The following is a 57671-nucleotide window of genomic DNA, read 5'->3' on the forward strand; positions in this document are numbered from 1 at the left end:
GCGCAGCCGCACCAATCGTGCCAAACGTCATCCGCCACCCGAGCCACTGCCCAATCATCCGACCTAACGGTAGCCCAAGCACCGTCGCCAGCGCGCTACCCATCGACAATAGCCCCAAGGCTTTGGTTTGACGATCTTTGGGCGCCACACGCACCACAAGGCTTGCGGTAATTGACCAAAACACCGCATGCGCTAGCGCAATCAATGCCCGTCCAACCAACAGCATGGCAAAACTTTGCGCCATCACCGATACTGCATGCCCCCCGATAAAGATAACAAATAATGCTATCAATAGCTTACGCCGTTCGATACGGGCAGTAGCAAGCATGGCAGGGAGCGACAAAATAGCCACAATCCAAGCATAGATAGTGATCATATGTCCCACCGTTTCTACCGGCATGGCAAAGCTATGACCAATGTCAGAGAGCAGCGCAATCGGCACAAATTCGGTGGTATTAAAAATAAATGCCGAAATAGCCATGACAATCACGCGCCATTGGCGAATTTGGTTGGGATAGTTGGGATTGGACTGGGTATGTTGGCGTAACTGGTGAAAATAACTCATTGCGGGCAGGATGGCTAAGGCTGATGGCATACCTTAGCGGCTCACTCTATAAAATAAAAGCAATTTTACGTTATTTTATGATGAAAATAGTTTTGCTAGTAAAAAATCGACTCACAGGGTGGCGCCATAACCCAATGCATAGCGGATAAATCACTCATACAGTCATCCGCACACCCATCAACCCCAATTTACCAAAAAAGCAATACCCACTAGCCCCGCAACTTAGGGATAAGTGGTTAGAAAACTGGCAATCAGTCCGACTATTTACCTTTGGACAAAATCGCCACTTGGCGGATATAAGTGTGTAAATCAGCCACACTCTCATTCATCAATTCATCATCTTGGGTATATTCGGCGTAGGCAATCCAAATCAGGAGCTGCTTGATGGTGTTGAATTCACTGTCAAAAAAGGTTTTGGTAAATTGTTTTAAGGTATTGTCATCTTGCAAATTTAGGCGCGTTTGCCAACTTTCAATTTTGGCTTGTTGCTCAGGGCTAAAGGTATGGCGAAATAAAAATTCGACAATCGCATGCGGTTCTTCTTCAGCCAGCAATTTACCCAAACGCTTAATGTGACGTTTACGTGCTTCATGGCTGGTGATATCGGCAAGCTGCAGCAAGTCATCCAAAAAAAACTCACTGGCAGGCAGTGCTTTCATTTGTTTTTTTGACAAATTGGCAAGCGGCTCAGCCAGTCGCTGTAGGCGTTCATGGGCTTTTTTTAGTTCGGTACGGCTAACCGCCATATCCATTTCAGCAAAATTAATCATTTATCAATCTCAAAGTTATCAATCATCAGTATAAAGTTGATTCAGAACGCACTACCAGCGGTTTTTTTCACGGTGTTTGATACGTACCACCATCTCTTTGGGTAGCGATTGGGTCAGTGATTCGCCCAATTTTTCTGCGATATACACAGAGCGGTGTTTGCCCCCAGTACAGCCGATAGCGATGGTCACGGTATGGCGATTGTTGTGCAAAAAAGGCGGTAACCATTTTTTAAAAAAAGCGATAATATCATTCGCCATGTCATCTACTTCGCTATAGTCATCAAAAAATGCTTTGACATCATCGTCTAACCCTGTCTGGTTGCGCAGTTCAATCTTCCAATGGGGGTTTGGTAGGGTGCGCACATCAAAAATAAAATCGGCATCAATCGGTGCCCCATATTTAAACCCAAAGGATAAAATATTGACGGTTACCGCATTATCCACGCCCAAATGATCGCGAATGACTTCTTTGAGTTGGTGGATATTAAGTAGGCTGGTGTCAATTTTGATATCAGCACGAATAGCAATCGGCTCTAAAATATCGATTTCTTTTTTGATGGCATTGGGTAGATTGCCCGCTACCGCCATTAACGGATGCAGACGGCGCGTGGCGTCAAAACGTGCCACCAGGACGCTTTCTTGGGCAGTCACATACAGTATTTTAATCGCCGGTTTGCTATAAGTCTCAATGAGCTTATGATAGACCTCGGCAAACCGAGATAAGTCCGCTTGTGGTGAGCGTACATCCACACCAATGGCGATTTTATAAATTTGGCTGTCATGTACAAGTTTATCAATGGCACTAGGGACTAGCGAGAGTGGCAAATTATCAATTGGATAATAGCCAAAGTCTTCCATAATGTTGAGAACCGATGTCTTACCCGAGCCTGAACGTCCTGAAACAATGATAACTTGTAGCGTTGACATAGTTAATCCTTCACAGATGCGGTGGTAGGTTGTCGATTAAAATCGCTACCCAATTCTTGATTCAGTTCCTGATTCGGTTCCCGACTAAACTCTAGGTTATCTAAAAGCCGTGTTTTCTTGCCCAAAAAAGCGGCGGTCAAAATTACCAAGTCTTTATCAGTGGGCTTCGGCGGTTGTAATAAGCGATTTTTAACTTCCAAATAATCCACTTTAAAGCCTGAATCAGCCACCGTCACGCGATTTAACTTATCAATTGCGCCGGCAATAATCTTGTCAAAATCGGCAAAATTGGCAGTTTTTAACTCATTGGCCAGCTGTTGCAAGCTTTTTTGTAAGGTGGGAGCAAGTTGACGTTCTGCTTCGCTTAGGTATTGATTGCGAGACGATAATGCCAACCCGTCCTCAGCGCGCACGATATCCACCCCGACAATCTCAATGGGGAAATTTAGCTCAGCCACCAACTGGCGGATAATCGCAAGTTGTTGATAGTCTTTTTTGCCAAAAACAGCGATGTCAGTTTGGACGATATTAAACAGTTTGCTCACCACCAAGCCGACACCATCAAAGTGGGTGGGGCGAGTGTTGGCACACAGGATTTTGCTAATATCGCCTGACAGCACTTGCACGTTGTTAGGGTAGGTCGGGTACATTTCTTCCACGCTTGGGGCAAATACAAAATTCGCTCCCGCGTCGGTAAGTTTTGCCACATCAGCCTCTAGCGTGCGTGGGTAGGTATCAAAGTCTTCACCCACACCAAATTGGGTTGGGTTAACAAACACACTGACCACCACGATATCGGCAAGTTCTTTGGCTTTTTTGACGAGGGTCACGTGACCGCTGTGCAAATTACCCATCGTGGGGACCAGCGCTATCTTTGGTGCGGCCGCTTGATGGCGTAAAGGTTTTAAGGTGTCACGTAATGCGCTGATGGTGTGAAATACTTGCATTTTCTTGCCTTTATGGTTACTAAAAACTATGCGCTGGCGTTGGGAACGTACGGTCTTTGACCGCTTTATGATAAGCTTTAAACGCTCCGGTGATATCTTTGGTTTCGTTATGCTCGTCGGTCAAAAAGTCTTTGACAAATTTCGCAGGTTTACGGGTATATACCCCAAGCATATCGTGCATAACCAGCACTTGACCATCGCACTCAACACCTGCGCCAATACCAATCACTGGCACGGGGAAAGTGTCACGCACTTTTTTGGCAAGCTCAGCAGGGACACATTCGAGCAGTAAAATAGCGGCGCCCGCCTCTACCACTGCTTGACAGTCAGCCATGAGTTTTTCCGCTTGCGCATCGGTTTTGCCTTGTACCTTGTAGCCACCAAACACATTCACTGATTGCGGTGTCAAGCCTAGATGCACACAGGTCGGCACGCCGTTGTTGGCAAGCACTGACACGATTTCGGCAAGCTCGGCACCGCCTTCGATTTTGACCACATGCGCGCCTGCTTGCATCACCGCTTGGCTGGCATCGAGTGCGCGCTCAAGCGTGGCAACGCTCATAAAAGGTAAATCACATAAAATCAGTGCATGACTGTTGGCACGAGCCACGTTTTGGGTATGATATACCATATCTGCGATTGTCACCGGCAAGGTTGAGGTTTGTCCTTGCACCACCATGCCAAGGCTATCACCAATCAAAATCGTATCAATCGCTGCAACTTGCATGGCTGCTGCAAAACTTGCGTCATAACATGTCAAGCACGAGAACGTCTCGCCATTGGCTTTAAGTTTGTTCAAGGTGGACAAAGTCACAGGTAATTTAGGCTTGGTCATCGCTGCGGCAGATGTTGACTCAGTTGTTGAATCAGGGTTAGATTCTAGGTTGCTAACGTAGCTCATGCGGTTTCCTTTAAAAAGCAAGGTTAAAAGAATCAAGGATAAAAGAAGTAAAGCTAAAAGAAGCAAGGGCAAAAGAAACAGGCAAAAACAAGAAATAGGGAAAACAAAAAACGTTACTTTATCAATGGTTTAATTTTTTGCGATTTCAAATCCATATCCCCAATAATTTGTTAATTTTTATAAAAATCCATGTTAACTGATATAGATTAAACTCCGGTTAATTTTTCCAAGCCCTGCCACTGTTGACTGGTCGGTAAATCTGCCAATTTTTGCCCATTTACCATAAGGGTCGGGTCAAGCTCTAGCATCGGAATAAGCACAAAATTACGCGCAAATAAGCCTTCATGTGGAACGGTTAAACGCGCATTGTTGATTGTCTCATCGCCATACAACAATACATCGACATCCAAACTACGCTCACCCCAGTGGCGCAAACGCGTGCGCTTGGCAGCGCTCTCCAAACTTTGGCAAAAATCCAACAAGGCTAAGGGTGCCAAATCGGTATCAACTTTTACCACGGCATTAAAAAAATCGGGCTGGTCGGTGACCCCAAAGGCTTTGGATTGATACAGTGATGATGCTGTAACATTGGCAAAGTGCGGCGATGCGTAAAACGCTGCAATGGCATTGGCAATATGCTGCCTTGGCGTACCAAGTGCGTTTGCGATATTGCCACCCAAACCGATATAGCACGTAATCATGGCTGATGACCGTCGATTTTGACCGCGCGTTTGCGCGTGCGTTTTGGCGCTGCCGCTGCCGGTGGCTCATCCTTAGTCACCGCTTCTGCTGAGACTTTGCTATCAGCAACCGCTTTTTTACGCGTCCGTGGCGCTCGCTTTGGCTTTGGCTGTACCACGCTACTATCAATCATTGATTCATTGGGTGCCGAATGATTGACCGTGCCAATGTCAGTGCTAGAGACAATATCAATATCAGGATGAGTTACCGCCTGATTGTCAATGCTTTGTTTGACGGGTGTTGGGCTGACAGGTTCGCCACGCAAATCACTAGCGGATGTTGCGATATCCGCTTGCTGGCGTTGCTCCAAAATCGACCAGTTTGAGCTAGGGGTACGTCGCGCACGTTTGGCAGGCACACTTGCTGCCGATAAATAGGCTTTGTCGCGTTTGCGTGAGCGACTTAGTTGTGAATTATTTGGGTGCGAATCATTTGGGTGTGAGCTATTTGGGCGTGCACTTGTCTCAGCATAAGCTGATACTGAAGCAGAAACTATCGGCTGATAAGGGTGGTCATCGTCTTTTTGCGCTGTGATTGGCGCTACAATCAGTGACTTAGCGGGTGCTGAGTTGGTGTGAGTGGCAAGTGATAACTGCTGCAGTTGGGCTTTTTCAAGTTGCTGCTGCTGTGTTAGTTTGTGCGCTTTGGTAGATAGCGCTGTATCTTGCAGCAGTTCATGCTCGATTTGGCTGCTTGCTGCAACCGGCAAACGGCGTCGTTCGCGGCGGCGCTTTCCATGACTCAAATCGCTACCCATGCCTGCTTCATTATCAGGCACCGCATCGCTAGTTTGGTAAGCAACACTGTCATCCTCAAAACTGGTTTGATTGACAATATTGGCAAAGCGCAAACGCACCGATTCAAGGTCAAACTCATCAATCGCTTGTTGCTGTTGTTTGGCACCTAGGGTTTGAAACCACGCCCACCAATGCCCCATACCGTTGGTGCTTTCATCATCCAACGTGATCGCTGCGCCATGTTGTTTGGCAAGCGCTTGGTTTTTGGCTTCCACTTGCTCACGCATCATCAAAAAGTCATAGGCAGCCCGAAAACGCGGATTTTCAAACAGCTTTTGTAGATTTTTTTTGCGCGGCTGGGCAAGTCTTGGCTGCATGAGCCAAATATCTTTAATAAATTGCTCGGCAAACTTGGGCATGGCTGTGTGCTGGCGCTGCTTGTCCAACACTTTATTGGCGGCTTGGTTTTGCGCGTCGCTAAACGGTGTGTTCTTTTTAAACTTATCCAATAAATACAGATAGTTTTCCCACAAAATAGTCGCATAAAAGAACGCAGGGTTAATGCTTTTACCACTACCTATGCGCCTATCAGTATTGATGGTGACTTGATTGAGTAGCGGTGTCACGCTTGTAGGTGGGTAAAACAACAACTGGGAAAACGCACCATAATCAAATAGTAGCGGTAACATCGGCACCAAGTAGCCGCCTGTGAACATTTTTTGCGTCTCATCGTACAAGCGGTGAGGGGATACTTGCGCCAATAATGCCCAGTTTTGCGCGTTGAATTGTTGGTTTAAGGCATTGTCAAAATGAAACTGCAATTTTGCTTTAAAACGCAGCGCTCGTAGCAGACGTACAGGGTCTTCTTCCACCCGTTTTTGGGTGTCACCGAGCAGACGAATGGTGCGGTTTTCAATATCGTTGAGCCCACCACAAAAATCATAAACGATGTCGTCAAATGGCTGATAGTACAGGGCATTGATACTAAAATCGCGGCGCACCACATCTTGATAGATATCACCCCACACATTGTCACGCATGATCATGCCGTCTTCGGTGAGATGATTGTTATCCTTAGGCGGCGCGCGAAAGGTCGCAACTTCAATCATATCGCGACCAGAATACACATGACACAGCTGAAAACGCCGTCCGATGATGCGGCAGCGTTTGCCAAATACTTCTTTGATTTGGTTGGGAGTGGCGTTGGTCACAGCATCAAAGTCTTTGGGCTTTAAGCCTAACAAGGCATCACGCACCCCACCACCGACGATGTAGGCTTCAAAACCCGCCTGCGTCAGTGTGCTAATCACTTCTTTGATGGAGTTGGGTAAATCAGCTTTGTTTAAGCCCAGTTTTTTGGCATCCCGGCGAGCCGACTGTCTATCTAAAACATAATCGGTTGCGGTATTGCCAGCAGCGGTTGCCGTGCTAGGTGATTTGCGAGTTTTTTTTGCCATGTATAGTAACCAAAATCCATGAAAACGGCAGAAATTTATTAGCGGTTAGTGTACCAAATTTCTGCCTAACTAGGGATATTAATTCACGGTTACAAAAAATCCAGTGAGCAAAAAATATTGTCTACTGATTGATTATTCGTAAGACGTTAGCGGTATAGGATGAGGCGGTTTGCTTGCTAGTACAGCGTGTATAAAACATGAGAATAGGCTTATGATGATTGCCCATGCTTTATTGAGCTATCACTATTGGGTGGTAATGCGGTGGCGATTTTTATCGACAGTCGCTTTGCCGATACCTTTGACGTTGGCTAGGTCATCCGCTGTGGCAAACGGCGCTATCATTTGCCGGTATAAAATAATTTGCTGCGCTTTTTTAGCACCGATACCATCAAGCTGTGTAAGCTGTGCTTCACTGGCGGTATTGATATTAATCACTTTGGATGAATTGGCAAGGACATTTGCAGAGGGTTTTGTGGTACCACTAGTATCCGTCAAATTTGTCACGGCCAAAAAAGCCTGCTCGGGCGTCAAGGTTGGGGTACATACTTGCGCCTGTGCGGGCATTGCCCATATACTTAGAACTAAAATGGCTAGAACTAAAATGGCAAAAGTTGAGCCAAATAATAATCGAAAAATCATTGCTTTAACGGTCAAATCCCTGTTGACTCAGTATACCTTGCCCAGACTTTTGGAACAATAAATCTTGGGCAATAAAAAAACCAAAACCCAGTCAGGTTTCGGCTTTTACTATGCATTAAAGTCTTGTGGCGATAACGAGAAATTATCTTGGCTGACCTTTTGCATGCTCTCCTTTTATATGAGGGTGACCACGGTTTACTTTGACCTGTTTTTTGACATAATGTTTTTTCACCTGTTTTCTAACAGGTTTTTTGACAATTTTTTTGACAGGTTTATGGTGTAACTCATTCTTACGAACCTCTTTTTCATGACGCACGTTTTCATGAGTCACTTTTTTGTGAGTTACGTTTTGGCTAGGTGCGTTATGGGCAGGTACAGGTGGTACAGCCGGTGCTGCAAAAGCGGTTGTTGAAGCAAATACCAAAGCTAGGGCGGATGCGAATAGCGTTTTTTTCATAGTCGTCTCTTAAAATATTATTGTTATACCGATTTATGTAATGGATCAACAAGATTGAATAAACAAGATAGATTCAATAACAAACGAATCAAAGCTTGTGTTAAATCAATGCTATTAAATCAATGCTATTAAATCAATGCTATTAACCAAATTGGTTTAATATATGGGTTTAATGAGTTGATGTGAGCTATTATGCCACCCCAAACTTAGTACAAACTTAGCTAAAAAACTGTTTTACCAAAAAAATGTACACGGCATGTAAACAGGGTATTAGCTGTCAATAACACTAAACCCTAAAATCTAAAACCTAAAACATAGCCCGTGCTCAAACCCCTTATACAAGTTTTTCATGCTGTTTTGCCAAATCCCACAAGTTATCCATTTCTTCTGAGCTAGCAGTTTCAGGGGTTTTACCGATTTTAGCTAGCTCATCTTCAATAAAGCCAAAGCGAGAGCGAAATTTATGTACGGTGGTCAAAGTCGCTTTTTCGCTATCAATGCCCAGTTTGCGGGCAATATTGACTAGGGCAAAGAAACAATCACCCAGTTCTTTTTCTAGCAGCGCTTTTTGCTCAGGCGTCGGTTTTTGACCATCGATTGGTAAGATTTCTTTGAGCTCTGCCACTTCTTCGTCCAATTTGTCCACCGCACCCGACACCACATCCCAGTCAAAACCGACTTTATTGGCAGTTTTTTGTAGTTCTTGCGCTTGCATCAACGCTGAGCCTGCCTTGACCGCATCAAGGGCGCGGCGATGGTTTGCCAGTTTACCCTGTTTGGCTTTTTCGGCATTTTCCAAGGCTTTGATTTCATCCCAGCGTTTTTTGACATCTTCATCGGTTTTTAGATTTTCTTTGTCGAACACATGCGGGTGACGGCGAATGAGTTTTTGTTGTAAGGTGAAAATCACCTCGCTGATATCAAACTGCTGCTGCTCTTGGTATAGACAAGCGTGAAAAACCACTTGTAGTAGCACATCGCCAAGCTCACCTTTGATGTCGTCAATGTCGCCCGATTGTATGGCCTCGACCAGCTCATAGGTTTCTTCTAGGGCGTAGGGAATGAGGCTGTCGTTGGTTTGTTTTTTATCCCAAGGGCAGTCTTGGCGCAGTCGTGCCATTAAGGCAATGAGGTCAGCAAAATTGGAAGTCGGTTGCATCGTTATCTCTGAAGGGTGATTAATAGTAAATGATGAAAAATTCACAATATAATTGACCTAACTATTTTAGCGCATTTGACATGGCAATCTAAGCCCATTAGTGAGTGTATTTGCCTTGACAGTCTAGAGGCCTAAAATACAGAGGCTTGAAATACAGATACCTAAAACACAGAGGCTGCAAAATAATCGTTGTCATTGCTATGCCATTTTGTCAAACTATAGTGATATTGGCACAAACTTACCTAATTTAAAAATATAAGAAATATCAAGGCTGAAAATACGCGACGGTTTCGCCAATTTTTGCTGCGATTTGTAAGGTTCCATCACCCATGATTACAACTATCTTTGTCATTGGGGCAGGCTATGTTGGTCTGTCCAATGCCGTCTTATTAGCCCAGCCTAAACTTGCTAACCAAGTCACCTTGGTCGATATCGATGCCCAAAAAATTGCCCAATTACAACAGCAAGCGTCGCCGATTGACGATGCGTTGATTGCGCAGTTCTTGGCAACCCAGTCACTGAATTTAGCATCGCAGTTGGTGAGTGAGGCGGATTTTTCAACCGCAGATTTGGTGATTATTGCCACACCGACCAATTACGATGTCGCCACTGGCAAATTCGATACCTCGTCGGTAGAAGCCAGTATCCAAACTGTACGCGATCACAACGCACAAGTGCCGATTGTGATCAAATCGACTGTGCCGATTGGATTTACCCGTGACATGCAAACAAAATTTGATACGCGTATCTTGTTTATGCCAGAATTTTTGCGCGAGGGCAAAGCATTATATGACAACCTGCATCCGTCACGTATTATCGTTGGCTGTGATATAAACCATGTGCCAGCGCTGCAAGATGTTTGTCACCAACTAATCACCCAATACCAAACTGCCAGCGAACAAACCCACACTCCAAGCCAAATTATGCCGCCCACTGAGGCAGAGGCGGTCAAACTATTTGCCAATAGCTATCTTGCCACACGCATTGCATTTTTTAACGAGTTAGATAGCTTTGCTGAAAGCATGGGGCTTGATAGTGAGTCGATTATCACCGGTGTGAGCTTAGACCCTCGTATTGGCATGCATTACAATAACCCATCATTTGGGTATGGTGGCTATTGTCTACCCAAAGACACCCAACAGCTTAAAGCCAATTATGAAGGGATTCCTGCCAATGTGATTCATGCGGTGGTGGATGCCAACAATACCCGCAAACGCTTTATCGCACGTCAAATTATCGCCAAGCAGCCTAATACTGTGGGCGTATACCGATTAAGCATGAAAAAAGATGCCGATAACTTTAGAGACTCCGCGATTTTGGACATTATTGAACTGCTCAAACAACATGCCATTGATGTACAAATCTATGAGCCCAGTCTGTCGTCAGCGCAGTTTATGGATTGTCCTGTAGTCAATGATTTAGCCAGTTTTTTACAAACCAGCGATGTGATTGTCGCGAACCGATTACATCCCGAATTAGCGCACGTCAAGACAAAAGTGTATAGCCGCGATGTGTTTGGTGATAGCTGATCATTGCTAGTGAATAACTGATTTTGAGTAATTAACAGTTAATTGAATGACATTCTTAATTCTTAATCCCATGAGCCACGTATATGAATGATTTTTCTCCCATCACAATTTCGTCTTTTAAAGCCTATGACATCCGCGGCGAACTCGGTAAAAACCTTGACGAGGACATTGCCTACCGTATCGGACGTGCTTTCGCCCAATTTTTAAGTGCATCGCTATCAAATGAGCAAAAATCGGCGATTGTGATTGGCTGTGACATTCGGCCCAGTAGTGAAGCACTCAAAAAAGCCACCATACAAGGCATATTAGATGCAGGCATCGATGTGATTGATTTGGGCATGACAGGCACTGAAGAAGTGTATTTTGCCACCAGCCACTATGGCGCGATTGGCGGTATTGAAGTGACCGCCAGTCACAACCCCATCAATTATAACGGGCTAAAATTGGTGCGTGAACAGTCAAAACCCATTAGCGCGGACACTGGCTTGGCAGACATTCAACAAATCGCAGAAAAAGGCGCGTTCAAAGCGGCAGCCAATAGAGGCGAGTATCAGTTAAAAGAAGACAAAACCGCCTATATCGACCATCTCATAAGCTATATTGACGTCAACGCGTTACAACCTTTGACAGTGGTCGTCAACTGTGGCAACGGTAGTGCCGCGCCAACGATTGATTTGCTTGAGCAGCGTCTACAAGCTGCCAACGCGCCTATTAATTTTATCAAAATCAATCATGCGCCTGATGGCAGTTTTCCCAATGGTATTCCCAATCCCATGATTATTGCCAACCGTAAAGTGACAGCAGACAAGCTATTGGCGGAGAAAGCGGACTTGGCGATTGCGTTTGATGGCGATTTTGACCGCTGTTTTTTCTTTGATGAAAACGCCCGATTCTTGGAAGGCACTTATGTAGTGGGGGTGCTTGCCAAAGCTTTCTTGGATAAAAATCCTGCCGAGGCGATTGTCTATGACCCGCGTAATATCTTAAATACCGAAAGCGTCATTGCGGCGGCCGGTGGTAAAGCGACTATCAGTAAGTCAGGGCATTCTTTTATCAAACAAGTCATGCGTGAAAATAACGCAGTGTATGGCGGTGAGATGTCTGCGCATCATTATTTCCGCGATTTTAACTACTGCGATAGTGGTATGATTCCTTGGTTATTGGTGATTGAATTGCTGTCAAAATCAGGCAAAACAGAGACGCCAAAAAAACTGTCGCAACTGGTTGATGAGATGATTGCCGCTTTTCCCATCTCAGGTGAGATTAACTTTAAATTAGACGGTATCACTGCGCCTGCGGTGTTGGCAAAACTTGAAGAAAGCTACCAACAATTTGATAGCCAAACGGCGACCCTCGATAAACTCGACGGCTTGTCGGTCAATTTTCCACGCTGGCGCTTTAACGTCCGCGCTTCTAACACAGAGCCACTGATTCGTCTCAATGTCGAAGCAAGCGGTGATAAAACGCTATTAGATGAAAAAACCAAACAGCTAGAAAATTGGATTGTGGCACAAGGCGGCACGCTAGCCGACCACTAGGTTTTATTAACTACCATAAAAAAGCCGCTGCTATAAAAAAAGCCGTTTCAACGTTAATTCATTGAAGCGGCTTTTTTACTATTTAAGCTAAAACCATCTAGGCTAAAACCTTTTTAAGCTAAAACCATTAAGCCTCAGCAAATGGCTGGCGGATTATTTACCGCCACGCTCAGCACGGGCTTTATTGATGAGATAGTTAACCACTTGTGGCACTTTACCATCCTCACCCTCAACAACGTATTTGCCATCAACGACAACCGCAGGTACCCCTGATAGTTGGAAGCGCTGCGCCGCATCTTTTGAACGCGCGATACGGGTATTCACCGCAAAAGAATTGTACATGCTGTTAAATTTATTGATATCCACGCCTTTTGATGCATACCATTGACCGATAGAGGCTTGGTCAAACAATTTTTGACGGTCTTTTTGAATTGCGTCAAACATCGCTTGGTGGGTTTTGCCTTGATAACCTAACAACTGCGCAGCATAAAAACCGCGGGCGTTTTGTTCCCACACAGGGTTCATCGCAGCAGGCGTCTGCATAAACACCACATCAGCTGGCAATTTTTTTGACCACTGTGCCATATAAGGTTCTAATTTGTAGCAGTGTGGGCAACCATACCAAAAAAATTCGCGAACAATGATTTTATTGCCTTCAATTTTTTCTGGGTTTGCAAGCACCTTATAGTCTTGACCCGCTACAAAATCTGCAGCTTGGGTTGATAAACTGGTCAAGCCGATAGCGGCGGCGATTGCGGTCATTGCTAATTTTTTCATGGTTGCCTCATTAACAGTCAAATCATAGGGTCTAGCACGGCTCATATCTTATAGAAAATCGCTTGCTAGCAGGGCTCAAAATACGAAAATACCTGCGCGTTATACTATCATAAATTGAGGATGCACCTAAGTGTAATACTTTGTAAACTAAAAAAAACTACACTGGTGAAAAAAATAAGCAATATGTTAGTTAAATTTTCTAAATTAAAAATTATGTTTTTTAAGTTTATTTTATTAGTGACGTTCAGAATTGGGCGGTTATGTGGTTGGGTAGTAATCAGCTATTTTACCTTAAAAATTTATCCTACATTTTACGCTATCAGCTTGCCACATAAATTCTACAGCGCATTGGCTAAAAACTGTTAGAATAAGGCTATTTTTGATAGCCATTGTGCTTAGCAAGCAACCGCATTTCAAAAAGCGCGATAACATGCTATTAAAGTAAAAAGTATCGAATTAGAAAAATAGCGAAGTAAAAATCAAACGGAACTATCATCATGACACAACCGAATCTACAGCAAAACGTCGACTTACAAGAAGTACAAAAATTCACCGACCTTGCCAATGAATGGTGGGACAAATCAGGCGCGTTTGCCACCTTGCACCAAATCAATCCGCTACGCTTAAACTGGATTGAACAGCAAACCATCGCCCGCCAGCAATCAGGATTAACCGGCAAAAAAGTGTTAGATGTCGGCTGTGGTGGTGGTATTTTGTCGCATAGTATGGCAGTGCGCGGTGCTACAGTGACGGGTATTGATTTGGGAGAGGCGAACATCAAGGCAGCACAAATCCATGCTACGCAGACCAACCAAGCGATTGATTTTGCTTGTGTTGCTGTAGAAGATTTTGCCAAAGCGCACGCTGGTGAGTTTGATGTAGTGACGTGTATGGAAATGCTCGAGCACGTGCCAGACCCGCAGTCCATTATCAATGCTTGTTTTACCCTGCTCAAACCCAATGGCGTATTGGTACTATCGACCATCAATCGCAACCCAAAATCCTACCTGTTTGCGGTGATTGGCGCTGAATACCTATTACGCTTGTTGCCACGCGGCACACATGATTATGAAAAATTCATCACCCCCGCCGAGTTAGATCGTTTTGCCCAGCGGGCAGGCTGCAAACGTCAAGATTTAATTGGCTTACATTACAATCCACTTATCAAGCACTATTGGCTGGCACAAAATGTTGACGTTAACTACATGATGGCGGTATATAAGCCTCAGTAGTTGGCTTTACTAAAATATTAATCGTTGATTTGAGCAAAAAATGACTGAAAAATGCCAAGCTGTATTGTTTGACCTTGATGGTACCTTGATTGATACAGCACCTGATTTTATTCGGATTATTAAGGTGATGTGCGCCAAACACCAGCACCCAGCACCCAGTGATACCGCCATTCGTGAGCAAGTTTCTGCGGGCGCCAGAGCGATGGTCAAGCTGATGTTTGGCGAGCTTGTCAATGTGACTGAGGATGACCCAACCTTGCTGGCTTATCGGCAAGAGTTTTTGGACACCTATGAGGCCGATATCTGTGTCGATAGCCGCTTGTTTGATGGGCTTGATTCGCTGCTAAAAAACTTGGAATCACGTGGTATCGTATGGGGCATTGTCACCAATAAGCCGCGTTATTTGGCGGAAAATTTGTTAGACAAACTTCAGCTAACTGAGCGCTGTGCTGTACTAGTATGCCCTGATGATGTCAAATACACTAAACCTGACCCAGAGCCCATGTATTTGGCAGTAGCGCGTTTGAATGAACAACTCGGGCGTCAGTTACAGCCTGAAGATTGTGTGTATGTCGGTGACCATATCCGTGACATTCAAGCGGGCAATGCGGCGAATATGCGCACGATTTTGGCAGCTTATGGCTACATTCCCCCTGAAGACCAAGCGGATTTGGGCAGTTGGGGCGCAGATAACATAATCCATAGCGTCGCTGAATTGACCGCTTTGCTTGTGGATTGGACGGATGCTTGAGCAGACACTTGAACAAGCAACTAGGCGATTGATTCATAGACAAGGTGTTAACAATTTGCCCGATTTTTAGGGAATTTTTTAGCAAGCTTTTGAGAAAAATTTTGAGGAAACTATGACTTTAGCAACCCATGATGATATCCGTAACTTTATTCCACCTGCCGATTGTCTAAAAGGTAAAAATATTTTGGTCACAGGGGCAGGTGATGGCATCGGCAAAGCAGCCGCGCTAAGCTATGCAAAATATGGCGCGACCGTGCTACTACTTGGCAAAACCGCGAGCAAGCTTGAAGCCGTGTATGACCTAATTGAAGCAGAAGGCGGTGCTGAGCCTGCCATGCTACTGATGAATCTAGAGAGCGCAAGCTACACAGAAATGCAGCAATTGGCGATTTTGATTGAGCGTGAAGTCGGGCATTTGGACGGTGTTTTACACAATGCAGGGTTGCTCGGTGTATTGACCCCACTTGAGATGTATGACCCGATTATTTTTGAGCAAGTGATGAAAGTCAATTTTAATGCCACCTTTACCCTTACTCAAGCTTTGCTACCGCTACTCAAATCTGCACAAAGTGGCTCAGTGGTGTTTACCTCTAGTAGTGTTGGCAGCCGTCCACGCGCATTTTGGGGGGCGTATGCGCTGTCAAAATTGGCGGTAGAAGGGATGAGCGATATTTTCACCCAAGAGACCCAAAAAACCACCACCCTGCGCTTTAACTGCATCAATCCCGGTGCCACGCGTACCCAAATGCGGGCTGCTGCCTATCCGAGCGAAAACCCCAACACCTTGCTTGCGCCAGAAGACTTGATGAGTGCGTATGTTGCCTTGATGAGTGATGAGGCGGCAGGTATCAAAGGTCAGGTGATTGATTTACAGCCACAATAAAATGGCGCGATGACGGCGTTAATACGCTATTGAAATTTGATAAAACCACTACCATATTATTATGGTTAACTTATTAAAATCTAAGGAAAAATATGGCAAGTGGTTGGGCTGCAGATGGCGCAGAAAACGAGCAAATTGAAGCGACTATTAATGATGCGATTGCACGGGCAAAACGGGCATTGCCACAGGGCGAGAGCCTAACTCATTGCGAGGAGTGCGATGCCCCAATCCCCGAAGCACGGCGTCTTGCGATGCCAGGGGTGCACTTGTGCGTGCGTTGTCAACAATCGCTAGAACAGCATCAGCAAAAAGTTGAGCTATTTAATCGCCGTGGTAGTAAGGATAGCCAATTGCGCTAAGCGTATTGGCGAATGCTGTCGTTCATAACAATGACAGCTTATAAAAATTTTTCAAGCGGCAGGTGCGATAGCATCCATACTAGCGTACGCTGCCAAGCCTTGGTTTGTGGCTCTTCATCATACGTGACGATTTGACCGTTCTCGAGCGTTGACCACTGAATATTGTCATCTTTGAGCGACAAGGTGTAGCTGGTTGTTGGCAAGGCTTGCAAAAATTCACTGCGGATTTTGTTGGCAAGTACAGGGTGGGCGATGGCAACGCCAAGTTCGGTATTGGTCAAGGCTGAACGTGGATCAAAGTTGAACGAGCCGATATACACCTTTTCACCATCGCTTTCAAACGTTTTGGCATGCAAGCTGGTTGCAGAGCTTCCTGTCAAGTATGAATCACGCAAATTGTCTTTGATGGCGTTGGGCTTGAGCTCATATAGCTTGACCCCAGCTTTGAGTAAGTCTTTGCGGTGTTTGGCATAGCCAGAATGCACGAGTTTGACATCGGTGGCGCTCATGGCATTGGTCAAAATATTCACCGCTACGCCTTTTTTTGCAAGGTTGATAAAATAGTTTTTGCCTTGCTCTGTGGGTACAAAATACGCAGAGATTAAATTGAGTTCACGGCTGATTTTACCTAAGCTTTGGTTGATGTCTAACCCTTGGGTATTGGCTTTGCTGCCCAGTTTATCAGGATTGTCCGTCAATAGCTGCACGCTTGCCCAGTAGAGCGGCAATTTTTGTTGTTTGATTTGGTTGACAAAGTCGATTGCCACCAAGCGCTTTAGATAGTCGTTTTTCAGCTTTAGCACCGGGTCGAGTTGTTGTGATGCGGGTTTATCAGCTTTTTGGGTTTTTGGGGTGAACACTTGGTTTAGGGCAGATGGCTCAGGTTCTTTGACCAAATCGGTGATAGGAAAAGCCAGTTTATGGTTCCAATATTGGTCAAACGCTTGTGACATCTGCGGCACAATATGCCCAACCATCAGCACATCTAGGTCAGAAAATACCATCTCTTGGTTTAAAGAAAAATACTCATCCCCGATATTCCGCCCGCCCGTGATGGTGATTTGGCTATCAGCGGTGATGGATTTGTTGTGCATACGATGATTGAGCCGCTCAAAATCGCCCACAAACCCTAGCCAGCGCCACGAGCGAAAACGATTGGGGTTCATCAATCTCACTTCAATATTGGGGTGTTCATTGAGTACCCACAGCGTTGGGTCGAGACCACGGGTATTGTTGTCATCTATCAATAATCGCACGCGCACACCGCGCTCTGCCGCTTCTTTGATGGCTTGGAACATCAGATTGCCAGTGATGTCGTTATTCCAAATATAATACTGCACATCTAGCGTTTTTTCTGCGGTGCTAATCAGCAGCATACGGGCGGCAAACGCATCCATGCCATCGGGCAAGGGATAAACGCCCGTTTTTTGTGGATTGCTTTTAACCAACTCTGCGATGCCATCGGCCATGCTTTGCGAGCCAAATTGGCGAAAACGGCTGGAGGGCTCATCAGGTGGCATATCGGTTGCCACCGTTTTTTGATGGTCTTTGGTAATGACGGCGGTTTGGTAAGTGCTTGGTTTACCCGTGTTGGCAGGCAGACGACCCCACCAGGCGATAAAAAACAAAATCGCCATACCTAGCAAAAATAGGCTGGCTAAAAAAATAAGACGACGTTTGAACAGGGGTCTTAGCATGATGGCACTCACCAAGGTCAATTAAGCCCTAGGTTAAATTAGTTAAATTGACGCCCAATAAATTTGACGGTTTCATCCTTGGCTTTTTTGACGGCAAGCTTGCGGTTTTGTCCCAGCAGTAATTTGATTTGCCACAGTTTTTCTTGATACAAGGTTGTTGCAGGCGTGTGATACATGGCATTGATGATGCGTTTGCTCGCCAGGACGGCATCGGGGGAGCGACTGCTTAATTCTGCGACCAAATTCTTGGCAACTTCCATCGGTGTGTCGCTTAGATGGCTCACCACACCGTAGTCACAGGCCTGCTGCCCATCAAAAATCCGTGCCGTCATCGCTAACTCCTTGACGATGTCCGCGCGTAGCACCCCCATCGCAGACTGGGTCAGTCCCATATCCGCTACCAGTCCCCATTTGGCTTCCATAATGGCAAATTGGCAATCCGCTGTGGCGATACGAATATCGGTCGCCAGTGCCAACTGTAGTCCTGCGCCAAGGCAATGTCCATGCAATACACTGATGACAGGCATCGGTAGTTCTCGCCACACAAGGCACACTTTTTGAAATTTACTTTGGAACGGTTTGATAAGCTCCCAAGCGACCTGTTTTAGGTTTTTTGGGTTGTTTAAATCCGCCAAATCAATGCCGGTAGAAAAGCTTTTACCTTCACCTGCCAAAATCACCGCCCGCACGTCCGTCCATGTGGTGAGCAGGTGGGCTAAATCAATGAGTTTATCCATCAACGCAAAACTTAACGCATTGCGCTTGTCAATCCGTGTCAGCCAAACAATGACGCTATCATCACCGCTAAGTTCCAACCGCACATCGGGTGCAAGGTTATCGTTTGCAGCTTTGATACGCTGCGCTAAAGATGAAGCAGTAGTACGCTGAGAAAATGGCAAAAACCCTACACCCGGCAATATTTTTGATAACGACAAAACCGACATACGCATCCTTAAAATTTGACCAACCCAATACACTTAAAAAAATGTTGCGAAACGCGAAGATTTGCAATCATTAATCTCACTTTACTGATTTTATTGGTTGGGCACAAGAGGCGATATCGGACGATACGTTTGAGAAAGGTAACGTGGAATAGCAAGTATGCCAAACCTAGGCGGCATTGTGGTGATGGGCGTCAAATCATCTTCCAAGTCATGTCGTTTTCTTTGAGCTGGGCATATTTGAGTGCAGGGAATTGGCTCAAATCAGCCTTTGCCAAGTTATCGAGCGCTTGTAGCATTTGCTCATAATAAGGCGCCAAAATGGCAAATTGCGCAGGCGAGCTATTGTTGATATTTAGCAAACACTTGTCTTCAAGATTTTGACTGGCTTGGCGTAACTGTGGTACGCCCGTATAACGACTCGCCCCTAAAATGCGATGCGCCGCGTGGGACAAGGCTTGCCTGTCGTGGCGCTGCCAAGCCTGCTGCAAGTCACTTTTTTCCTGATCAATCGATTCAATCAGCAGGGTAATCAAGTTGGCTGCCAAATCAGGCTTGCCTGCTACCCGCATCACCGCATCATCCCAATCAATAACCGCAAGACTTGCTAGTGACTCAGCGCTATGCTGACTGCTGACTGATGGTAGGCTTGGTAGATTAGCGTTGTCATCGGTGGTAGTCGCTGAGGCGGCTAATGGCGTATGAGCAAATACGGTACTCTCTTTAGGGGTTGCAGGTGCAGTACGCGGGTTATTTGCCACAGACGCTATAGGCGCTATCGAGCGCGCCGAGATGGGTGAGTTGATAGCCGATTTGTCAGAAGCCACATCAGCGGTTGAGTCAAAAGTCACATCAGCGGACACGGACGTGCTGTGTTTACCCAACCAGCGTTGCAGGATTTGCAATAACTGGGCTTGACTGATTGGCTTGCCTACATAGTCATCAATCCCAGATGCCAATAATTTATCGCGTTCATCCGATAGACTATGTGCGGTCAGGGCAATAATCGGAATATGTTGATGTCCTGCTTGCGTTTCAACCTTACGGATTTGGATGGCGGCTTCACTGCCTGACATTCTTGGCATTTGAATGTCCATAAAAATCAAATCCACGGCGGTATCGCTTTGTGACTGGTGGGTGGTGATGTATTCAATGGCATCAAACCCACTATTAACCGTCACCACATTAATGCTCAGCTCAGCCAATAACGCTTCTAGTACCAATAAATTGGGCAGATGGTCATCCACGGCAAGCACAGTAAAGCCATGCCACTGCGGCAGTGTGGGCTCTTGGCTGCTGGCAGAATTGCTATCGAGCAGCTGATAAAGTTGGCGACGATCGAGCGGCTGATACAAGGCTTGTGCTTGGTAACGCGACAACAATTCTGGCTCAAGATTGACCTGATAGCCAAATAGTAGCAATTTACCGGCATAATGTAAGCGTACTTGTTTGAGCAGCGACGTGGTGTCCTCAGTGGTACCATTGTCCACGATGACCCAATCCCAATGATTGCCTGTTTCTTTGAGCGATTCAAGTAGGCTTGCTAGCGTACTTGCGGTAGTAATGGCAATCGGTAATTCACGCAGCGAGCCTTTTAACACTTGTAAGCTTGCAGGATGGTCAATCCAAACCAAGATATTTACCGCAGCAGTGGTATCAGCCGCTATATAACCAGCATCGGTTTTTGGCGGGACGATGGCGGGTAACTGCCAAATGGGGTCATGGATAAGCAGCCGCTGCTGCTCTTGGTTACTGATGGTCATCGGCAAGGTAAACCAAAACGTCGTGCCTTTGATTTTGTGCGATTGGCTCGCATCACCCGCTTGCTCAGTGGCGTTGTCATAAAAACCAATATTGCCGCCCATCAGATAGGTAAGCTGTTTTGAAATTACCAACCCCAGCCCTGTACCGCCGTACTGGCGAGTAATCGACGGATCGCCTTGCGAAAAACTTTGGAACAGCACTTTTTGATGCTCAGGCGAAATCCCGCGCCCTGTGTCTTGCACACTGATATGAATTAAATCATCAATGTCATCATCCAGACTGACCCGCACAATGACCTCGCCATCATCGGTAAATTTGATGGCGTTGTTAACAAGATTGGTCAAAACCTGCTTGGTACGTAACGCATCCCCCACCAGATAATGCGGCACATCGTCATAGAAGAACACCGCCAGCCGTAAATCTTTCTCTGCCGCCAGTGGCGATAGCATATCCACCACATCGTAGATACTGGCATACAGGTCAAATTCATGACTATCCAGTACCAGTTTGCCGGCTTCAATCTTAGAAAAATCAAGCACGTCATTGACCAGTGCTAATAGGTGCGCTGAAGACTTACGAATCGTTTGCACGTACAAGTCTTGCTCGGCATTTAAGCCGCCATGACGGGATAATAGGTTGATAAAGCCGTCAATACTGTTAAGTGGGGTGCGTAATTCGTGACTGATATTGGCTAAAAATGCCGATTTGGTTTGACTGGCTGAAACCGCGGCATCACGCGCATTGCGAATTGAGATGTTTTGCATTTCCATCTCATCAAAAGCCAATCGTAAATCATCTTCGGTCTGCTCGGCGTGATTTTTGAGTTCTTGGAAACTTTTATGCAGACGTCTTAAGGTCTTGACCAAATCCTGTTGCAGCTGGTTGATTTCACCACTGGCGTTGATGGTCATCGGTTTATACAGGTTGTTGGCGTTGGTGCGCTGCAAATGTAACCGCATCTCATAAATCGGCGCAATCCAGCGTCTAGCATATATGTGGGTGGTCAATAGCAGCAGCAAAATAGTAAAGAGTCCGGTAATCGCTAACGCTAACATCACTTGATAGCGAGCCACTTGTAGCGGCTCATTATCAATATTGACAATAATCCATAAGGTCGGTAGTGGGGCAGTCGCATTGGCGGGCGCGCTTAGTACCAATTTTCGACCAAATAAACTACTACCCTTGCTATTAAACAGGCTGTTGGATTGGGTGTTGAGCTGCGTCAGCAAATAAGTTTGCTGCGTATTGCTTTGCGCCTCAAGGTGGCGTCCCAAAAAAGGCAACAAGCGCGGATTGGGCTGTTGTGACAAATCCCCAAAACTAACCAACACGTTGCTTTGTTCGTTGACAATCGCCACGCCTTGCAAGTGTTTGTCGTTGATGGCATTTTGTAGGGCAAATTTCACATTGTCTTGCAGTGTCGCCAATTCTTTGGGCGACAGCTCGGCTTTATTTGAGCCATCTTTATTTGAGCCATTATTGCTATTAGGCTGAGTGCTAGTTGCAGATAGCGCTTGGTTGATTTTAAGCAGATTCGTCTGCATGGAAGCGGCGACAGGCTGCAGAGTCACCAGCAAATTATCGGCGGTTGATTGCTGAATGGTACGCGCAGCACGGCTGGTATCTGATAACACCAAAAAACCACCCGTCAACGCGAGTGCGCTAATCGGCAAAAACACCAACAGTATCAACTGTCCATAAGCGGTGGAAAAATCCAAGTGAAATCGTTTGCTCACATTGCTAGCCTTGCATCAGCCTAATTTAGGCATCAGATTTTTTATCAGGGTTTTGGGGTATAGCGTTTCATTTTATAGGATTTTAGCCAATTTTGCTTGCGCGGCTGGGGTTTTTGTCGCAAGTAAATTTTTGACAAGTCTATACCCCAGCAAAAAATCGAGATAAAATCAGATGGGGTAGCGGTGGAAAAATGACTGGCACAATAATCATGATTCGCCACTGACGGGTGATACGAATTTTGCTAAACTACGCGCGCAATCCAAAAAATTTACTGTTAAAAAAACTAATTAACGCTAGCTAATCTATAAGATAGACTAAATGCGTCTACTCAAAACTCGTATTATCAAAAGTTCATGGCCAAAAACTAAGGTTGTCTTATGACCCACAATAATTTCATCACTGAAACCAGCACGCTCAATGACTGCATTGGACATACACCACTGGTCAAGCTGGCGCGATTTGCACCGCAAACCGACCAAGGTACAGCCACACTGCTTGCCAAACTTGAAGGCAACAATCCAGCGGGCTCAGTGAAAGACCGCCCTGCCTATAACATGTTTTATCAAGCGGAAAGGCGTGGCACTATCAAGCCAGGCGACACCATCATTGAGGCTACCAGTGGTAATACAGGCATCGCCCTTGCCATGGTCGCGGCAATGCGCGGCTATGCCATGACGCTGATTATGCCTAGCAACTCTACCCAAGAGCGTAAAGACGCTATGGCAGCGTATGGGGCGACATTGATTGAAGTCGATAACATGGAGTCGGCACGTGACCTTGCCCAGCAAATGCAGGCAGAAGGCAAAGGCATCGTACTTGACCAGTTTAACAACCCTGACAACAAACAAGCGCATTATCTGACCACAGGTCCTGAGATTTGGCAGCAAACCAATGGCACGATTACCCACTTTATTAGCTCAATGGGGACCACAGGCACCATCATGGGCGTGTCCAAATACCTAAAAGAACAAAACCCAAACGTGCAAATTATCGGTTTACAGCCCGCTGAAGGTGCTAATATCGCAGGGATTCGCCGATGGCCAGCCGCCTATTTACCAAAGATTTTCGAGCCAAGTTTGGTCGATAGGGTGATAGACATCGAGCAGCACGATGCGGAAGTGTTTATGCGTAAGCTTGCCCGCGAAGAAGGGATTTTTGCGGGGGTATCATCAGGTGGTGCGGCGTGGGCAGCGTACCAAATCGCTAAAGAACACCCGGATGCGGTGATTGCATTTATCGTCTGTGACCGTGGCGATCGTTATCTATCAACAGGGTTGTTTGGTGTTAAAGATGACGCTTAATACCTAATAACATACAGCAGAAACTAACAAGGAAGTATTATGGCTACGCCAGCGCCGATTTTAGTATTTGATATCGAAACCATACCCGATGTTGCCACAGGTAAGCGGCTATACCCTGAGTTGGCTGGGTTATCGGATAACGATGCCATGACCAAGCTCATGGCACTGCGTGAGCAAGATGTTGGGCATCCTTTTATGCCCTTGCCTTTGCACAAAATCGCCTGTCTTTCGGTGTTATGGGTGGCGGGCGGCAAAATGACCCTCAAATCGCTGTCGCTGGCTGACCATAGCGAAGCGCAAATGATTCAAACCTTTTTTAATGCCATCGAAAAAAATCCGTTGTTGGTGAGCTGGAATGGCAAGGGCTTTGATATACCCGTCATGGTGTATCGAGCGTTACAGCATGGTCTAACAGCGCCCAAGCTGTTTAGCCAAACCGGTGAGATGAGATACAACAACTATATCAACCGCTATCATGACCGTCATACCGATTTGATGGTGAAGCTTGCCATGAATAGCACGTCACAAAAACTCGATGTCGTGGCATCCCTATGCGGCTTTGCAGGCAAGCAAGCGTTGGACGGCTATGATGTGTTGCCTATGGTGCAGGCAGAAGCATGGGATAAGCTCACCACTTATTGTGAAAGTGATGTGCTCAATACTTGGCTGATTTTTTTGCGCTACCAACGACTGACGGGACAATTTTCAGTTGAGCAAAGCGAGCAATGGGAATCCACCACCCGAGACTATCTGCAATCGTTCACCAATCAAGACAATAGCCTGCGCCATGATAAATTTTTGCAAGCGTGGCAACCTGCTAGCAATTTAGCCGCTGACCAACATGTCACTCATGTCACTGATATTGCCATCACCCAGCCGCCATCTGATACCCCAACCACCCAAGTAGAATCACCATGAATACCATTTTTCCACCCAGCCAAGTGGTGGCATTGCCCATCCATCAGTCCGAGCACACCTTTCCTGTCCGCCGCGTGTATTGCGTGGGGCGCAACTATGCCGACCACGCCCGGGAAATGGGCAGTGACCCGGACCGTGAGCCGCCATTTTTCTTTTGTAAAGCCGGTGACAGTGAGTCGATTATTGCAGTTCGACCCGATAGCGTTGCCCAATTGCCTTATCCGACTAAAACGCAAGCGCTACATTATGAAGTAGAATTGGTGGTTGCGATTGGCAAAGCGGGCGCCAATGTGAGTGTAGCACAGGCACATGAACTGATTTTTGGCTATGCCGTGGGGCTCGACATGACGCGCCGCGACTTGCAAAACGTCATGAAGCAAAACGGTCGCCCCTGGGAGATTGGCAAGGCGTTTGACTATTCGGCACCCATTGGCGAAATTTATCCCGTTGCTAGCGTTGCTGAGATACAACAAGCAAATATTTCACTGGCGGTGAATGGCGAGCCTAAACAACAAGGCAATATCAATCAGTTAATTTGGAATGTGGCAGAAACCATTGCCAATTTATCTGAGTTTTTTGAACTCAAAGCAGGGGATTTGATTTTTACAGGTACGCCAGCGGGCGTCGGTGCGGTGGTCAAAGGCGATACCATACTGGCGCAAATTGATGGACTGGGCAAAATTGAATTGGTGGTGGTTTAGAATTAAGTGATGTTAATCATGAAAAAATTAATATTAGCACTTATGTTGTTTATGGGTTTGACATGTCATGCAGAGACAAAAAATTCTGACATTGAAAAAATTCTTGTCAATTCATATTTTGAAAAACCGATTGATAAATCACAAGTTGCTTCTTTAGACCAACAAATTATTTTATCCAATTTTGCGGTATCTGCCACAGGCTATTTTTATCACCGCTGTTCTAAAATTTCATCTGATTATGCTGATAAAGTTCAGTTTGTAACAGATAATTTATTAACAATTTTTCCAACGATACAAAGCGATTTGGCTCAAACGCATCAATGGCAAGATAATTTTGAAAAATTGGATAAAAAGGCATTGGCTACACTTGAAGTCATTACCGCAGTTAATCGCCTTGACGAGAATTTTATCAATGAACCGTTAATTGAAAAATCGCTATGTGATGGTTTTATTAACAATTATGGGGGTAGCACTGCTAAACAGGCTTGGTTACATTATTACCAACAAGCATTGCCTGTTTTGATTGATGAATTTAATCGAGTGTATATAAAATAAACTAGGCGAGAATTACCTAGCCTAATTGTCCATAATTAAGTAATAAAACAAAATTCAATATATCGTTGTAGGTCGTGTTAGCGACAGCATAACACGAATGTCACCCTCAAAGTTATCGGGTTACGCCATAAAAGACTGACTAACCCAACCTACAATGATATTATCATTTAACATGGTATCACTACTTAAATTATTAAATCACCTTTTCCACTTTAAATCCCATTTCTTGCATGAGTTCAGCTTTATCAAACGGCGCAAGGCTGGCACGAGTAAATGGCTTGTCTTTGAGGTAGGTGGTTGTGACCCGCTGTAAGTCATCAAGGCTGACCGCCAAGATTTTGGCACGCATCGCTTGTTGCCAGTCTTTGCCGCGACCGTGTAACTCAGCAAACAGCGCCTTCACCGCTTCACCCGCCGGACTTGCGGGTTTGTCCATGCCTGCCATCAATCCTAAAATCGCTTCTTCAATCCAAGCATCGGTTTTTTCGCCTGTGGTTTGCGCCAGTAACCAATCAATACTGCCCAAAAAATCATCAAACGTTGCTTGGTCACGGGGGTCACGGTAGCTATAAAACTTGAATGAACAGGCATTGCTATCATAGCTCGCCCCGCCGCCATACGCCCCGCCTTGCTCACGAATGGTACGATGCAGATAGTTGTTGCGTAGCACGCTTGAGAGCACCATCAAGGCAGGGGCATCGGGATGGTTGGTCGGCACGGCATCAAAGACAAGCGCATGATGAAACACATTGGTTTGCGCAAGCCACGCGATATCGCTACCGTCAGTGGTAATGGGCGATTCGATTAAGGTAGTGGTAGGCTCGTCAACAGGCGCTTGCCAGCTCTCACTAATTGCTTGCTGCAGCGTCGGTAGTAACTCTGCTTCGGCGATGATAAGTGCTTGTTTTGGCAGGGCTTTGATGTAGCTATGTAAATTGGCTAAGCGCTCTCCGAGCTTTTGCCACGCACTGCTATCTTGCTCCGCTTGCTGCAAAAATTCAGTTAAGCTATTTAATGCAGGCAAACCACCGCGTACATATTCAAGACGGGCGATTTTACTGGTGTTACGGCTCGCTGTTTGCATGGCATACGCATGGCCTGCATTGGCAAGGCGCGATTGCCAGCCCATTTGTTTTTGGGTCAGTAGCTCTTCCATCCGCGCATATTCAGTAAAAATAGTGTCGTTGAGCACTTCTTTAAGCAGCTCAATCGCTTCAAATTTACGTGACAATGAGCGGGTAGCGACCACCAAAAAGCTATCCATTTTTTCGGGATTGTCAGGTGACGTGCGCTGGCTGATTCTGACAGTCACGCCGCTTGAATGGCGTGCTTGCCGCGCTTGAAATGCCAAGGCATCGTGTTTGCGCGTGCCCACTTCGCTGATCAAGCTCAGATACGTTGGTAAATCTGGGTGATTGATGAGCGCTTCATGACCTTCTAGGGGTATAATCACTTGATAATAGTACAGACCATTGGTGCCTGCTTCATATTCATACAACGTACTTGGCACACCACTTAAAGTGATATCGCGTTTTGTACCTGTTTTAAATTGAATTTGGGCAGGAATATCCGCCAATCCCACTTTGGGTAGCAAATCCACATCATCAGGCGTAGCTTGGCGCTCGGCAAGGGCTTTGGCTTGGGCGATGAGCGCATTACGCGTGTCATCGGTGAGTGCCGCTTCGATGGTGTCAAGTTTGGCTTGCTCATCCTTGGCTTGTTGCTCAGATTTACTGGCATCAGGGATGAGTGTCAAGCGCACGCGGTGCGGATTGTCGAGCAAAAATTTGCGAATCAAATCGGCGATAAAATCAGGGTTTTGTACTTGCTCACGTAGCCAGTTTAGGTTTTTATCGATGTCCCACACATGCATGGGGTCACCGTCGTGGATAGCAGTACTAAAGCCTTCTAGCATCAAATTTAGACCATATGGCATACTATCGCCACCGATATGACGTTGGTCGATTTCGATTTGGTGCAAAATGGTTTCAATCGCTTCGCTGTCCACAGGCTGGTCTGCCACTTGTTTGAGTAAGTCCAAGATCCCTTGCTCAATGGCATCGCCATGCTCAGGCTCAGAGCCACGAACCCCCGCATAAAACACCATCTGATAATGGCTGTCATCCAAGCCCAGTAGCGGTGTTGGGGCAGATGCCAGCGGATGGCTATCGAGATACGCCCGCAGCGGCGAACCTGCATGTTCAACCAATACGCCCTCAAGTAATCGCATAGCCAGGCGCTGCTTACCGTCTAAAATCGATGGTAATAACCATGCCATGACGTGGTGGGTTTGTTTGGGTTTCACCGTATCGACACTGTAAGTGTCCGTCACGCTGATTGGCGCGGGCAATGATTTTTCGAGTCGTGAGGCGTGTTTTTGCCCTTTAGCAAACGCTTTGCCTGCCACCGCCAATGCATCCTCATGGATACGGGCTTGGGTCTCTGCCACAGGGATATTGCCAAAGCTCATCACCACTGCATTGCTTGGGTGATAGTGACTTTGATGAAACTTGACCAAATCAGCATGAGTCAGCTCGGTAATGGCAGCGGGCTCACCGCCAGAATTGTAGTGATAAGTGGTTGTGGGGAATAAATGACGCGCCAGCGTATGATACAACTGGTCAATCTCGCCACTCATCGCGCCTTTCATTTCATTAAACACAATGCCTTTATACTGGGGTTTGCCGTCTTCATCAAGCTCCACGCGAATCCCTTCTTGGGCAAAATCGAGCGGATTTAAACTTGGGAAAAATGTCGCATCTAAATACACCGACAACAAGTTAAAATAATCTTGACGGTTTTGGGTGGCAAACGGATACGCCGTCCAATCTGCCGCAGTAAACGCATTCATAAACGTATTGAGCGAGCGCTTAATCATGCTAAAAAACGGGTCGCGCACGGGATATTTTTCAGAACCACATAGACTGGTATGCTCCAAAATATGCGCTTCACCACGGTCGGTCATCGGCTGGGTGCGAAAGCCAATCATAAAGGCATTTTCATCACTCGGGTGGGCGAGGTGATAATGAATCAACCCAGTGGCGTTATGTTCGCTCACTAGCACATCAAGCGATAGCGCATCGATGCGCTCATGAGAGCGTAGGGTAAAAGCAGGGTGTAGGGTCAAATCTAAAGCAGAGTCGTAAGAAGTTGCGGGCATGAAGTTACCTGTGTGTCATAATAATATTTGTCAGAATTTATCAGCAAAACCAACTGTAAAAAAACAGAAAGTATAGCAGTTTTGTCGGATTTATTTTGAGTTAAATGGGGGTTTAAACCGCTTTATTAAAGGGAAAATGGATTATTCTTATTCTTATCAAGTAAAGTTTTAGCTTTTACAGTAAAATGCTACAAATTATTCAATAAAACAAAAAACTTAGATTAGGTGAAGTAATGGACTGGCGACCTCTTTCTGAAGCGGATATTTGGCAACTTATTATTGAATCCGAAAACCGCATGACAATACCGCAATCCAAGTTGTGGGAAGTTATGAAGACTGACCCTGTCAAATGGCAAGAAAAAACCTATGGCAAAATGGGCGATGGTTTTTGGGTAGTTGCACTTATTGGGAATCTAGTTGTATATTATAATGACATTGAAAATGGCTTTAACATTTCCCAATACCAGCAATTTGGCGTTATCTCAGATTATTGGTGTAATCAGGATGAGTTAGAGTGGTCTGTTCAGAATATTTTGGACGCTATTTTAAATGGTGGTAATTATTTTCCCCATGCATCCCCACCCAAACCAATTAATTAAACCCAAGTTAGTCAATGAATTTTGAAAAGTGAGAAAAAATAATGGCAAAAATCGTCGCCATCGGCAATGCGTTAGTCGACAGTGAATTTGTTGTCACCGATGCACAGCTTAACGCCACAGGCCTGACCAAAGGTAACATGACCCTAGCCAGTCACAGTGAGCAAGCTGACCTCATCGCCTCGCTCACCACGCAAAACATCATCGCAACCAAACAAGCCGGCGGCGGCTCGGCTGCCAACAGTATCTATGCCGCTGCAAGCCTTGGCAGCGATACTTTTTACGCTTGCCGAGTCGGCGAAGACGAGGCAGGGCGTTTTTATTTGGCGGATTTAAATGCCGCAGGTATCAAGACATCTACTAAGTCATTTGCTGATGGTACTACAGGTAGCTGTATGGTGATGGTGACCCCAGATGGCGAGCGCACCATGCAAACGCATTTGGGCACTTCAGCAGAAATCAGCGAAACCGATATCGAGTTTGATGCGCTCAATGATGCTGATTGGTTGTACCTTGAAGGTTATCTTGCCATGTCACCCTCGGTACAACAGGCGATTGCTCAGCTAAAACAACAAGCCAAAGAAAAAGGGGCTAAAATCGCGGTCAGTTTTGCCGACCCTGCCGTGGTCAAGTTTGGTCGTGAAGGACTTGATGCCATGCTAGAAGGTGGCGTGGATGCGGTGTTTTGTAACTGTGATGAAGCGCAGCTATTTACCAACCAAACCAGCCACTCACAAGCCGCAGCAGCGTTATTGTCAGTCGCCAATATGGCAGTGGTGACCAATGGCGCAGCAGGGTCAATCATTGCAGTGCGAGACGATGTTTCACGTGAAACAAAATTGATTGATGTGGCATCGCTAGCCGTTGATCAAGTGCTAGATACCAATGGCGCAGGGGATAATTTTGCGGGCAGTTTTTTATACGCGCTATCGCACGGTCATACGTTGGCAGATTGTGGCAAATTAGCCAGTAGCGTCGCAAGCCAAATCATTCAGCAATTCGGACCCCGTCTCAAACCGGCGCAATACCAAGCGATTTTACAATCAACCTTAACATAGCACGTGGCTAATAAGGCGGATTTTGACAATCTATTTTGACAATCTAATAAAAAAGCCCTAGTTTTAGCTAGGGCTAGTGCTGATAAAGCTAATCAATTAGGCGGTTTCGTTAAACAGCTCACGACCAATCAGCATGCGCCGTACCTCACTGGTACCTGCGCCAATTTCATATAGTTTGGCATCACGCCAAATACGCCCCAGTGGGTACTCATTGGTATAGCCATTGCCACCAAAGATTTGGATACCTTCTCCTGCCATCCAAGTGGCTTTTTCCGCTGTCCACAAAATTACGCTGGCGCAGTCTTTGCGTACTTGACGCACATGGTCTGAGCCTAGCATATCCAAGTTTTTGCCCACGGTGTAAAGAAAGCTGCGCCCTGCCTGTAAGGTGGTGTACATGTCCGCTACTTTGCCTTGAATTAACTGGAATTCACCGATGGCTTGACCAAATTGTTTGCGGTCGTGGATGTAGGGCATGACGTTGTCCATCACTGCTTGCATTAGCCCAATGGGACCTGCGGCAAGTACCGCACGCTCATAGTCCAAGCCACTCATCAAGACTTTGACGCCGTTATTTAACCCGCCCAAAATATTGTCGCTTGGTACTTCGACATTGTCAAACACCATCTCCCCTGTGTGGCTGCCGCGCATACCGAGTTTGTCGAGTTTTTGCGCAGTATAAAAGCCTTTCATACCTTTTTCTACCAAAAACGCGGTGATGCCTTTTGACCCAAGCTCTGGGTTGGTTTTGGCATACACCACCATCACATCGGCATCCGGTCCATTGGTAATCCACATTTTTGAGCCGTTTAGTACATATACGCCACCTTTGTCTTCGGCGCGTAGTTTCATACTGGTCACGTCTGAGCCGGCACCGGGCTCACTCATGGCTAGGGCACCAATGAATTCACCGCTAATGAGTTTTGGCAAGTATTTTTGTTTTTGGGCGTCTGTGCCGTTGCGTTTGATTTGGTTGATGCATAGGTTGGAGTGCGCGCCATAGCTTAGCGCCACTGAGCCTGATGCGCGGCTGATTTCTTCCATGGCCACCATGTGCGCCACATAGCCCATGTCCACGCCGCCGTAAGTTTCGGGTACGGTGATGCCATGCAGCCCAAGCTCGCCCATTTTTTGCCACAAGTCCATTGGGAATTGGTCGGTGCGGTCAAGCTCGGCAGCGCGTGGGGCGATTTCCGCATCGGCAAAGGCTTTGACGGTTTCGCGTAGGGCGTTGATGTCATCGCCAAGTTGGTAATCGAGTCCTAGGTTCATGGTTAAGTTCCTTCTATTAAAGTTTGAAAAATTACGCTTTTAATCATCACCTACTTGAAGTAGGTGAATAATACTTTCGAGCCATGATGTGGGTACTGGAAAAAAGCTGTTACTAACTAAGTGTACTTGTCTTATCAAGCCTTTGCCTGATAATAAATAGCAGGTTGATATAAAATCTTCATAACTGATATGCAATTTATTAGTAATTCTTATAGCATTATTACTATCTTCGACCTTATTTTGTTCAATATAATCTTTATAAATTTCTATTAAAAGTACTATGGAGTCTTCAGAGAGGGTAGAAATAATATCTACTAATTCTGAATATTTCTCACTTCTGTTATAAAATTCACTATCAGAAAGACCATTGATATAAATATTTAATAGATAATCTATTTTGGCTTGTTTAGTAGCGGTATTTATAGCTGCTAGCACTTTAAGGGTATAGCCTATAAACTCATTACTTTGAACTAGGTCATCATCAAGATTAATTTGAGAATTTTTTAACTTCTCTACTAATTTATCAGCAATAAGCTTATTTCGCGTCCTTATCGCAGAACTAAATACCCCGAAAGAAATTTTACCCAACCAGCTATCTAACATTTCGTCAAAAAATATTTTAACAACTTCTTGTGATGTGTTTTTTGCTAGTTCCAAGTTTGCATTATTAGCCATTTTTGCTGTAATCCTAGCCAATACGTTTATTTAAAATCGCTGTTGCCACCTTTGAGCCGTTTTGCCTGCCCAAAAACGCACTGATTCTTTGTCCAACATCAACCAGTTTATCGAGGTCAATGCCCGTCTCAATACCCATGCCATGTAGCAGATATACCACATCTTCGGTGGCAACATTGCCGGTTGCGCCTTTGGCATACGGACAGCCGCCAAGCCCTGCCACCGAGGTATCAAACTGCCATACCCCCATTTGTAATGCTGCTAAGGTATTGCTAAGTGCTTGACCATAGGTGTCATGAAAATGCCCAGAGACATTGTCAATATCAATATAACGCAAGGCAGCATCCAACGCTTTTTGCACCTTGATAGGCGTGCCCACGCCGATGGTGTCAGCAATGCCAATATGTTCAGCGCCAATGGCAACGAGTTTTTCTGTCACATAGGCGACTTTATCGGCTGAAATTTTCCCCTCATACGGGCAGCCCACGGTACAAGAGATGACACCGCGCACTTTGATACCATGCGCTTTGGCGGCGTCAGCCACTGGGGCAAAACGCTCGATACTCTCAGCGATGCTACAGTTGATATTTTTTTGGCTAAAAGCTTCACTCGCTGAGCCAAAAATCACTACTTCATAATTGGCAAATTGGTCACGGTGGGCAAGGGCGGCATCAAAGCCTTTCATATTGGGTGTGAGCACCGAATATACCACGTCATCGCGTTTGACAATGCCGTTTAATACGGCATCATTGTCTGCCATTTGTGGTACCCATTTTGGCGACACAAAGCTAGTGGCTTCAAGCTTGCGCACCCCTGCATCTATTAGCCCGTTAATGAGCGCAATTTTGACGTCGCTTGGCACGGTTTGTTTTTCGTTTTGTAGTCCGTCTCTTGCGCCCACGTCGATGATTTTGACAAAATTTGGATAGTTCATGATTGGCTGCCCGTATCAAGTTTTAAAAGCTCATCGCCATCGGATACCAAATCCCCTGCTTTGAACAGCAACTCTGCCACCGTACCATCACTAGGGGCATTGATGGTATGCTCAATTTTCATCGCTTCAATCACTGCTAAGGCTTGACCTTTTTTCACTTCATCGCCCACATTGACCCGAAACGCCACCACTTGACCTGGCATGGGCGATTTTAGGCTACCGCCATCTTGGGCTTCCTCGCCCACATGCGCCATGCTGTCCACTAAGGTGATGACATCGCTGGCATGATTTGAGAACACATATACTTGCTCATTGTGTCGCCATGCCTGCATCTGTTGGCGCTTGCCATCTAGCCACAGCGTGAAAGTATCATCGGCCGTGGCTAAATAACGAACATCGCCTTGATAGATGGGCGTGACAACGTCCGCGCCTTGTTTTTCCGCTTTGACAATGGCGTTAATCGTTAGATGAAACGCTTGCCCATTGACTTCACTTATCACCGCCCGCAATGGCTTGTCGTGATACACCAAATCAAACGGACGCTCATAATGGCTATACGCGCGCCATGCATCGGTTTTGCTAAAGGGGTCGTGGTTTTGGGTTTGCGCTTCTTGGGCAAGCTCTTTGACAATCGCGGTGGCTACCAGCCAAGGTAGCTCACCACGCTGCTGCCCAAACAGTACGTCTTTTTCACGCTCAATCAATGCGGTGTCAAGATTGGCATGTTTGAACGAATCTGATTGCACCACGTGACGCAAAAACGCCACGTTGTTGGGCAGACCGACAATACGGGTTTCTGCCAAGGCTTGGTCTAGTTTGGCAAGTGCCTGCTCACGGGTTGGCGCATGGACGATGAGTTTGGCAATCATTGAGTCATAGTAAGGACTAATGACATCGCCTTCGCGTACTCCATCATCCACGCGCACATCTGACACCCTAAACTCGCTGTGAGTTGGCGTGCGGTAAATATTTAGCGTACCTGTGGCGGGCAAGAAGTTGTTGTCTGGGTTTTCAGCATTGATACGCGCTTCAATCGCATGACCGTTGATGGTCAAGTCTGCTTGTTGTTTTGGTAACGGCTCGCCGCTGGCAACACGCAGTTGCCACTCGACAAGGTCAGTACCGGTAATGGCTTCGGTGACGGGGTGTTCTACTTGTAGGCGGGTATTCATTTCCATAAAGTAGAAATTCATGCCGCCAAATTTATCTTCGGGTGAAGGGTCACGTTGCTCCACGATAAATTCAACCGTACCCGCCCCCACATAATTGACCGCTTTTGCCGCCGCGATTGCCGCTGCGCCCATCGCCTCCCGCATTGCCACGCTGACATCGGGGGCAGGGGCTTCTTCGAGCACTTTTTGGTGGCGGCGCTGTACCGAGCAATCACGCTCAAATAAATACACATAGTTGCCGTGGCTGTCGCCAAAGACTTGAATTTCGATATGGCGGGGACGCAGGGCGTATTTTTCAATCAATACGCTGTCATTGCCAAAGCTGCTAATGGCTTCACGTTGACATGAGCCTAAGGCGTCAATAAAATCTTCGGTTTTTTCAACTAACCGCATCCCTTTGCCGCCGCCACCAGAGCTGGCTTTTATCAGCACAGGGTAGCCAATTTTGTCGGCCTCGCTATGCAAAAATTCGGGGTCTTGGTTGGTGCCATGATACCCTGGAATGAGTGGTACATTGGCAGCTTCCATCAAGCGTTTGGACTCGGCTTTAAGCCCCATAGCGGTGATGGCAGACGCAGGGGGACCGATAAACACCAAACCCGCATCCACGCAAGCTTGGGCAAATTCGTCGTTTTCACTCAAAAACCCATAGCCTGGGTGAATCGCTTGTGCGCCTGTCTGCTTGGCAGCCTCCAAAATGCGCTCCCAACGCAGGTAGCTGTCTTTGGGCGCAGAACCGCCAATATAAATGGCTTCATCACATACGGCAACATGCTTGGCAAAACGGTCAGCGTCGGAATATACCGCAACGGTACGCACGCCCAATTTTTTGGCGGTGGCTGCCACGCGGCAAGCAATCTCACCCCGGTTGGCTATTAAGATTTTTGAAAACATAGTCATAATTCCCTTATTTGTAAAATCCGTTGGCAAATTCTTTTTACCGATTATCGAATATATTTTTGCGCACTAGGTTTATAAGTCATTTGGTAATTTGATTTTTTGATCTTACCCTTTTTTACGTTATGATTATCGGGATAATCATGCTCAATAGCGCTGATTTGTATGGGGTAAAAACCGTTGATTGCCGATTTTTGGCTTAAAATCGTAAGCTTACTTTCATAAGAATCCCAACCATCACCGTTGCCTGAACAGTCGCTATCAAGGGGGTCAGCCATGAAAATGGCTTTGATTTGATTGCCGACTTGGGCATAAATATGCTTATTCACTTCAGTACAACCTGTTGAAGTATAGCCATATTCGCCATACCAGCCGAATTTGTCTGGTGCAATTTGTACCAATTTAAAATCACCTAGTTGCGAGCTTCCGTAAGCCCCATTAGTAATATAGGGTTGGGTTGCGGCTAATTGCCACTGGTTATTGACTTGATTAAAAATGAATAACCCGCCAATACCTTCGGTTACATGCCCTGCATCTAACCCTGGTTCTGCATAATCACCATTGACCAATACATAAAGTTGGGATTTGCCATTCAATATTTTGATTTCTGCGTTCGTTACTTTGGCACAATAATGAGTTTCATCATGAGAAAAAAATAAACAGTCATTTTGATATTGATTGCCATAGTATTTGGTTAAGGTTTGTTCAATGGCTTTAACTGCATTAGTTGGCAATTTGTCTTTGGCAAAGGCAGGTGTTGCTAAAGTTGAAATAACAATCATTGTAAGTGGGAAAAATAGTTCTTTCATGGTATGCCTTTAGCTTTTTTTATCACATCAATTAATTATTTAACCAGCTTGGTTTTCGTTTTTGCAAGAATGACTGTACGCCTTCTTTACCCTCGGCAGATGCGCGGATATCGGCAATGCCTGCAACGGTATCTTTGATTAACTGCTCATTAATCTCGGCATACGCCACATCCTGCACCAGTTTTTTACACACCTTGACGGCATTTGGGCTGGCGTTAACCAAGTGTTTGACCAAGTTATCAAGGGTTTGTGTAAACTCTTCTTCATCCACCCGCTCATGGATAAAGCCGATTTTTTTGGCTTCTTTGGCATCAAATACTTCAGCGGTTAAGAAGTACCGATGCGCGGCTCGCGCACCCATCGCACGAATCACATACGGGCTAATGGTCGCAGGAATCAAGCCAAGTTTGACTTCACTTAAGCAAAAATTGGCGTTTTTTACGCTAATGGCAATATCACAAGCCGCAACCAGACCCATACCACCGGCATACACATCACCTTGAATGGCAGCGACAGTCGGTTTTGGGCAGTGGTAGATGGTGGCTAGCATTTGCGCAAGCTTGCCAGCGTCCGCTAAGTTCTCATCGTGGCTATAATCCGCCATCGCGCGCATCCAGTTTAGGTCTGCGCCGGCACAGAAGGCTTTGCCATTGGCAGTCAATACCACCGCACGCACTTCGTCTTGCTCAGCGCAAAATTGAAACACATCGGTCAGTTCTTGGATGACATCGTCATTAAAGGCATTGCGTTTGTCTGGGCGATTGAGGGTAATAGTCGCTACCTGCTGGTCAATGTCTAACAGTAGGCTGTCATAATTCGGTAATTTCATCGTGTTTTTCCTTTTTTTTGTTGGGTAAAGTTGAAGCGTTTTTGATGCTTGCTCAAGGGTGATAGAACAACCAACCAAGACTTCTGATTTTACACGCTGAAAATTACATTCTAAATACACCAAAGGTGGTGTCTTCAATCGGTGCGTTGTAAGCGGCACTTAAGCCCAGTGCCAATACTTGTCGGGTATCGGCTGGGTCAATCACGCCATCATCCCACAGTCTAGCCGAGGCATAATACGGATGACCTTGCTCGTCAAATTGCTGACGCACTGGCGCTTTGAACGCTTCTTCATCCTCGCTTGACCAGTGCTCACCTTTAGCATGGTGTTGGCTGCGTTTGACTGTTGCTAAGACCGACGCCGCTTGCTCGCCACCCATCACCGAGATACGCGCATTTGGCCACATCCACAAGAAACGTGGACTGTACGCACGACCACACATACCGTAGTTACCCGCGCCGAATGAGCCGCCGACAATCACAGTAAACTTCGGCACTTTGGCATTGGCAACCGCCATCACCATTTTGGCACCATGACGGGCAATCCCTTCATTTTCGTATTTGCGCCCCACCATAAAGCCTGTGATATTTTGTAGAAACACCAGCGGAATTTTACGTTTGCAGCATAGCTCGATAAAATGGGTGGCTTTTTGCGCTGATTCGCTAAATAAAATACCGTTATTAGCGATAATACCCACTGGCATACCTTCAATATGCGCAAAACCACACACCAGCGTCGTGCCAAAACGGGCTTTAAACTCATCAAATTCACTGCCATCGACAATGCGAGCGATGATTTCACGGATATCAAAGGGCTTACGGGTGTCAGTTGGAATGATACCGTACAATTCTTTGGCGTCGTATTTGGGTGGACGCGGGGTTTTTTGCGCGGTAGCGTGGTGGATGGGTGTTTTTTGTTGGTTTAAATTGCCGATGATGTTGCGCGCCAGTGATAACGCATGTAAATCGTTTTGGGCAAGATGGTCAACCACGCCTGACAGACGGGTATGCACATCGCCACCGCCTAAGTCTTCGGCGGTCACTTCCTCACCTGTGGCAGCTTTGACCAGCGGTGGACCACCCAAAAAAATCGTCCCTTGATCTTTGACGATAATCGACTCGTCACTCATGGCGGGTACATAGGCACCACCTGCGGTACAGCTACCCATGACGACGGCGATTTGGGGAATGCCTTCGGCGCTCATATTGGCTTGGTTAAAGAAAATACGACCAAAGTGGTCTTTATCTGGGAATACTTCATCTTGGTTGGGTAAGTTCGCGCCGCCAGAGTCGACCAAATAGATACATGGCAAGCGGTTTTCTCGCGCGATTTCTTGCGCCCGTAAATGTTTTTTGACCGTCATCGGGTAGTAAGTGCCGCCTTTGACGGTGGCATCGTTACACACAATCATACAGTCAATACCAGCGACTCGACCAATGCCAGCAATCACGCCTGCGGCAGGGATATCGGCATCATACATGCCATACGCTGCCATCGGTGAGACTTCCAAAAATGGCGTACCAGCATCTAGCAAGCGCTCGACACGTTCACGCGGCAATAGCTTACCCCGAGCCACATGTTTGGCGCGGGCAGACTTAGAGCCGCCCTGAGCAATGACCGCAAGCTTGGCTTTGAGGTCATCAACGATAGTTTGCATGGCAGCGGCATTGGCTTGAAATTCCGCACCATTTGGGCTTAATTTACTTTGGATAACCGTCATTGTAAATCCTAATTCTGTCAAAGGGTGCAGCTAAATTGCTATCAGATGCCCCCTGTATTTATGTTAAGTTTTTGATGAAGTTGAAAATTTAGAGTCCCAATTCTTGTGTCATGGCTTCTACGATTTTGAACTTTTGAATTTTACCCGTGACGGTCATTGGGAACTCGTCGACAAACTTCATGTAAGTCGGCACTTTATAGTGTGCAATATGATCCTTACAGAAATCACGGATGTCTTGTTCGGTTAAGTTGCTGTCTTTTTTTGGGATAATCCAAGCGGCAAGGACTTCACCAAATTTCTTGTCAGGTACGCCCACGATTTGGACGTCACGGATTTTTGGGTGGCGATATAGGTAGTTTTCGATTTCAACAGGGTAAATGTTTTCACCACCACGAATCACCATGTCTTTACTACGTCCGACGATTTTGACATAGCCTTCTTCGTCCATGGTTGCCAAGTCACCGGTATACATCCAGCCATCGACAATGGCTTCCGCTGTTTTATTGGTGTCATTCCAATAGCCGAGCATGATTGAGTAACCTTTGGTACATAGCTCACCTGTCTCACCGATGCCAAGCGTTTCACCCGTTTCTGGGTTGACGATTTTGACTTCTAGGTTTGGCTGTACCAGACCTACGGTTGAGACTTGTTTTTCAAGTGGCGTGTGCTGGTTAGTTTGACAAGATACCGGCGATGTTTCGGTCATGCCATAGGCAATGGTGACTTCTTTCATGTGCATTTGGTCAATCACGCGGCGCATGACCTCAATCGGACAACTTGAGCCTGCCATGATGCCAGTACGCAAAGTCGATAAGTCATAATTGGCAAAATCTGGGTGGTCAAGCTCGGCAATAAACATGGTCGGTACCCCATGCAGACCTGTACATTGTTCTTTTTGCACGGTTTCAAGTACGGTGATGGGGTCAAAGCCATCATTGGGATACACAATCGTGCCACCGTGGGTCAAGATGGCAAGGTTGCCCAGTACCATGCCAAAACAGTGGTAGAGCGGGACAGGGATACACAAACGGTCATCGGCAGTGAGGCTCATGGCTTCACCGATGAAATAACCGTTGTTTAAAATATTGCGGTGGGTAAGCGTCGCGCCTTTGGGCGTGCCTGTGGTGCCACTGGTAAATTGGATATTGATGGGGTTATTGGGGTTAAGTTTTTTGGCACGTTCCGCCACTGCCGGATCATCGGCATCCCCTTCGGCAATCCATGCTGAGAATTTTTGCATATAGCTAAAATCCTCAGTGGACTCTGGGCTATCAATCCAGATGACCCGTTTGAGATTGGGTAATTGCACGAGCTCTAAATTTTGGTAGCTTTGGTGACGCGCTTCAGGGGCAAGCTCTTGAAGCATCACGGCGTAGTCGCTAGATCTGAAGTGACGCATCAATACCAGCACTTGGCAGTCGACTTTGTTGATGGCGTATTCAAGCTCAAAGATACGATACGCGGGGTTGATGTTGACCAGTATGATACCGGCTTTGGCTGTCGCCAATTGCATGATGACCCATTCAACGTTGTTGTGTGACCAAATACCCACGCGATCGCCTTTTTGCAGACCCATACGAATCATGCTGCTGGCTAGCTGATTGACTTTACGCTGTAGTTCGCGGTAGGTGAGACGAATGTTTTGGTGAGCGGAAATTAAGGCGTCTTTATCGGGGTTTTGTTCCACCATCTGATCGAAAAAATCACCAATGGTCAATTCTATCAGTGGTGTGACGGGGCCTTTATCATAGCTTTGGGTGAGTGGGGCGTTGGCAGATTTCGCACCCATTACGATGCGTGGCAGGGTTAGCACGTCTTTGGTCATGGTAGCATCCTTACTATCGTGTTTTTTAGCGTGTGTTTCTATCGTTTTTTTGGGGTGTTTACTAAAGGTATTGACGAAAGCTAGTGAAAACTTCGTGCTTACCTGCGTAAAAATTTTTACCCACTGATTAATACCCAAGTATTCCTTGACTTAAAGTATTGTTATAACAATCATTTTAATTCACTTTTTTAAAATTTTACTGTGTTTAATCATCAATATCTGACATATTAATCAATAAATTATGAACTTGTCAATCTAAAACGATACAATCTTTATCGAAATAAAAATTATCTTTAGGCTAAAAAATATTCAATAAGTATTCAATGACACTGACTACCCTTAACCTCACTAATGATTTGGCTGACCATAAAAAAACCCATCTCACTATGAAAGATGGGTTTGGGTGTCAAGCGGTAAAAAATGGGATAAATTATTTTTCGCTATAGAGTTTGATGCCGGTAGCAAAGGGGCATTGTTTTAAGCGCGCAGCTTGTACCATCGCATCACGTTGTCCCATAGCAATCGATAGATTATGACGGTTGCCGCCATTGATTGAGCCTAAGCCGACACTCACGGTAGGATAAATACCATGGCGATTACCCGATACGCCAATCCCAATGCCTGAAGCTTGCAAACCAGTGCGCTGGTTGGCATTGGCATCAATGTATTGATTGACGCGTGTGTACTCATTGGCAAGCGCAACACAGTCATAGCTTTGGTAATTGTTGGCGGATACGTATTCAGGGGTAGGCGTGGTCATACACCCTGTCAAGCCTACCGTAGCGGCAGTCGCTAAAAGTATTGAGCTAGCTAATTTTTTCATTATCCTACTCCCTTATGTTCACTGCTTTAGACTTAAAATAGGTTGAGCGGTTTAACAAACGCCAGCGTCAAAATACCCATATAGGCAATAAAAGCAATCAACATACCTATTTTGGCTTGATTGGGCGTAGTCGTCTGCCGCGTGGCTTTGACAGTCGCTGAAATGGCAACAATGAGTAACACCATCTTAGCAATCAACCAATGCGGCACTATACCTGCGCCAAACAATGGCATCGCCGTCACCGCGCCTGTTAAAATCACCAAGGCATACATCACCTGTGCGCCGATTTTGGCAGATCTTGGCAAGCCTTGTCCTTTTGGTGCGGTAAATACCAACACGGCTTGCCACAAGAATAAGGCAATTAAAATCAATGCCATCAGCATATGTGCGTGTTTCATACATCAACCTTTTTTATAATAATATAGCGTAAATTAACTCAATAGGTCTGTGGGTTTAGCTTATGTTGACACTCTTTTTATATCTGTATGTTACCCTGCGTTTTGTCCTGCGCAATTGGGACTTTCAGGAGATTGCCCAACCGCTTGCCATTCTGCTTGTGTATAAGCATGAATTGAAAACGCGTGAATCTGTCCACCGCCTTGTGACAGTAACGCATGAATGAGTCCATACACCAACTGATGACGCTGTACCAAGCGTTTGCCGGCAAATGCCTCACTGACAATGGTCAGTTTAAAATGGGTTTCTTTGCCTTCAAAATAGCCAGCATGGCGAATTGACTCGTTTTCTAGCTGATAAATACTGGGCTGTAACGTTTGCAAACGCGCTGTCACAGCATCGGCAATCGGGGTAGCAAGTTGACTCATGTCGTCCTCGGTTCACTAATTTTATGCATCAAAAATGGGTAGCCAATGACAAACCTAACTGGTCACCACTTACCGCATTTTAGCCATTTTAGCATAGTTTTAAGGTAGCCTAATCTATCAAATTGGTGCGACTGGCAAAAATAATCTTGTGTTAATACCGCTCAAATTTTCTCTATCTTTGATAACTTACTAGCTTCTATGATTCACTTCGACCAATATAGCAAGGATAAAATCCCGGCGGCAATTAACGGACCCACCGCCACGCCACGAAACAATACCACCCCTGCTACTGTGCCAATCATCAGCCCCGTGACCACGTTGGGGTCAACTTTCATTAAATTTACCCCTCTTGCGCCCAGCCAAGTCACCAGCAATCCCACGGCGATGGCCAATAATGAGCGCCAACTGGCAAAAGATGTCATCAAGGCTTTGCTACTGACTTGCTCGGAGGCGATGGGCGCAATGACGGCAATGGTGAGCAGCAAAATACCCAAGTTGAGTCCATATTGCTGGATATAAGAAAAGATAGGTTGGTTTTGGGGTAAAAATTTGATGATAATCAGCGCAGTCGCACTGACCCAAATCGTGGGATTGTGCACAAAAATACCGCAGCCCAAAATGACGAACAAGACTAGCAAATTAATATCAAGCTGATTCATGAATTTACCCTATAGCTGTGACCAAACGCTTATTATGCCACTGACAATGCCACTGTGCTGTTGAGATAGTTAAAAAACTTCAATCCATCGGTTTTTTTGACAACTTGTTAGGCTAGCTAGCCTGTTGGGTAAATTGATGGACAATGGATAAGTGGATAAGTAACTTTTTAATCAACCCCATATTTTACCCACTAAATTTGCTCAATAAAAAAGCCAATATCAACTGAATATTGGCTTATAAAATACAAAGTTAAAATTAACGGTAACGGCTTTGTTGGTACAATGGCATCACACGTGGCAATAATGATTGAATGGTGGCGATACGTGTTGAGCTCACCGGGTGAGTACTTAAAAACTGGGGTGGCTCGCCGCGACCGCCCGCACTCTGCATTTTACGCCATAGGCTAACTGCCGCATTAGGGTCATAGCCTGCCCGTGCCATCAACTCTAGCCCCATCAAATCAGCTTCCGTTTCTTGGGTACGGCTATTGGGACGGGAAATACCCAAATCTCCCGCTAAACCTGCTAACTGTGCCTGACCTTGAGACAAGCCTAAGACGCTCGCGGCAATACCAATCCCTGTTTGGGTCGCCACCTCACGCGATAGACGCTCACGGGTATGCTCACGCAATGCATGCGCCATCTCATGACCCATAATGGCAGCAATCTCAGCATCGGTCAGACTCAAGCGATCGATAATACCAGAGTAAAAGACAATTTTACCACCGGGTAATACGTGCGCATTGAGCTCATTACTCTTAATGACATGCACTTCCCAAGGCCATTGTCTTGCATCGTTGCGATAGGCACCTATCTGCGCAATCAAACGCTGAGAAATTTTCTTTAAACGTGCCAATTGGGCTGGATTGGTATCAAGCAGACCTTTGGCACGGGCGGCGGCAATTTCTTGTTGAAAAGCTTGTTTGGAAAGTTGTTGCACCTGCTGATCGGATACTACCAACAACTGATTACGGTCAACGCCAATCGCCCCCGTGTCAGTGGTGGTGGAGCAACCTGTGGCACCTACCACAATGACCGATGCCGCCAGACTTGACATCATAAGTTTTTGTGAAATTTTCATCTTATCGTTATCTCCAAATACAGCAAAAAGAACCAAGAGAAATATTAGGTTTAGACGCATTATAGCGAAGTCATTAAAAAACAATCTGCTGAGATTTGCAGTAATTGCGTAACGATAGATACATAGTGTGTTTCAGAGTGTGATAAAACAAGCTAATAACTATGGATAGAAAGGAAAAAATTAATACGAGAGTAAAGAGTCAAAAAAAACTACTTCCCAATAAAACTCAGTAAAAACAGTTAAATTTAAAAAAAACGCATTTTTTTGAATTTTTTTTGCAAAAATGCTTGACGCGGTGTCAAAAATCTTTATAATACGCATCCACAACGACGCAACAAACATTCAAAATTGCTAGTTGACCACCTAATGCGGGAATAGCTCAGTTGGTAGAGCACGACCTTGCCAAGGTCGGGGTCGCGAGTTCGAATCTCGTTTCCCGCTCCAAATTCAAGAAAGCCTAACTTAATAGTTAGGCTTTTTTATTGTCTTTAATTCCGCCTGTATCAAGGCTTTCAAGCTTTCTGCCCCTTTTTTTACTAAAAATGCTTTGTTAATTTAACTAATCAATTTTTTGCAAAATTTTAGACCGTGACCAAAACGTGACCATTTTGTGACCACGCATTTTTTATAATTTTTTAGAGTGACCCCGACCGTGAAATAGGGAATTTAGATGAATTTAATAATATTTTAAGACAATCTAAGTTCTTGATTTGTTTGATAGGAGACAAAATTTGTTTAACTCTCTATGTTTTGCCATAATGCAAAGATTAACAATTTATCTCAAAATGCATAATGACAAATAATCTATCCAATCATATTCCAATTACCTCAATCATCTATCAAGTCTGCCAAGACAAAGGTGTCAAGCCACTTCATGCCATTGAAAGTGGTAGCAGGGCATGGGGCTTTGCGTCTCCTGACAGCGATTATGACGTGCGTTTGATTTATCGGCATGAGCCAGACTGGTATTTACGGCTGTATGCGGGCAAAGATACCTTTGAATTTATCCAAAATGATTTGTTTGATGTGCCATTTGATATTGGTGGCTGGGACATTCGTAAAGCCTTGCAATTATTGCATAAATCCAATGCCGTGATTTTCGAGTGGCTCAATTCGCCGATTATGTATCATTCGGATAATCAATTTTTGGAAGCGGTTAAAGCAGTGCAAAACGAGTTCTTTGACCCAAAAGCGATTTTTTATCACTATCAAGGCATGGCAAAAAATGCCAGTGGCGAGCTTGAACTCGATAAACCAATTAAGCTAAAAAAATGGTTTTATTTGTTTCGAGCGTTGTTAGCGAGTATTTGGACACTTGAGCAAGCCTGCCCACCGCCTGTAGATTTTAATTTGATGTTGCCGTTATTGACTGAAGGTGAGAAGCAGGAAATATTGGAATTGGTTAAAGTTAAGCAAAGTCAAGATGAAAATTATCGTCATCAGTTGTCAAAGTCTTTGCAGGATTTGACGGCTAAACTGTGGCAACGTTGTGAAAATCCGAGTTTTCCGGATAAAAAACAGGGTGATGTAGCGTTACTTGATACCATTTTTAAAGCAACGGTTTTTAATTAAGCTATTTCGTTGAGTAAATTATGTCTTTAACCATTGATAATTTAAAAGCCCAAAATCTTATCCTATTTGAATGTATCTCTGGTTCTCGTGCCTACGGGCTAGACACCCCCACATCGGACACCGACATCAAAGGTGTGTTTTATTTGCCCAAAGAACGCTTTTACAGTTTACAAAGCGACTATATCCCTCAAGTCAGCAACGAAACCAACGATATCGTTTATTACGAACTTGGACGATTTGTCGAATTGCTTTTGCAAAACAATCCCAATATTATGGAACTGCTGGCGACACCTGCCGATAAAGTGCTGTATCGCCATCCCATTATGGAGAGTCTAAAGCCTGAATGGTTTATCAGCAAACTGTGTGAAAAAACCTTTGCGGGCTTTGCCCATAGCCAAATTAAAAAAGCCCGTGGCTTAAACAAAAAAATCGTCAATCCGATGGAAAAAGAGAAAAAGAGTCTGCTTAATTTTTGCGTGGTATTTAGCAATGGCAAAAGTATTAATTTACAGCAATGGCTTCAGAAAAATAACTTAAACCAACGTCAAATCGGACTAGCGGTCATGCCCCATGCCACGCAAATGTACGCCATGTATATCGATGATGGTGAGCAAGGCTTTCACGGCATTATGCAAAAAGATAACGCCACTCAAGTGAGTTTATCGAGTATCCCTAAAGGGATGACCCCTGTGGGCTATCTATCGTGCAATCTGATGGGCTACAGCAAATACTGCAAAGACTACAGCGAATATTGGGAGTGGGTCGAAAATCGTAATGAAGAACGCTACCAAACGACTATTTCACATGGCAAGCAATACGATGCCAAAAACATGATGCACACCATTCGCTTGCTACAAACCGCCCTTGATATCGCCAAAACTGGTAAAGTGATTGTCAAACGCCCCAATCGGCACGAATTACTGGCGATTAAAGCAGGGCAGAGTGATTATAAGACGCTAGTAAAGATGGCGGATGAGTTAACGATTGAGATTAGCCGAGCGTTTAGAGATAGCAATTTAACTGGTGAGCCGAATCGTAAGGAAGTTTTGGAACAGCTGGTAAAAATTAGACAGTATATTTATAGCTAAAATCTTGAATATATTTGTCAGCTTGCCTTGAATGTATTGGCTAAATTATATAAATTTGTTCATATCTACTAACTTATGTGCTTTAAATAGAGTATAAGTATCATTATTAGCATGTTTTTTTTTGGAGAAATTTTGTGGATGGACTAGCTGGGCAAACGATAGCACTGAATAACGATGACCCAGAATACAAAATAAAGCTATCTGCATCATCACCGGCTGATTTTGATGTGGCTTTGTTTGGACTGGACAAAGATTTGAAGCTGAGCAATGAGGATTATATGATTTTTTATAATCAGCCGCTTAGTCCTTGTCACAGTTTAGAGCTAGTCGATCATACAAAAAACTTCGCCAGCTTTCGAGCTAACTTGCATACGTTAAATTCCCAAATCCAACATCTGTTTTTAACTTTGACGACTGATAGTCATCAACCCATCTCTAAAATCTCCAATTTACATATACAGCTGTACAATAAACAACATCTCATCAATAAATTTGAAATCAATACCAACCCATTTCAGCAACAGCAATCTATTTTGTTATTTCGGCTTGATAAAGTTGATGGTACTTGGATCTTGAAACCCACAAACCAAGGATTTGATGGGGATTTAGCCGATTTAGTGAAATTTTTTGGCGGGGTAATTGAAGAAGAGAATGATTTGACAAGTGGCAACGAGAGGATATCGCAAAACGAAAATCACAATTACGATGACAGTCACAATGCACTAGCTATTGAAGCGTCGCTATCTACTATAGAAGATAGGCAATCAAATGAAAGTGGTGGCGAGCTACTTTCAAGGGAAGAACCAGTCATGGCCAATCATACAGATACATCATTAGTAAATGATATCAACTTATTACAAGATAAAGCAAAAGATTTTATTAACTATATTAATAGCTTACACAATCTAAATGCGTCAGGTGTTAATGCCTTGGCTGAGTCTCAATCCAACTCACCTTATTTTGAGGAGATTTATACGCCTTTTCCTGTGGTCGATACCATCAGAAAATTGATTGAAGGTCATAATAATAACATTGTCGTTTTAACAGGTCATGCAGGCGATGGTAAATCAACGATTGCGTTTGATGTCTTAAAAACCTTACAAAAATTAGATACCAATTATCAGGCTAAAACTTTTAAAGAGTATGAGTATGTAGATAAACATAATCTGCACGTGTTAAAAGATATGAGTGAACTGAGTTCCGACACCCGCTCACATTATCTTTCGCAAGCGTTTGGTAGCAAGGGAAATTGGATCATTGTTAGTAATACCGGACCCTTGCTGACTTCAATAACAGAGGCTTTAGAACATACTAACCTGCAAGGTAAAGACAATTTATCAAAAATTTTAGAAATTCTCAGTCAAGACTTAGATATACTAGACGATGCAGCAGAGCTTGAACGATTAAAACTCGATGTTGATGGTAAAAATCTATACATCATCAATATTGCCAAGCTCGATAACATTGAAATAGCCCTGCAAATTTTTCAGAAAATCATTGAAAATAAAGCATGGGATTTAATCACTCAGAATTATCCAACGCACCCCATCACGTTAAATCGTCAGACAATCTATAATCATTTCGATGAAGTAATAGATAGCATTCGTCTAACCTACCTGTATCTTATCAATTATGAGCGTCGCTTAACACTAAGACAAATGCTGGCACATTTAGCGTCATCTATCACGATGGGCTATACATTAACTGACGACATTGAACATACTATTTTGTTTAGTGATGCGTTTTTTGGACGGGTAGATGCCAATATTTGGCACAAAGCCAAAAACTTAAAATTGATTGAGCTTCTTTCACGTCTAAATCTTGGCGGATATACCAGTTTGGAAGTAGAAAATATCATCACCAGCCATGATGCTTTTAGCGACATTGATGAACCATTAAAATCCATTATACAAGGCTATATTCAAAGGGATAACGATAGCTATTCGTCGAAAATCAAATCTTCGCTACGACGTATCCTATTCATGTATGGCTTAAATGCCAAATCGAAAGATGCTAAGGCTCACTTTTTGGGGTCACCGAGCATTCGCAAATTTAGTAACTGGCGATTAGACCAAGAAAGTTTTTCAGACGATGCAAGAAGCATTAAAAAGGCTTGTTTAACTGCCTTAAACCTATTCTATAGTAGTAGTCAAGATGCTAAAAATCTCAATATCACCTTAAAACGCTCGGACTCGTCCGTATTTCAAATAGCCCAATTACGCATTTGTAGTGTTCCTGAAAGTTCGTTTTCTGTGGATTATGATGCTGTCAAAAATCTTCCGTTTTTTTATGTCAAATCCAATAAAAAAATTCGTTTAGATTTGAGTTTACCGTTATTTGATTATATCGATAATATTTTGGCAAATGATATTTCAGATTCCTTAAATCCCATCTATAAGACCCAGCTTGAGAAGTTTAAGTTGAATCAAATTGAATTAAAAGCTGCTTAATTATGAACTTTGTCGATGTTGAACCCACGCTAGAAAACTATTGGCGAGCCATTATCTTATTTGGTAAAAATACCGCTTCATACAAATTTGCCCTTGCCAAAAGCTTAATCGATGTCAGTTTGGATAGAAAAAGTGACTTAATTACCCTTGATGATTTGGCGTTGCCGTATGCGTTGCACCTTGCCGAACACATTAAACATAGTCCTAAACAATCTACTTTTAAAACCAGTCAATTTATCCAAGCTTGCCAAGAATATAACGAAGGCAAAATTGACGAAGATAAATTAATTCAAATCACCAAGAAAGAAGGCTTCAAATATGTTTTAGACGCTTTTCATGTGGTAAATACCAAAGCCATTCAAGAACGATTTTATGACGTTGTTAATAAGGAATTCTTTATTGATGAACGCAAATTTAACAAAGGGATTCGCTTAACCGATAATCTTTTTAAACTATTTTATCTGTATGACAACTCCGCAAAAGATTTAAACCAAGAAACTGAATCTCGTTGGAATTTGGTTGAAAAGGCATGGGAATTAAACCTTAATAAAAACTTGATTGCCGTTGAATTTGACCAAGAAACCAAACAGCTTTTTACCCATGATACCAAGCACCGCAGAACCAATATTACCACCTCTCGTGGGGCGTTAAATGGCTACCAAAAAAGTCGGTGTTTTTACTGTTTTAAAGAAATCAGTATTTCATCAGATGATGATTTACTCGCTGATGTTGACCACTTTTTCCCGCATATTTTAAAACCTGACGTGTCAACCGCTGGGTGTTGTCGTCCTGTTAATGTCGATGGGGTTTGGAATTTGGTTTTATCCTGTTCTGAATGCAATCGTGGCGAGAGTGGCAAGTTTGCCCAAGTACCGACGATTGAGTTGCTAGAGCGTTTGCACACTCGCAATGAATATCTGATAGGTAGTCATCACCCTTTGCGAGAAACGCTGATTATGCAAACAGGTAACAATGAGCGTGACCGTAAATACTTTTTGGACAAATCCTATCGTTTCTCAAAGGAACGCCTTATTCATAACTGGCAACCAAAGCCACAAGGGTTGAGCATTTTTTAATGACTATCTTAGATTACTATCAAACCCATGCTAAAGATTTTTTTAGCCAAACGATTAATGTAGATATGCAAAATGTTTATCAGCCATTTTTAGAGAATTTGCCAAGCGGTAAGCAGACTATTTTGGATGTTGGGTGTGGTTCGGGGCGTGATAGCATTTTTTTCTCAAACCAAGGTTTTGCTGTTACCGCCATTGATGGTAGTAAAAATTTGATTGATTTAGCCAAGCAAACTGATACGCGTACTGATTGGCAATGTTTAACTTTTGATGAAATCGCTAATCAAAACTGGCAAAGTCATTTTACAGGTGTTTGGGCGTGTGCGTCTTTGCTTCATGTACCTTTTGATGACTTGCCAAAGATTCTAAATGATTTACTCAGTTGCTTAAAACCCAATGGCATTCTTTATGCTTCTTTTAAATATGGGGACAGCGAACGAAAAAAAGAGGGTCGATTTTTTTGTGATATCAATGAAGAAAGATGGCAATTTATAACGCAACAGCTTAACAAGATTATTTTAATTCAAAATTGGCACAGCCAAGATAATCGAGCCGACAGAAGGGAAACTTGGTTTAATTGCCTTTTAAGTAAAACATAGCTAGAAATCCTCATTCGAATCATATATTTTGTTATGAGAAGCAGAATGTCATTGACGAATACATTGAAAAATTAAGTGAAATTTATAATTGTTTAGATGAAGATATTCTTTTTACTTCAAATGCAACTGAAGCAAATAATCTAGCGATTTTTTCTGGTATTAAACTGGCAAGACACGAAAATCCGCTGGCAGATACAGTTTTAACCAGTTTTTTGGAGCATAAATCCGTCTTAGTTCCATTAAAGGTTTTTACACAGCAATTGGGTCTCAATTTAGTCTTTTTAAAGCTGACTCAAGAGGGGCGAATTGACTTGGAAGATCTCAATAAAAAAATTGAAGAATATATCGTACTTTGGATATCCGCTTGTATGACAAACGGCGAGATTGGCACAAATCAACCAATACAGCAACTTGCTCAGATTTGTTCCGAGAATGGTATTGTCATTCATGTTGATGCGTCACAAGCAGGATATTGTGATATTGACTTCGATGAGTTGAGTATTGATTATCTAACGATTTCAGGACATAAAATATATGGTCCTACTGGTATTGGATTACTTATCTCAAAGCATTTACAGGATAATGAATTCGAGCCAATGATTTATGGTGGAGGGCAACAAAATGGACTTCGTTCTGGCACATTACCGACACCATTGATTGTCGGATTGACGAAAGCTGTAGAAATTCTTCAAGAAGTTAAAGAGAGTGAAACACAGCAACTTGCTGAGTTAAAAAGTTATTTATTACGTCAGTTACAAGCTAAGTTCGAGGTTAAAGTCCAAGGTAGTTTAATTAATCGTCACCCCGGTAATCTGCATGTATCAATACAAGGGATAGATTCACTAAAATTACTCAATAACTTGCAACCTCATATCGCATTTTCTTTAGGTTCTGCTTGTAATGGTTTAAATCGTGATTATCCTTCACTGATGAAGGAAATTGGCGTCGATAAAGACGAATTTGAAAGTTCGTTTCGTATTACTGTAGGACGAATGACAACGAAGGAAGAAATTGATTTTGCTATTCAGAAAATTAGTGAATTCCTAAAGCTAGAACATAGCGCTTTAAGATTTTAAACAATATATTATTGGAGTTATAAAAGTTATAAATATATCGGCACGCTGAAACTCGCTATATTAGCGGTTCTTAGGCTTAATAAGTGTACAATTTGTTTGTTTGCGATGTACAGTTTATTGGTTTTTAATGTACAAATGATTGGCTAAAGATGTACGTTTTATTGGTTTGTGATGTACGGTTTATTGGTTGAATTTTTTGAAGTGATTTTTTAGTAAACTCTCATAATAAAAGGTTTTTGTTATTACTTCGTAATCTTTAACAGTTGGTGTAATTTAAGGTATTTTGGCACTTTGCCTCCCAAAAATGGCACTTTTATAATGGATTTCGTAAAATTCATTATGAGTATGACCATGTCTGGGCAAAATTCTTTTTATTTAAAATCTGATTCTATCATGATAACTAAATCAAATACACTGGTGGAAGCTTGCTATGACTTATCTGTAGCCGAACATGATTTGATGACGCTTGCTATCAATAAAATGCACAAACAGCCCACAGGCACCAATAAGGTGACAATTAGTGCCAAAGAATTTGCTACCGCTAATAAGGTGACGGATAACTATGCCTACAAAACCCTAAAAGATACAGCCAAAACTCTAGCAGAAAGAAAACTTAAATTCCCCCTCTATGTTGATAATAATATTCAAGGTAATGATAAATCTCAGAAACTCTGTGTTCTAAAGCCTAACCACAAAAATTTTACCATTCTAAAGGTAGAATATCACTGGCTCCAAGGTATTTCTTACCAAGACCAGGAAGGTTATATTTTACTGCATTTTTCTGACCCACTCGCCTTTTTGATTGAACACACCAATCAAGCCTACACCAAATATGACTACATCAAGACGGTTAATTTTAAAGGCTTTAGCAGTAAAAGAATGTATGAATAGCCACCTTTTTAACCCACAGCCAAATTTTTTATACCCCACAACCAACTAACCACAAAGCAGATTTACTTTGTTTGGTAATCTGAGGCGTGGATAGCGGTGTTTGGCTAATATTATGGGTAAGCTCGCTCACATTAAGACCGCAACTGGTCAAAAGCGCGGATAATAATTGATATTTGACGGCATAATTCATGTTCTGGGTATTGGCAATGGTATGGGTAACCATACCGACGACTTCGCCTGTGGGAAGCAGAAGCGGACTGCCACTTGAGCCAGGCTGAATTGGCGCAGTAAACTGCATAAAACGAATATCATTGCCAATGCCTTGTAGCCCTGCAATATTGCCTTGGGTGACTTGTAATTGACTACCCAGACCTGTTAGCGGAAAACCAAGCGTGGTAATCTGCTCACCCAGCAAATCATAGCCACGTTCTCGCACGGGCAGATAACTTGGTAAAGGCTGATTGACTTTAAGTAACGCGGTGTCACTACCTTCATCTGACAGCACCACTTGGCATTCTATATCGGGATAGCCTTGTTGACGCAGTGCGATTTGCGTTGCCCCGTCCACCACATGCTCACAAGTGAGTAAATGATAGGGATCAATTGCAAAAGCCGTCCCAGTCCAAGTGTCACCTGGCTGAGGGCGAGGACGTCTGGTGTCTGGTATGGCGTGCAAAACGTTGCCTGTCGTCATGTTATTAGGGTAACGGGCGTCAAGGCTGATTTGTAAACGTTCGGCAAAATTGGCTAGACTTTGATTAGATGTTTCCGCGAGTGCTCGGCATTTATATTGCCCATTACGCTGGTAGATCTCCAGTACAATACTGGCTTTGATATGGCGCTCTGGCGTATGAAACGCATAGTCAATATCGCTAGCGACTTCGATACCCAGGACTTTGATACCCAGATCATTGACTTCCACGGCTGGGGCAATCACACTAGCGTCTTGGTAAGCATACACGATCAGTTGCAGATACTGGGTTTGATTTTGGGAAAACACATGGGCTAAGTCTAATGTCCAAACATGGCTTTTGTCACTCTCGACTGTCACCGCTGCCCAATCTTTGCTTTCATGCAGATAAGCAGGGCTGGTAGTTGCTCGGCGACTTGCATCCATCGCTATCCAAACGCAGCCCATCTCAACCCCAAAACGACTGGCATTTTGGCTGGTTACTACCACTTGGCAAGGCGTGTGGGGGATAGGCGTATTTGCCCCAAGTACCAAAGTTGGCATCGTGTTTCCTTATTATTTTTTTTTATTATCCGAATAAAAAAATACCCCATTGACAGCAAATAGGGCATTTTTATCTACAATTAGACGTTAGGCATGTGGTGTAATGGCCGGCATCAAATCATGAAAGGTACGACCACTGGCAATTTCACCAATGGCATGCATTTTCCATTCACCATTGTGGCGATAAATCTTTGCCAGAATCAGCGCGGTATGACTGCCTTGGGCTGATAAGTTATAGCGAGCCACTTCGCTATTATTGCCGGCATTAACGATACGACAAAACGCATTGGCAACTTTCTCAAACGTTTGACCCGTAAAGCTATTCACGGTAAATACCAGTGACTGTACATGAGCAGGGACACGAGATAAATCGACATTGATGACTTCATCATCGCCATCCCCTGCGCCTGTGCGGTTATCGCCTGTATGAATGATACTACCGTCCTTTGACTGCAGTTGACCAAACCAAATTGCATCGATGGGCTGTTTACTCGCGTCAAACATGATGCAAGATGCATCCAAATCGATACTATCATTATTACCGCCGCCACCGAATAGGCTGCCCAAAAAGCCACCGGATTTTGGGCTGGATGCAACATCCCACCCTAGACCCATTTTGATACGAGTCAGTGCCGTGCCTGCTTCTTTATCAAGTGAAATTTTTTGTCCTTTTTGTAGACTAACCGCCATCTTTATATCCTTTATTTAATGAATTTTTATAGTTATTTTAATGGTAAATTGCTGCTTAAAATCCGATTCAGCCGATATTTACGCCATATTGTTGGCACATAGCTGCTAAGCCACCTGCATAGCCTTGACCCACCGCACGAAATTTCCATTCGCCATTGTGTTTGTAGACTTCGCCAAATACCATAGCAGTTTCGATGGAATAGTCTTCTGCTAAGTCAAACCGTACTACCTCTGCCCCTGTTTCTTCATTGACCACACGAATGAAGGCATTGGATACTTGACCAAAGTTTTGATTACGAGCTTGGGCATCGTGGATGGTCACAGTGACAGCAATTTTTTCAATATCGGCTGGTACTTGTGACAGGTTGACTTTAATCACTTCGTCATCACCGTCACCTGCCCCTGAGCGGTTGTCCCCGGTATGTTCGACTGCACCGTTGTCAGATTTTAGTTGGTTATAAAAAATAAAGTCATGGTCACCGCGTACTTTGCCCATATTATTAAGCAAAAATACGCTGGCATCTAAGTCAAATTCTGCCCCTGATGTGGCACGCTCATCCCAACCTAGACCAATTAATAACCGTGTTAGGGTAGGATCTGTTTTTGACAGGGATAAGTTACCGCCTTTATTGAGTGAAATGGCCATTTTGCTCTCCTATACTATAGTATGTATTATCCAAATTTATTTGATGATGTTTTTCTCTATCAAATTAAACAATTATCTGTATAAAGTCAAAGTTCTATTCGTTATTTTAATGCCTTAATTATTATATTTTTTTAGAAACTTAAAAATGAATTAAGTAAGAACTTCCTCACAATCTTTTCAATAATAAAGTAAGGAAAGCCAGACTGGTAAATTGAAGGCTAGTATTTAAAAGCGACTTGACTAGTCGCCGTGTGGCGAAAGCTATGGAAAATAAAGGCATGTTCTTCAAGTCAACTATCCCACAGCATCGTTGCTAAATTGGCAAAAAAGTCAAGGGTAATGGCTGACTACCATCACCGATTGAGAATAATTAGGTGTGTTTTAAGCATCTTTTACGAGTGATAAATTGCTCAAAATTTTCAAACTCAGAAAAGGGCTCGAAAATGGTAAGTTTAGTAATTAAATTGCTATCGCATAATTCTCTTTAATTTAGCCTCATTTAACCAACTGGGGAACTCTTCTAATAACAGCTCATACAAGCGCTCATCGCTGATACCGGTGATACGCTCTAACTCGAAGAAATTGCAATTATCAATCATACGGCCTGTCATATCATCGAGTTTTTCAAGCACCCCATAATTGCGACCGCCAATGCCAACAAACTGCCAAAAAATGGGTAGCGTTGCTGCCTGCGTTAAAACCTTTTGCATTTGCCTGCCACTGCCCACACCACCATCAGAGATAAACAACACATACACAGGGATACCATCGTCAAACTGCTGATAGTAGTTAATCACTGCTTCAATCGCCGGTATCTCTTGATTGATCCTTGCGCCCACCTGCCAGTTGCGCCAACCGCGCTTGGTTGTTTGAATAAATTGATTTACATTGGTTAAAGTGACATCATCAAGCTGCGTGGTATATTGAGCAAATGCCCAACATTCAAAACTACCGTCATTGTCAAAGTTAATTGCCAATGGCATAAGACGATCAACCACTTTTTGCACATCGCCATTATGATATTGATGGTTCATTGAGCCTGAGGCATCTAGCACTAAAGCGACACGTGCTTGTACATCAAGTAGGTTTTTCTTTTCCAGTTGTATCAGTGACTTTTTGGTTAAATCAATAATGCTGGCGTTACCTGTTTTCTCTGCTTTTTCTAAGGAAATCTTCTTTTTTAAATCAATTTTGGATAGTTGTGGGGTGGTGGGCGCAGTTGGTGCGGCTTGGGTAGGCGTTTCTTCCGCCACTTCACCACCGAAATGCTTGATTAAGGCTGCCAACCCACCATTAAAACCTTGTCCCACTGCATTCATGCGCCAAATATTATTTTTTTTATAAAGCTCGAGTGCCATTAACGCCTTTTCTTGCTGAAACATACTGCCGTCAATTGGAAAGCTTGCGACCGTCTGCTGCTGAGATTGCAAGTTAATTGCCATTGCTGGCAACTGTGCCATGGTTTGATGACCATCAATGGTTAAGGTTAATACCAAGCGTTCAATTTGCGGGGTTAAAGTGGCCAAATTGACATCGAAGCTGACAATTTGACTATCATTTTGGGTGAGCTTTAGGCTACCGCACGGGCTTTGGGGCTGGTTATAAAATATCATGTAGGCTTCGTCGCTAAGCTTACCCTGACTGTCTAAACCAAACAGTGCGATGTCTAAGTTTAAATTGCTGGGTGGAGTAGTTGCTAAGCTAAAACTCAGCGGATTGTTTAATACATCTGATAGTTTAAGTTTTTGTCCACGAATAAGCTGCATCTGTAAATCCTTATTTATTATTGTTGGTCATTGTTATTTTATTAGCACAACCAATTAACATGAGAGCATCTTTATAGGGCTACATACTAACGGTTTAATTGTTGACCCAATTGCATCGCCATCGCGATATTATAGGCAGTTTTTTCAACATTCTGTTTTGCTAAAGCAAGGGCTTCATCAAGCGAGCCTAAAGTTTGAATACTGGGAATCGCTATTGTAAAACCATCGTCTTTCCAATGGCTGCAGGGGTCATCGACCACGCCACAAAT

Annotated in this window: 52 protein-coding genes, 1 tRNA gene and 1 pseudogene (2 of these 54 cut by a window edge); 20 read left to right on the forward strand and 34 right to left on the reverse strand. The window is 44.3% G+C overall.

Going from position 1 to position 57671, the window contains the following annotated elements; all coding sequences use genetic code 11:
• The 10 genes from RT064_RS06130 to mazG all read right to left on the reverse strand — a co-directional run.
• Positions 1-595, reverse strand: the start of a protein-coding gene (locus RT064_RS06130; protein WP_313062457.1) for a sugar transporter. 638 nt of this gene lie to the left of the window's left edge; only the first 595 of its 1233 coding nucleotides appear in the window; its start codon is at positions 593-595; its stop codon lies beyond the left edge, outside the window.
• 230 nt (positions 596-825) lie between these two features.
• On the reverse strand, positions 826-1335 hold the full coding sequence (gene yjgA / locus RT064_RS06135; protein ID WP_007116564.1) for a ribosome biogenesis factor YjgA: 510 nt from the start codon (positions 1333-1335) through the stop codon (positions 826-828).
• 51 nt (positions 1336-1386) lie between these two features.
• Positions 1387-2262, reverse strand: coding sequence for an RNase adapter RapZ (gene rapZ, locus RT064_RS06140; protein WP_313062459.1), 876 nt, complete (start codon positions 2260-2262; stop codon positions 1387-1389).
• Positions 2263-2264: 2 nt separating this feature from the next.
• Positions 2265-3209, reverse strand: coding sequence for a pantoate--beta-alanine ligase (panC, locus tag RT064_RS06145; RefSeq protein ID WP_313062462.1), 945 nt, complete (start codon positions 3207-3209; stop codon positions 2265-2267).
• Between the two features lie 19 nt (positions 3210-3228).
• On the reverse strand, positions 3229-4044 hold the full coding sequence (panB, locus tag RT064_RS06150) for a 3-methyl-2-oxobutanoate hydroxymethyltransferase (RefSeq protein WP_313062519.1): 816 nt from the start codon (positions 4042-4044) through the stop codon (positions 3229-3231).
• Positions 4045-4316: 272 nt separating this feature from the next.
• Complete coding sequence (folK, locus tag RT064_RS06155) at positions 4317-4811, reverse strand: 2-amino-4-hydroxy-6-hydroxymethyldihydropteridine diphosphokinase (RefSeq protein WP_313062464.1); 495 nt, start codon at positions 4809-4811, stop codon at positions 4317-4319.
• Positions 4808-7045: a polynucleotide adenylyltransferase PcnB gene (gene pcnB, locus RT064_RS06160; RefSeq protein WP_313062467.1), complete on the reverse strand. Its 2238-nt coding sequence runs from the start codon at positions 7043-7045 to the stop codon at positions 4808-4810. The genes folK and pcnB overlap by 4 nt, the downstream gene beginning before the upstream one ends.
• Before the next feature lie 243 nt (positions 7046-7288).
• A complete protein-coding gene (locus tag RT064_RS06165) occupies positions 7289-7609 on the reverse strand; it encodes a ComEA family DNA-binding protein (protein WP_313062468.1) in 321 nt (106 codons plus the stop codon).
• A gap of 217 nt (positions 7610-7826) precedes the next feature.
• Positions 7827-8141 carry a hypothetical protein gene (locus RT064_RS06170; RefSeq protein ID WP_313062469.1) on the reverse strand — a complete coding sequence of 105 codons (315 nt, stop codon included), beginning with the start codon at positions 8139-8141 and terminating at the stop codon, positions 7827-7829.
• A 334-nt stretch (positions 8142-8475) separates the two neighbouring features.
• Complete coding sequence (mazG, locus tag RT064_RS06175; RefSeq protein WP_313062470.1) at positions 8476-9300, reverse strand: nucleoside triphosphate pyrophosphohydrolase; 825 nt, start codon at positions 9298-9300, stop codon at positions 8476-8478.
• 329 nt (positions 9301-9629) lie between these two features.
• On the opposite strand from mazG, the gene RT064_RS06180 reads away from it, so the two are divergent.
• Positions 9630-10829 carry a nucleotide sugar dehydrogenase gene (locus RT064_RS06180; RefSeq protein WP_313062471.1) on the forward strand — a complete coding sequence of 400 codons (1200 nt, stop codon included), beginning with the start codon at positions 9630-9632 and terminating at the stop codon, positions 10827-10829.
• Between the two features lie 83 nt (positions 10830-10912).
• The gene (locus tag RT064_RS06185) at positions 10913-12367 is read left to right on the forward strand and encodes a phosphohexomutase domain-containing protein (RefSeq protein WP_313062472.1); all 1455 of its coding nucleotides are present in this window, start codon (positions 10913-10915) and stop codon (positions 12365-12367) included.
• 153 nt (positions 12368-12520) lie between these two features.
• Here RT064_RS06185 and RT064_RS06190 read toward each other — a convergent pair whose 3' ends face one another.
• Complete coding sequence (locus RT064_RS06190; protein WP_040403627.1) at positions 12521-13144, reverse strand: thiol:disulfide interchange protein DsbA/DsbL; 624 nt, start codon at positions 13142-13144, stop codon at positions 12521-12523.
• A 497-nt stretch (positions 13145-13641) separates the two neighbouring features.
• On the opposite strand from RT064_RS06190, the gene ubiG reads away from it, so the two are divergent.
• From ubiG to RT064_RS06210, 4 genes are all read left to right on the forward strand, one after another.
• A complete protein-coding gene (gene ubiG / locus RT064_RS06195) occupies positions 13642-14376 on the forward strand; it encodes a bifunctional 2-polyprenyl-6-hydroxyphenol methylase/3-demethylubiquinol 3-O-methyltransferase UbiG (protein ID WP_128681130.1) in 735 nt (244 codons plus the stop codon).
• Between the two features lie 40 nt (positions 14377-14416).
• On the forward strand, positions 14417-15127 hold the full coding sequence (locus RT064_RS06200; RefSeq protein WP_313062473.1) for an HAD family hydrolase: 711 nt from the start codon (positions 14417-14419) through the stop codon (positions 15125-15127).
• A 112-nt stretch (positions 15128-15239) separates the two neighbouring features.
• Positions 15240-16010, forward strand: coding sequence for a YciK family oxidoreductase (locus RT064_RS06205; protein WP_050325276.1), 771 nt, complete (start codon positions 15240-15242; stop codon positions 16008-16010).
• Between the two features lie 92 nt (positions 16011-16102).
• Entirely contained in the window at positions 16103-16369 is a 267-nt protein-coding gene (locus RT064_RS06210) for a DksA/TraR family C4-type zinc finger protein (RefSeq protein WP_062333234.1), read from the forward strand.
• Between the two features lie 38 nt (positions 16370-16407).
• Here the strand turns inward: RT064_RS06210 and RT064_RS06215 are convergent, their stop codons facing one another.
• The 3 genes from RT064_RS06215 to RT064_RS06225 all read right to left on the reverse strand — a co-directional run bounded on the left by RT064_RS06215 (position 16408) and on the right by RT064_RS06225 (position 22507).
• Positions 16408-18066, reverse strand: coding sequence for a phospholipase D family protein (locus RT064_RS06215; RefSeq protein WP_313062474.1), 1659 nt, complete (start codon positions 18064-18066; stop codon positions 16408-16410).
• 38 nt (positions 18067-18104) lie between these two features.
• Positions 18105-19010: a crotonase/enoyl-CoA hydratase family protein gene (locus RT064_RS06220; RefSeq protein ID WP_313062475.1), complete on the reverse strand. Its 906-nt coding sequence runs from the start codon at positions 19008-19010 to the stop codon at positions 18105-18107.
• Positions 19011-19201: 191 nt separating this feature from the next.
• Complete coding sequence (locus RT064_RS06225) at positions 19202-22507, reverse strand: ATP-binding protein (protein WP_313062476.1); 3306 nt, start codon at positions 22505-22507, stop codon at positions 19202-19204.
• Positions 22508-22885: 378 nt separating this feature from the next.
• Between RT064_RS06225 and cysM the strand changes: the two genes are divergently transcribed.
• The 4 genes from cysM to RT064_RS06245 are packed head-to-tail and all read left to right on the forward strand — an operon-like array spanning position 22886 to position 25983.
• Positions 22886-23809 (forward strand): cysteine synthase CysM, encoded by a 924-nt coding sequence (gene cysM, locus RT064_RS06230; RefSeq protein WP_313062477.1) that lies wholly within the window; start codon positions 22886-22888, stop codon positions 23807-23809.
• Positions 23810-23848: 39 nt separating this feature from the next.
• Positions 23849-24727 carry a 3'-5' exonuclease gene (locus RT064_RS06235; RefSeq protein WP_313062478.1) on the forward strand — a complete coding sequence of 293 codons (879 nt, stop codon included), beginning with the start codon at positions 23849-23851 and terminating at the stop codon, positions 24725-24727.
• Entirely contained in the window at positions 24724-25428 is a 705-nt protein-coding gene (locus RT064_RS06240; RefSeq protein ID WP_313062479.1) for a fumarylacetoacetate hydrolase family protein, read from the forward strand. Before RT064_RS06235 ends, RT064_RS06240 begins: the two co-directional genes overlap by 4 nt.
• A gap of 18 nt (positions 25429-25446) precedes the next feature.
• Entirely contained in the window at positions 25447-25983 is a 537-nt protein-coding gene (locus tag RT064_RS06245; protein WP_313062480.1) for a hypothetical protein, read from the forward strand.
• A gap of 193 nt (positions 25984-26176) precedes the next feature.
• On the opposite strand, the gene RT064_RS06250 is transcribed toward RT064_RS06245, so the two are convergent.
• A complete protein-coding gene (locus RT064_RS06250; RefSeq protein ID WP_313062481.1) occupies positions 26177-29143 on the reverse strand; it encodes an insulinase family protein in 2967 nt (988 codons plus the stop codon).
• Positions 29144-29376: 233 nt separating this feature from the next.
• Between RT064_RS06250 and RT064_RS06255 the strand changes: the two genes are divergently transcribed.
• Both RT064_RS06255 and RT064_RS06260 read left to right on the forward strand, forming a co-directional pair.
• Positions 29377-29742 (forward strand): hypothetical protein, encoded by a 366-nt coding sequence (locus RT064_RS06255; RefSeq protein WP_313062482.1) that lies wholly within the window; start codon positions 29377-29379, stop codon positions 29740-29742.
• A gap of 41 nt (positions 29743-29783) precedes the next feature.
• Positions 29784-30797 (forward strand): adenosine kinase, encoded by a 1014-nt coding sequence (locus RT064_RS06260; RefSeq protein ID WP_313062483.1) that lies wholly within the window; start codon positions 29784-29786, stop codon positions 30795-30797.
• A 96-nt stretch (positions 30798-30893) separates the two neighbouring features.
• On the opposite strand, the gene RT064_RS06265 is transcribed toward RT064_RS06260, so the two are convergent.
• The 13 genes from RT064_RS06265 to RT064_RS06325 all read right to left on the reverse strand — a co-directional run bounded on the left by RT064_RS06265 (position 30894) and on the right by RT064_RS06325 (position 44317).
• Positions 30894-32069: an isovaleryl-CoA dehydrogenase gene (locus tag RT064_RS06265; protein ID WP_313062484.1), complete on the reverse strand. Its 1176-nt coding sequence runs from the start codon at positions 32067-32069 to the stop codon at positions 30894-30896.
• 39 nt (positions 32070-32108) lie between these two features.
• Positions 32109-32744, reverse strand: a complete 636-nt coding sequence (locus RT064_RS06270; RefSeq protein ID WP_313062485.1) for a hypothetical protein — start codon at positions 32742-32744, stop codon at positions 32109-32111.
• Positions 32745-32757: 13 nt separating this feature from the next.
• Positions 32758-33678, reverse strand: coding sequence for a hydroxymethylglutaryl-CoA lyase (locus tag RT064_RS06275; protein WP_313062486.1), 921 nt, complete (start codon positions 33676-33678; stop codon positions 32758-32760).
• Positions 33675-35744 carry an acetyl/propionyl/methylcrotonyl-CoA carboxylase subunit alpha gene (locus tag RT064_RS06280; protein WP_313062520.1) on the reverse strand — a complete coding sequence of 690 codons (2070 nt, stop codon included), beginning with the start codon at positions 35742-35744 and terminating at the stop codon, positions 33675-33677. The genes RT064_RS06275 and RT064_RS06280 overlap by 4 nt, the downstream gene beginning before the upstream one ends.
• A 50-nt stretch (positions 35745-35794) precedes the next feature.
• The gene (locus RT064_RS06285) at positions 35795-36556 is read right to left on the reverse strand and encodes a hypothetical protein (protein ID WP_313062487.1); all 762 of its coding nucleotides are present in this window, start codon (positions 36554-36556) and stop codon (positions 35795-35797) included.
• A gap of 31 nt (positions 36557-36587) precedes the next feature.
• Positions 36588-37385, reverse strand: coding sequence for an enoyl-CoA hydratase/isomerase family protein (locus RT064_RS06290; RefSeq protein ID WP_313062488.1), 798 nt, complete (start codon positions 37383-37385; stop codon positions 36588-36590).
• A gap of 103 nt (positions 37386-37488) precedes the next feature.
• Positions 37489-39105, reverse strand: a complete 1617-nt coding sequence (locus tag RT064_RS06295; protein ID WP_313062489.1) for a carboxyl transferase domain-containing protein — start codon at positions 39103-39105, stop codon at positions 37489-37491.
• Positions 39106-39193: 88 nt separating this feature from the next.
• Complete coding sequence (locus RT064_RS06300; protein ID WP_275579702.1) at positions 39194-40930, reverse strand: AMP-binding protein; 1737 nt, start codon at positions 40928-40930, stop codon at positions 39194-39196.
• 430 nt (positions 40931-41360) lie between these two features.
• The gene (locus tag RT064_RS06305) at positions 41361-41753 is read right to left on the reverse strand and encodes a hypothetical protein (protein ID WP_313062490.1); all 393 of its coding nucleotides are present in this window, start codon (positions 41751-41753) and stop codon (positions 41361-41363) included.
• Between the two features lie 32 nt (positions 41754-41785).
• Positions 41786-42151 (reverse strand): SirB2 family protein, encoded by a 366-nt coding sequence (locus RT064_RS06310; RefSeq protein ID WP_313062491.1) that lies wholly within the window; start codon positions 42149-42151, stop codon positions 41786-41788.
• Positions 42152-42241: 90 nt separating this feature from the next.
• Positions 42242-42577 (reverse strand): BolA family protein, encoded by a 336-nt coding sequence (locus tag RT064_RS06315; protein ID WP_160000889.1) that lies wholly within the window; start codon positions 42575-42577, stop codon positions 42242-42244.
• A gap of 203 nt (positions 42578-42780) precedes the next feature.
• Positions 42781-43236: a DUF441 domain-containing protein gene (locus RT064_RS06320; RefSeq protein WP_313062492.1), complete on the reverse strand. Its 456-nt coding sequence runs from the start codon at positions 43234-43236 to the stop codon at positions 42781-42783.
• Between the two features lie 256 nt (positions 43237-43492).
• Positions 43493-44317, reverse strand: a complete 825-nt coding sequence (locus RT064_RS06325) for a M48 family metallopeptidase (RefSeq protein ID WP_409519537.1) — start codon at positions 44315-44317, stop codon at positions 43493-43495.
• 368 nt (positions 44318-44685) lie between these two features.
• Between RT064_RS06325 and RT064_RS06330 the strand changes: the two genes are divergently transcribed.
• The 8 genes from RT064_RS06330 to RT064_RS06365 all read left to right on the forward strand — a co-directional run bounded on the left by RT064_RS06330 (position 44686) and on the right by RT064_RS06365 (position 53066).
• Positions 44686-44761, forward strand: a tRNA-Gly gene (locus RT064_RS06330).
• Positions 44762-45109: 348 nt separating this feature from the next.
• Positions 45110-45889, forward strand: coding sequence for a nucleotidyltransferase domain-containing protein (locus RT064_RS06335; protein WP_313062493.1), 780 nt, complete (start codon positions 45110-45112; stop codon positions 45887-45889).
• A 20-nt stretch (positions 45890-45909) separates the two neighbouring features.
• The gene (locus tag RT064_RS06340) at positions 45910-46977 is read left to right on the forward strand and encodes a nucleotidyltransferase domain-containing protein (RefSeq protein WP_313062494.1); all 1068 of its coding nucleotides are present in this window, start codon (positions 45910-45912) and stop codon (positions 46975-46977) included.
• Positions 46978-47111: 134 nt separating this feature from the next.
• Positions 47112-49427: a TerD family protein gene (locus RT064_RS06345; protein WP_313062495.1), complete on the forward strand. Its 2316-nt coding sequence runs from the start codon at positions 47112-47114 to the stop codon at positions 49425-49427.
• A 2-nt stretch (positions 49428-49429) separates the two neighbouring features.
• Positions 49430-50503 carry an HNH endonuclease family protein gene (locus RT064_RS06350; RefSeq protein ID WP_313062496.1) on the forward strand — a complete coding sequence of 358 codons (1074 nt, stop codon included), beginning with the start codon at positions 49430-49432 and terminating at the stop codon, positions 50501-50503.
• Positions 50503-51099, forward strand: a complete 597-nt coding sequence (locus RT064_RS06355) for a class I SAM-dependent methyltransferase (RefSeq protein WP_313062497.1) — start codon at positions 50503-50505, stop codon at positions 51097-51099. Before RT064_RS06350 ends, RT064_RS06355 begins: the two co-directional genes overlap by 1 nt.
• 23 nt (positions 51100-51122) lie before the next feature.
• Positions 51123-52175: a cysteine desulfurase family protein gene (locus RT064_RS06360; RefSeq protein WP_313062522.1), complete on the forward strand. Its 1053-nt coding sequence runs from the start codon at positions 51123-51125 to the stop codon at positions 52173-52175.
• A gap of 351 nt (positions 52176-52526) precedes the next feature.
• Positions 52527-53066: a replication initiation protein gene (locus tag RT064_RS06365; RefSeq protein WP_313062498.1), complete on the forward strand. Its 540-nt coding sequence runs from the start codon at positions 52527-52529 to the stop codon at positions 53064-53066.
• Between the two features lie 28 nt (positions 53067-53094).
• Here the strand turns inward: RT064_RS06365 and RT064_RS06370 are convergent, their stop codons facing one another.
• From RT064_RS06370 to RT064_RS06390, 6 genes and pseudogenes are all read right to left on the reverse strand, one after another.
• Positions 53095-54300, reverse strand: coding sequence for a S1 family peptidase (locus RT064_RS06370; protein ID WP_313062499.1), 1206 nt, complete (start codon positions 54298-54300; stop codon positions 53095-53097).
• Between the two features lie 87 nt (positions 54301-54387).
• Complete coding sequence (locus tag RT064_RS06375) at positions 54388-54990, reverse strand: TerD family protein (protein ID WP_313062500.1); 603 nt, start codon at positions 54988-54990, stop codon at positions 54388-54390.
• A 67-nt stretch (positions 54991-55057) separates the two neighbouring features.
• Positions 55058-55636: a TerD family protein gene (locus tag RT064_RS06380; protein WP_188875545.1), complete on the reverse strand. Its 579-nt coding sequence runs from the start codon at positions 55634-55636 to the stop codon at positions 55058-55060.
• A 166-nt stretch (positions 55637-55802) separates the two neighbouring features.
• A pseudogene (locus tag RT064_RS10995) lies at positions 55803-55886 on the reverse strand (IS5/IS1182 family transposase); the annotation flags it as partial.
• Between the two features lie 217 nt (positions 55887-56103).
• Positions 56104-57402 (reverse strand): vWA domain-containing protein, encoded by a 1299-nt coding sequence (locus tag RT064_RS06385; RefSeq protein WP_313062501.1) that lies wholly within the window; start codon positions 57400-57402, stop codon positions 56104-56106.
• A gap of 86 nt (positions 57403-57488) precedes the next feature.
• Positions 57489-57671, reverse strand: partial view of a glycerate kinase gene (locus RT064_RS06390; RefSeq protein WP_313062502.1) — the end only. The gene runs 960 nt beyond the window's last position; 183 of the gene's 1143 nt are visible here — the last part of the coding sequence; its start codon lies beyond the right edge, outside the window; the stop codon is at positions 57489-57491.

The sequence above is a fragment of the Moraxella sp. CTOTU49097 genome (assembly GCF_032064105.1).
GTDB lineage: Bacteria > Pseudomonadota > Gammaproteobacteria > Pseudomonadales > Moraxellaceae > Faucicola > Faucicola osloensis_B.

Bases quoted from the DNA above. Each gene is read 5' to 3' on its own strand.
- RT064_RS06315 (WP_160000889.1), bottom strand. From the start codon at position 42,577: ATGAGTCAACTTGCTACCCCGATTGCCGATGCTGTGACAGCGCGTTTG.
- pcnB (WP_313062467.1), bottom strand. From the start codon at position 7,045: ATGGCAAAAAAAACTCGCAAATCACCTAGCACGGCAACCGCTGCTGGC.
- RT064_RS06300 (WP_275579702.1), bottom strand. From the start codon at position 40,930: ATGACCAAAGACGTGCTAACCCTGCCACGCATCGTAATGGGTGCGAAA.
- RT064_RS06265 (WP_313062484.1), bottom strand. From the start codon at position 32,069: ATGAACCTAGGACTCGATTACCAACTTGGCGATGACATCAACGCCCTA.
- RT064_RS06270 (WP_313062485.1), bottom strand. From the start codon at position 32,744: ATGGCTAATAATGCAAACTTGGAACTAGCAAAAAACACATCACAAGAA.
- RT064_RS06205 (WP_050325276.1), top strand. From the start codon at position 15,240: ATGACTTTAGCAACCCATGATGATATCCGTAACTTTATTCCACCTGCC.
- RT064_RS06255 (WP_313062482.1), top strand. From the start codon at position 29,377: ATGGACTGGCGACCTCTTTCTGAAGCGGATATTTGGCAACTTATTATT.
- yjgA (WP_007116564.1), bottom strand. From the start codon at position 1,335: ATGATTAATTTTGCTGAAATGGATATGGCGGTTAGCCGTACCGAACTA.
- RT064_RS06285 (WP_313062487.1), bottom strand. From the start codon at position 36,556: ATGAAAGAACTATTTTTCCCACTTACAATGATTGTTATTTCAACTTTA.
- RT064_RS06305 (WP_313062490.1), bottom strand. From the start codon at position 41,753: ATGAAAAAATTAGCTAGCTCAATACTTTTAGCGACTGCCGCTACGGTA.
- RT064_RS06370 (WP_313062499.1), bottom strand. From the start codon at position 54,300: ATGCCAACTTTGGTACTTGGGGCAAATACGCCTATCCCCCACACGCCT.
- mazG (WP_313062470.1), bottom strand. From the start codon at position 9,300: ATGCAACCGACTTCCAATTTTGCTGACCTCATTGCCTTAATGGCACGA.
- RT064_RS06290 (WP_313062488.1), bottom strand. From the start codon at position 37,385: ATGAAATTACCGAATTATGACAGCCTACTGTTAGACATTGACCAGCAG.
- RT064_RS06295 (WP_313062489.1), bottom strand. From the start codon at position 39,105: ATGACGGTTATCCAAAGTAAATTAAGCCCAAATGGTGCGGAATTTCAA.
- RT064_RS06310 (WP_313062491.1), bottom strand. From the start codon at position 42,151: ATGAAACACGCACATATGCTGATGGCATTGATTTTAATTGCCTTATTC.
- cysM (WP_313062477.1), top strand. From the start codon at position 22,886: ATGACCCACAATAATTTCATCACTGAAACCAGCACGCTCAATGACTGC.
- ubiG (WP_128681130.1), top strand. From the start codon at position 13,642: ATGACACAACCGAATCTACAGCAAAACGTCGACTTACAAGAAGTACAA.
- RT064_RS06350 (WP_313062496.1), top strand. From the start codon at position 49,430: ATGAACTTTGTCGATGTTGAACCCACGCTAGAAAACTATTGGCGAGCC.
- RT064_RS06275 (WP_313062486.1), bottom strand. From the start codon at position 33,678: ATGAACTATCCAAATTTTGTCAAAATCATCGACGTGGGCGCAAGAGAC.
- rapZ (WP_313062459.1), bottom strand. From the start codon at position 2,262: ATGTCAACGCTACAAGTTATCATTGTTTCAGGACGTTCAGGCTCGGGT.
- RT064_RS06185 (WP_313062472.1), top strand. From the start codon at position 10,913: ATGAATGATTTTTCTCCCATCACAATTTCGTCTTTTAAAGCCTATGAC.
- RT064_RS06260 (WP_313062483.1), top strand. From the start codon at position 29,784: ATGGCAAAAATCGTCGCCATCGGCAATGCGTTAGTCGACAGTGAATTT.
- RT064_RS06240 (WP_313062479.1), top strand. From the start codon at position 24,724: ATGAATACCATTTTTCCACCCAGCCAAGTGGTGGCATTGCCCATCCAT.
- folK (WP_313062464.1), bottom strand. From the start codon at position 4,811: ATGATTACGTGCTATATCGGTTTGGGTGGCAATATCGCAAACGCACTT.
- RT064_RS06385 (WP_313062501.1), bottom strand. From the start codon at position 57,402: ATGCAGCTTATTCGTGGACAAAAACTTAAACTATCAGATGTATTAAAC.
- RT064_RS06220 (WP_313062475.1), bottom strand. From the start codon at position 19,010: ATGTCGGTTTTGTCGTTATCAAAAATATTGCCGGGTGTAGGGTTTTTG.
- RT064_RS06335 (WP_313062493.1), top strand. From the start codon at position 45,110: ATGACAAATAATCTATCCAATCATATTCCAATTACCTCAATCATCTAT.
- RT064_RS06355 (WP_313062497.1), top strand. From the start codon at position 50,503: ATGACTATCTTAGATTACTATCAAACCCATGCTAAAGATTTTTTTAGC.
- RT064_RS06200 (WP_313062473.1), top strand. From the start codon at position 14,417: ATGACTGAAAAATGCCAAGCTGTATTGTTTGACCTTGATGGTACCTTG.
- RT064_RS06280 (WP_313062520.1), bottom strand. From the start codon at position 35,744: ATGTTTTCAAAAATCTTAATAGCCAACCGGGGTGAGATTGCTTGCCGC.
- RT064_RS06340 (WP_313062494.1), top strand. From the start codon at position 45,910: ATGTCTTTAACCATTGATAATTTAAAAGCCCAAAATCTTATCCTATTT.
- RT064_RS06365 (WP_313062498.1), top strand. From the start codon at position 52,527: ATGTCTGGGCAAAATTCTTTTTATTTAAAATCTGATTCTATCATGATA.
- RT064_RS06380 (WP_188875545.1), bottom strand. From the start codon at position 55,636: ATGGCCATTTCACTCAATAAAGGCGGTAACTTATCCCTGTCAAAAACA.
- RT064_RS06215 (WP_313062474.1), bottom strand. From the start codon at position 18,066: ATGCTAAGACCCCTGTTCAAACGTCGTCTTATTTTTTTAGCCAGCCTA.
- RT064_RS06245 (WP_313062480.1), top strand. From the start codon at position 25,447: ATGAAAAAATTAATATTAGCACTTATGTTGTTTATGGGTTTGACATGT.
- RT064_RS06320 (WP_313062492.1), bottom strand. From the start codon at position 43,236: ATGAATCAGCTTGATATTAATTTGCTAGTCTTGTTCGTCATTTTGGGC.
- RT064_RS06325 (WP_409519537.1), bottom strand. From the start codon at position 44,317: ATGAAAATTTCACAAAAACTTATGATGTCAAGTCTGGCGGCATCGGTC.
- RT064_RS06165 (WP_313062468.1), bottom strand. From the start codon at position 7,609: ATGCCCGCACAGGCGCAAGTATGTACCCCAACCTTGACGCCCGAGCAG.
- panB (WP_313062519.1), bottom strand. From the start codon at position 4,044: ATGACCAAGCCTAAATTACCTGTGACTTTGTCCACCTTGAACAAACTT.
- RT064_RS06210 (WP_062333234.1), top strand. From the start codon at position 16,103: ATGGCAAGTGGTTGGGCTGCAGATGGCGCAGAAAACGAGCAAATTGAA.
- RT064_RS06235 (WP_313062478.1), top strand. From the start codon at position 23,849: ATGGCTACGCCAGCGCCGATTTTAGTATTTGATATCGAAACCATACCC.
- RT064_RS06375 (WP_313062500.1), bottom strand. From the start codon at position 54,990: ATGGCGGTTAGTCTACAAAAAGGACAAAAAATTTCACTTGATAAAGAA.
- panC (WP_313062462.1), bottom strand. From the start codon at position 3,209: ATGCAAGTATTTCACACCATCAGCGCATTACGTGACACCTTAAAACCT.
- RT064_RS06180 (WP_313062471.1), top strand. From the start codon at position 9,630: ATGATTACAACTATCTTTGTCATTGGGGCAGGCTATGTTGGTCTGTCC.
- RT064_RS06170 (WP_313062469.1), bottom strand. From the start codon at position 8,141: ATGAAAAAAACGCTATTCGCATCCGCCCTAGCTTTGGTATTTGCTTCA.
- RT064_RS06250 (WP_313062481.1), bottom strand. From the start codon at position 29,143: ATGCCCGCAACTTCTTACGACTCTGCTTTAGATTTGACCCTACACCCT.
- RT064_RS06190 (WP_040403627.1), bottom strand. From the start codon at position 13,144: ATGAAAAAATTAGCAATGACCGCAATCGCCGCCGCTATCGGCTTGACC.